A 57,671-nucleotide genomic window follows, 5' to 3' on the forward strand; every position below is an offset into this window, starting at 1 on the left:
ACGGTTAAGCCCGCCAGCGCCGATGGTACTGCTATCCAGTGGGAGAGTAGGTCGCCGCCTTTCTTGACTCCCCTTCCTTTATTGGTAGGGGAGTTTTTTGTTTATGATTTTATGAAAAAAAGTATAATTAAATCTCTCCAATTCACATTAAATAAATCTAAAGATTTATTAATACAAATAGATTCAGATAGTTATATAAATAATACTGTTGGTCCTTTTTACTCTAGTGTTGGTTCTCATATTAGGCATACATTAGATTTTTTGAATTGCATTTTAAACTCAATTGAAAATAACAATGATATAGATCTTACACTTAGAAATAGAGATGAAACTATTTCAAAAAATAAACATAAAGCAATAGAAGAAGTAGAAACTATAAAGAATAGATTAGACAATATAAAGAATATTGAAGATGTAGTATGTGTTATTGATGATTGTGGTACAGGTAAAATAGGTATTAATTACACACTGGAATCGATATTAGCCCAAGCAAATAGTCACACTATACATCATTTTGCTAGTATTTCTTTTATATTGCATCAATTAAAGATAGATTATGAGATTAAAGGGTTTGGTTATAATCCTACTACACCAATTCCCAAGAGAAAAGGTATTTAATTAAAAAATGCTTTAATTAAAACTTTTAAGCCTACTGAAATTAATAATATTGCACCTATCATAATAATTAGTCCTATAACAAGTATATATACATATAAAGGATGATCTTGGTTATTGAATGAACTATAAACAATACTAGGTCCTAAAAATATTAATGGTAATGAACTTGCTAAGTATTTAATTCCTTTATAAAGGAGTTCTTTATTAGTTTTCATTTTTATTTATTACATTAATAACTTCCCTTACACTTCCATATTTAGTTAATAAAGTTCTAGCCTTTTCTTGAGTACAATTAGTATTTTCAACAACCATTTTTATTGCTCTTTCTATAAGCTTGTTGTTGCTTAATTGCATATCTACCATTCTATTATTTTTTACATAACCCAATTTTATCATTACTGAGGTGGAAATCATATTCAAAATTAATTTTTGAGCTGTTCCTGATTTCATTCTAGATGATCCTGATAAAAATTCTGGTCCTAAAGATACTTCAATAGGATAATTTGAATAATTAGAAAGTGGACTATTTAAATTACATGATATACTACCTGTTGTAATTTTATGTTCTAAACAAACTTTCAATGCTCCTATTACATAGGGAGTAGTTCCAGATGCAGCAATTCCTATAACTATATCTTTAGATGTGATATTTTTTTTCTTTAAGTCTTTCCAACCTAATTCTGTATCATCCTCCGCAAACTCAACAGCTTTTCTCATCGCTTTATCACCACCAGCCATTAAACCTATTACTAAATTATGATCTACACCAAAAGTAGGAGGGCATTCACTAGCATCTACTATGCCTAATCTACCACTAGTTCCTGCACCTATATAAAATAGTTTCCCACCTTCACTTAGTTTTTTAGTTATTATATCTACTAATTTTTCAATTTCTGGAATAATTTTTTCAACTTCAAAAGCTACTTTTTTATCTTCATTATTAATATTAATTAATAACTCTTGTGTACTCATCTCTTCTAGGTTTGAGTATAATGATTCTGCTTCAGTTATTTTAATAAATTCTTTCATTGTATAATATATTCTACTTCATCAATTTCTGAAGCTCTAAAAAATCCTAATGGAAAATTACTAGATGTGGTTTGGTTTATGATATTTCCTCTTAAAGTTGCTGGTTGTGCTTCGAAAGGGCCACCTAATTCTGAGTTTGTTTGTGTTAACAATAAAGACATAAAATTATAAAACCTTTCATTTATTCCATAAGATTTTATAGTTACAGTATCACCAACTTGCAGATCCTCTTCTGTATAATAAGCAAAGACTTGATTTCCATTTGTAAATTCATCTTCATAAACTTCTAAAATAGGAAAATCTGTTATGTTAGTCTCAAAACTAAAAAAATAAAAATTTTCTGTTTCTTCTGGATCACTATAATTTGGCTTTATTTCAAAATCTTCACCGTTTATTCCTCCATTATCTGTCTGCTCAACAAAATCTATTGGTATTACTGGAATTAATTGAGTTTCTGCTACATATAATTCATTTTCAAATACAATCTGTAACAGATATGTTTCATTTAACATTGGTTCAAAATCATCTGTTTCGTAAGTGCCTAATGTTTCATTTTGAGAAAATCCGAAAACTGTTCCATTTGTATTACTAATTTGTACTAAAGCATTATCGACAGGAGTAGGTTCACCTGAAAAAAATGGTCGAGTTAAACTTAAATAGATTTCCTGATGATTTCCACTAGTTCCCTTAACCCAATTTAAAGATGCATCAATAACTAATTTTGGTTCGCTTTCATTTAATGAAATATCCACGACATCTTCACAAGAGCAAAGACTAAGAATTAAGATTATATATATTATTTGTTTCATTAAAATTTAAAATTATAACTTATAGAAGGCACTATTCCAAATATTGAAAACCTAACGGCTTCATTAACTCCGGTAGTTCTGTTTTCTCTAAAACTTATACTTGCAGCATTTTTCCTATTATAAAGGTTGTAAATACCAAATGACCAATATGACTGCCAGCGTTTATCACTATTAGGGTTTGGAGTAAACTCTACAGCAATGTCTAACCTATTAAACAGAGATAATCTGTCTGTATTTCGTTCACCATAAACTGGAATTGTTTGTCCTTCATATTGGTATTGAGACGTAGGAAATGTAGTGGGTTGTCCTGTTTGTAAAAGAAAATTTCCACTAAATGTCCATTTATCATTTAATTTATAAGACGTTGTTATAGAAATGTCATGTGTCTTATCATAATTGGTTAAATACCAATTTCCATTTGAAATACCTGGCTCTATTTCACTTCTTCCTGGTGTCTTTTGTTCACTTTTAGAAAGCGTATAAGATAACCAACCTTGAAATTTCCCAAGATTTTTTCTAAACAATACTTCAAGGCCATATGCTCTTGCCTTACCATTAAGAATAACTTGTTCTATAGCATCATTAGCAATAAGATCTGTGCCGTCTATATAATCAATTCTGTTGTTTATATATTTGTAAAAAGCCTCAAACTCTAAGCTGTACTCATTCTCATTAAAGTTTTTAAAATACCCAGCAGCAACTTGATCTACTATTTGGGGTTTTACAAATTTACCACTTGGTGTATATACATCTAATGGAGTAGGAGAGCTTGTATTACTAAGTATATGTATATATTGTGCAATGCGATTGTAACTTAATTTTATAGAGCTTTGGTCATTTAATAAATACGATAGTGAAACTCTTGGCTCTAAATTACCAAAAGATTTAATAATATTATCACGGTTAAAATTTTCTTCACCTACAGGGTCTGCAGATTCATATACACCTTGTTCTTGATTATATATTACAGGTAAATTATTCTCATATGTAAACAATCGATCTTGGCCTAGTCTAAAGAATGCACTATACCTTAAACCATATTCGGCAGTTAGTTTCTCTGTTAAATTGTGTTCTGCAGATAAGTATATTCCGCTTTCTAGGGCATATTTTTTTGTGAGCGTAAATGCATTTATTCCAGAATCTGTTGTAGATGGTTCAATTTCACCTGGATTAAATTCGTATAATGTATTTTGTATCCCGTAATTTAATTTTAGGTCATTATTAATATAGTGGTTAAATCCATATTTAATATTTCCATTTCTTATTCCGCTGTTGTATTTAAATTCTGCTAAATCTAATTCTAACCCATAATAATAATCACTGTATATTACAGATAGGTTAGTAAATACATTATCACTAAATACGTGATTCCATCTAAGATTTAAAATGCTATTTCCATAAACATTCTTAAAACTGTCGTTAAGATTAAATACATCTCTACCAAAATATCCCGAAAGTAACAGTGTGTTTTTATCGTCTAGTTTATAGCTTAGCTTGGTATTTAAATCATAAAAATAAGCCAGGTTTTCGTTATCTGTGAGTTTTAAGAATAAATGCGCATAAGAACTTCTTCCTGCGAGTAAAAATGAGCTTTTTTCTTTTTGAATAGGTCCCTCAACTAATAACCTGCTTGATAAAATTCCTAGACCTCCTTCTGCAGAAAACTTCTTACTATTACCATCTTTTTGATAAATATCTAAAACAGAAGATACTCTGCCTCCATATTTAGAAGGTATTCCACCTTTATATAATTTAATATCTTTTATTACATCCGGATTAAAAATTGAAAATAAACCGAATAAATGTGATGAATTATAAATTGTAGCTTCGTCTAATAATATTAAATTCTGATCTGCTGCGCCACCTCTTACATTAAATCCTGAAGCACCTTCTCCTGCATTTGTAACACCTGGTAAAAGCAGAATCGATTTAATAATATCTGGTTCACCTAATACTACGGGTATTTGCTTTATAGTTTTTATTGAGAGAGAATTAACACTCATTTGAGGAGATCTAATATTTGTACGCTCTACATCTTCTTTAATAACAACTGTGTCTAATGTCTCAGATGATTCAGTTAAGCTAAAATTTAAAGTTGTTTTAGTTGTAATGCTAATATTTTGACTTATAGTGTTGTAACCTAAGTAACTTAAAGTTATTGTGTAATTACCTTCAGGGATAGATATTGAATAAAAACCATATGTGTTAGTAACGGTTCCAGTTTGTAATTCATTAATAATTACATTAACACCATTAAGAGTTTCATTACTAGCAGCATCTCTTATAGTACCATTTAAGGTAAAGGTTGTTTGACCAAATAGGGATAGGTTGGTTAAAACCAATAATAAGAATAATAAATGGCGCAAATTTCTTTTTCACCAAAGATACTAAACAACTTAGTTTATAATCTAAACATTTTATAGTCTTGAGCAGTATTTTTTACAACAGCTTCAGTACGATCAGGATGTGTATCGCTTATAAATAGTTGTCCCAATTCTCCAGTTGAGACTAAAGAGACTATTTGCTCAACGCGTTGTTCATCTAATTTATCAAAAACATCATCTAAAAGTAAAATAGGATTCACCTTACTTTTTGCTTTAATGAAATCGTACTGTGCTAATTTTAAAGCTATTAAAAATGATTTTTGTTGTCCTTGGCTTCCAAACTTCTTAATCTGGTGGTTCTCAATTCCAAAATCTAAATCATCTTTGTGAGTACCAACCGTTGTATATTGGCGTTGTAAATCTTTCTGTAAGCGCTCTTCAAATAAACTAGCTAGGTTTCCTTTTTTAAGTTGACTTTTATAAGAAATAGTCACTTGTTCTTTGTTATTGCTAATTGTTTGGTAGCGTTCTTTAAATATCGGAATAAAACTTTCTAAAAATAGTGTTCTAGTCTCAAATATCTCTGAGGCATAGTTACTTAACTGTTCATTATATACCTCGAGTGTTGAACTTTCAAAAGTTCTATTTGCAGCAAAATATTTTAAAAGAGCATTTCGTTGTGCAAGTACCTTATTATAGCTTATTAAGTTATCCAAATAAGTTTTATCGTTCTGAGAAATTATACCATCCATAAATTTACGTCTAGTATCGCTACCTTCAGTAATAAGGTCTCTATCTGCAGGAGATATAATAACTACAGGTAATAAGCCTACGTGTTCACTAAAACGTTCATATGCTTTGCTGTTTCTTTTAATTACTTTTTTTTGACCACGTTTTGCACTCACAACAATTTTTTCTGTACGGTCTTGCTTAACAAACTCGCCATCTATAACGAAGAAATCTTCATGATGTTTAATATTTTGGCTCGTTATAGGGTTAAAGTAACTTTTACCTAAAGAAAGATGATATATACTGTCTAAAACATTGGTTTTACCAATACCATTGGCGCCAACCAAGCAATTAATCTTAGAATCAAATTCAAAAGTTTCAGATTCAAAATTCTTATAGTTTATAAGAGATAATTGTTTTAAATGCATAAAAATATGAGGATCAATAGTAAATTAGCTAATGAAGAGGTTATCATATCCTGTTGACAACTTGTGCAAAGTACCAAAAAATGAATGTAATTACACTTTTTAATCTCAATAAAAAGTTTATTTTTGCGCCACAATAAAGTAAATTATGGCAACATATAAGAAGCGTGGATACAAACCTAAGAACAAGGAAGAGCGCGAAGAACAAGTAGAAGATCAGTCAACAACTGCAGAAGTTTTTAACTCTTTAGATGAAGGAGCAAATAAAACCGAAGAGTTTGTTGCAAAAAACCAAAACATCATTTTAATTGTAATAGGTATTATTGCAGTAGTGGTACTAGGTTATTTGGCCTACGAGCGTTTTGTGGTAGCACCTAATGAAGAAGCTGCTACTAATGAAATGTATCAAGCACAGAGCTATTTTGATGATGCATTAATAGCACCATCTACTACAAAAGATTCTTTATTTAACTTAGCTCTTAATGGTGGTGAAGGTAAGTATGGTTTCTTAGACATTGCAGACGAGTATAGTAGTACAGATGCAGGTAACCTTGCAAATTACTATGCAGGTATGGCATACCTTAATACAGGAAAATATAAAGAAGCTATCTCTAGCTTAGAAGATTTTTCTAGTGACGATTTAATTTTAGCACCATTAGCTAAAGGAGCTATAGGTGATGCATTTTTACAATTAGACCAAACTGAAGAAGCTTTAGGTTATTATGAAAGTGCTGCTAAAATGAATGCAAATGAATTTACAGCACCTAAGTTCTTACTTAAAGCTGGTATTACAGCTATCGAGTTAGGTAAGGCAGATGTAGCAGTAAAACATTTAACTGAATTAAAAGATAAGTACGAAACATCTACTGAAGCTTCTCAAGTAGCAGTATACTTAGGGCAAGCTAAAGCAATGCAAAACTAAATCTAGAAGATATTTATGGCAACAGCCGGAAACAATCTATCAGAATATAATAAAGAGACAATCCCAAACGCGAAAAACTTCAAGTTTGGGATTGTTGTTTCAGAATGGAACGACCATATTACAAATAACCTCTTTCAAGGAGCTTTCGATGCTTTTATGGAGCATGGTGTTTTAAAAGAAAACATTGTACGTTGGAATGTACCTGGTAGTTTTGAGCTTATTTACGGCTGTAAAAAGCTACAACAAAGCTTCGAGATGTTAGATTGTATTATTGCTGTAGGAAGTGTAATACAAGGCGAGACAAAGCATTTTGACTTTGTTTGCCAAGGAGTAACAAACGGAATAGCACAATTAAATATAGAGAGTGATATACCTACTATTTTTTGTGTATTAACAGATAATACCGAGGAGCAGTCTATAGCTCGTAGTGGTGGTATTCACGGTAATAAAGGTACAGAAGCAGCAATCGCAGCCATTAAAATGGCGCAACTGCGTAAAGATGCAAAGTTTTATAAAGAGTAATATATTATAATAGTATATGCAAAAGGCTAACAGTTACTGTTAGCCTTTTTTTATTTACTTTTTTATAGCTTTTTCATAGGTTTCTATCCATTGTGAAACCGTAAACTTTTGAGCAAGTTCTGCAATAAGTTCATACGGGATATCATTCATTCGTTTAAAACGAATACAGCTTTTACCCATATCTAACTTATATTTAGAATGCTTGGGATATTCATTCACAAACCAATTATGTATCGTTTTATCGGCATATATACCAGAATGATATAAGGCAACAAAGTTTTTCTGAGAGGCTATATTAATAAACGGTAAGGCCAATTTAGGATCACAATGATAACCATCAGGGTAAGTTGATAATGGCACTACAAATGCAAGCATACCATAACCTAGTGTTTCTTTAAAACCAGTTGGTAAATTTTCTTTTATAGTATCTCTTAATTTTTTTACAGCAGCTTGACGATCTTCAGGTAGTTTAGAAATATAATCGTCTGGAGAGTTAGCTTCAATTTTCATTTTAAATATTACTTAAGGAATTCTATTATTAACTATTTATTTTCTCTATTCTATTTGTAGGAAATTACGTTCATTCAATTTATGAATATTTTCAAAACTAACATTCATCAAATTTATATTTTAATAATTTAGATGAATTAAAATAGCAGGTTGTATCACTTATAATAGTAAGTAGGTTATTCTTAAAGTATACCTCTAGCTTTAATTTCTAAGTATTTATTAATGGTATTTACAGTAAGATCTTGTGGTGGTGTTAATACAGATTGTATACCGTGTTTCTGTAACTCTTTTTGCATTAGAACCTTATCTGATGCAAATTGTGATGCAATTGTTTTGTGATAAACATCACCAATTGTAGTAGCATCCTGATTAATCAATTCTTTTAATTCTGTATTTTCAAAAAAGATGACTACTAGTACGTGTTGTTTAGCAATGGCTTTTAAATAGGGTAGTTGTCTTTGCAATGCAGTGATGTGCTCAAAATTTGTATAAAGAAGTAATAAGCTACGTTGTGTTATTTTTCGTTTTATATGTGCATAAAGCAGTCCGAAATCAGAATCTAAAAATTTTGTATTTACGTTATATAAGCGTTCTAATACTAAACTTAAGTGTGTTTTTTTAGATAAAGCTTTAACAAAATCACTCAAAACATTGGAGAAAGTAAGTAAACCAACTTTATCATTTTTCTTTAAAGCAACATTACTAAACGCTAATGAACTATTTATTGCGTAGTCTAATAATTTTAATCCTTCAAAAGGCATTTTCATTACTCTACTTGTATCTATTACAGAATAAACAGGTTGAGATTTTTCATCTTGAAATTGATTAACCATTAATTGGGCTTGTTTAGCTGTAGCTTTCCAGTTTATGGTTCTAACATCATCTCCAGTAACATATTCTTTAATTTGCTCAAACTCCATTGTGTGACCTATACGCCTCACTTTTTTAAGTCCTGTTAAAGCCAATCTATTATCTATGGCTAGAAAATCGTATTGCCGCATTTGTATGAAAGATGGATATACTTTTACCATCTGTTCATTATTAAATGTAAACCGTCTTTTTACAAGATTAAGCTTTGTGCTAACATAACAGTTTAAATGTCCAAAATGATATTCACCTCGATCTACAGGCTTTACCAAATATTCAAATGATTTATTTGAATTTGGTTGTACAGTAATATTTTTATTGAAATCTCTTTTTTGAAACTGAATTGGTAACTCATCTACTACTGCTACATCTATTTTAAATTTATAGTTGTTTTTTAGAGTAACTGAGACTGGATTTTCATCACTATTTGAAAATTTATCTGGTAAAAGGCGATTTGCTATCATGCCAGAACCCTTATATAAAGCAACAACATCTAATAAAAAAACAAGACATAACGCTAAGACAATTAACCAGGCTATTGGATAGAGTAGAGGTACCCAAAACGACACTAAAAATATAGCTGATATGGAAAACAACACATAAAATACGCGCTGGTGAAGGTATAAGGATTTAAAAAATTGAATCACTTATCGAGGAATTTCTACAGATTGTGAAATCATGGTAACAACTTGTTCTGTTGTCATACCTTCCATCTCTCGTTCTGGAGAAAGTATAATACGGTGTCTTAAGACTGGAAATAAAGATTTTTTCACATCATCTGGTGTTACAAAATCCCTTCCTTGTATTGCTGCAAAAGCTTTAGAAGCTGTCATTATAGCTAAAGAGGCTCTTGGTGAAGCGCCTAAGTATAAATGAGGATGATTTCTTGTTTTAGATACTATAGTTGCTATGTAAGAAAATATCTTTTCCTCAATTATAATATTTTGAATGTGGTCTTTGTAGGTTATTAGTTGCTCAGGACTTAAAACTGCATTTATTTCTGAAATTGCGTGTACAGCTTTCCTGTTGTGGTGAGTCTTTAAGATGGTAATTTCATCATCTAGGTTAGGGTAATCAACTGTAATTTTAAATAAAAACCTATCTAACTGTGCTTCTGGCAATGCGTATGTACCTTCTTGTTCAATAGGGTTTTGGGTTGCTAAAACCATAAATGGTGGTTTCATTTCATAGGTATTGCCATCAATAGTAATTTGGCGTTCTTCCATAACCTCGAACAATGCAGCTTGAGTTTTGGCAGGCGCTCTATTTATTTCATCTATTAGTACAATATTAGAAAATATAGGACCTTGTTTAAATTCAAAGTCAGAAGTTTTCATATTTAAAACCGAGGTTCCTAAAACATCACTAGGCATTAAATCTGGTGTAAACTGTATACGGCTAAACTCTGTTTTTAACGTCTTAGCAAATAATTTTGCAGTAAGTGTCTTAGCAATACCAGGTACACCTTCAATTAACACATGACCGTCAGATAGTAATCCAACAATAAGTAATTCAACAAAATCATCTTGACCTACAATAACTTTAGACAATTGTGCTTTTAAAGCTTCAATTGCTTGTTGAAGTTCTTGTAGAGGAATTCTTGAATTAAACTCTAGGTTATCTTGGGCTGTTTGTTCTTTAGAATCTGTAGGTAAGTTTTGGTCTTCCATAAATGGTTTATAATTACAGAGCCCTAAATTAAGAAAGTTTAGCTAAAGTTGTTTAGCCATTTGCCTTGAACCTTCATTACCTGTTCAATTACATCTCTTACACATCCTTTTCCACCATATTGATGAGATACATATTTAGAAATGGCCTTAATTTCTGGTACAGCATCTTGTGGGCAGCATGGTAACCCAACCATATGCATTGGGTAACTGTCTGGTATATCGTCTCCCATATAAAGTACCTGTTCTCTCTTTATATTGTCTTTTTCCAGGATAATATCTAATTGCTCGGCTTTATCGGTAACTTTTAAAAACACATCAGAAACATTAATAAGTTTAAGTTGCATGCGTAAACCTCTAATATCACCGTGAGACATAAAACAAACTTTATAACCTTCACCAATAGCACGCTCAATGGCATAACTGTCTTTAGCATGAACTTGTCTTAGTAACTCTCCTTGAGAGCTAATGAGTAGTGAGTTTTTTGTGAGCACACCATCTACATCAAAAATAAATGTAGTTATGTTGTTTAAAAGCTCTTTATAGCTTGTTTCCATAGTAGGTTAGTATATGTAGAGTTAATTGTTTGTATACGTCTTTATGCTTAGTGTCCTTTAGCTGTTCTAGGTGAGATTGTATGGTTTCTTTATCTCCTCGTTTAGCAGGTCCTGTCTGTACATTTTTTGGAGACTGCAATGTTGCTTTTAAAGCAGTTTCGGTAATTAATGGGTGCAGGATTTCAAAAGGAACATTATTGGTATCACACAAATCTTGAGCAACTGTAAACATATAATTACTAAAGTTGTTTACAAATACTGCACTCAAATGTAGTGATTTACGTTGTTTAGAGTCTATATAATATACTTTATTAGACAACGCATTTGCCAAAAGGTTTAATTGCTCTAAGCTTTTTTTTGAATTTGCCTCTATACAAATTGGAACTTCTTGAAAATTAACCTCTAAATCTTTGGAAAAACTTTGTAAAGGATAAAACACACCATAATTAGTGTGCATAGCAACTTCATCTAATGGTTTTGCACCAGAAGTATGTACAACTATACCATTTTTTGTCTTTAGTTTTTGGGCTAGGTTGCCTATAATATCATCATTTACAGCTATAATATATAAGTCTGCTTCTTTAATGTCTTCTATATGTGTGGTGGTTTCAACATCTTTAAATACCTCTAAGTTATCTTTAGACCTGTTATAAATTTGTTGCAATGTTATAGTCTCTAAAGACCGCAAACTTTTATAGAGATGAAATGCCACATTACCAGCACCTAAGATAACTACAGAAAGTTTAGAATTCTTCAAAATAAAAAGTATTGGTACAGCAAACGTTAAGACTACCTAATTAGACTTCAATATTATTAAAATTACGACAGAAATGCCTTAAATTTGCACGGATTTTAAAGAACTTCTCCGCTATGCAAAATAAATTATTGAGCATCCTTTTTTCAACACGTTTAATGGCCTTACTTTTTATCGTTTTTGCGGTAGCAATGGGTGTAGGTACTTTTGTTGAAAGTTATTACAGTACAGAGACCGCAAGGCAATACATTTATAATGCACATTGGTTTGAGGTTATCATGGTATTATTTGCCATAAATTTCTTCGGAAACATTTTTAGATATAACCTTCACAAGAGAGAAAAGTGGTCTACACTATTATTACATATGTCTTTTGTACTTATTATAGTTGGAGCAGGAATTACACGTTATATAGGCTTTGAAGGTATTATGCCTATTAGAGAAGGACAAGCCACAAATAAATTTATGTCTGAAAAAACCTTTTTAACTTTTATGATAGATGGTGAGGTAGATGGCGAAGCATTGCGAAGACGTAAAAGTGAAGAGCTATTACTAGCACCTAAAGGAAATAATGACATTACAATAAACACAGATTTTAAGGGCGATCCTATTTCTTTTAAGGTAGTTAATTACATTCATGGTGCAGAAGAAGGTTTTAGAGAAACAGAAGATGGAAGTAATTATATAAAAATTGTAGAAGCTGGTGGCGGTAACCGTCACGATCACTTTATTAAGGAAGGCGAAGTTGTAAGTATTCATAATGTTCTTTTTGCTTATAACAAACCAACAGATGGCGCAATAAATATTACAGTACCAGAAGATGGTAGTGATTACCTTATAAAAACCCCTTTTGAAGGTGATTTTATGAGAATGGCAGATCAATTTAAAGGCGAAGTTTTAAAAGATTCTGTTCAGAAATTAAACCTGCGTTCGCTTTATAATGTTGCTGGTATGCAGTTTGTATTTCCAGATCCAGTTGTAAAAGGAGAAGAAGGCATTGTTGAAACTGAGCAAAAATCTAAAGGGCAGGCAGATGCTGTAACATTAGAGGTAAAAGCTAATGGAGACACAAAGAATATTCAATTATTAGGGAGTAAAGGACGTATGCCAGACCCTAAGAAATTAGAAGTTGGAGGCTATGATATTTACCTAAGCTATGGTAGTAAGGAATATGAACTTCCATTTGCTTTAATGCTAAAAGATTTTGAGGCTAAAAAATATCCAGGAACAGAAAACAATCCCACACCAAGTTACCAATCTTTTAAAAGTAAGGTAGACATTGTTGACGATGGTGAAAGCGTTCCTTATGAAATCTATATGAATCACGTATTAGATAAAGATGGCTATCGCTTCTTCCAAGCTTCTTTTGATGCCGATGAAAAAGGAACAATCTTATCTGTTAATCACGATTTCTGGGGTACGTGGATTACGTATATCGGGTACTTCTTATTATACTTAGGACTTATGCTAATTTTATTTGATAAAGGTTCTCGTTTTGGCCAACTAAAGAAAATGTTGGATAAAGTAAAAGCTAAAAAACAAGCGTTAACAATTTTACTTGTGCTAAGTACAGCTTTAGGCTTTGCACAAACTACAGATGATGGTCATGACCATAGTGACCCTAATCACGTACACGAAGATGTACAAGAAATAGATCAAGAACGATTAGACTCTCTAATTGTAGCCAATGCAGTAAGCAAAGAACACGCAGAAGAGTTTGGTAAGATGATTATACAAGATGCTGGCGGTCGTATGAAACCAGCAAACACTTATTCATCAGAGCTTTTAAGAAAGTTAAGTAAGGCAGACTCGTACAATGGTCTTACTAGTGATCAGGTTCTTATAAGTATGTTAGAGAACCCTACAGTTTGGTATAATATTCCATTAATACATGTAGAACGTAAAAACGATTCAATTCGTCATATTACAGGTGTAGATGAAGATGCTAAACTACTACCATTAGCAAAATTCTTTGATGCAACAGGAACATATAGACTGGCACCTTATTTAGAAGATGCCTATCAAGCTCAAAACCCTACATCATTTCAAAAAGATTTTATAAAAACAGATCAAAAGGTAAACTTGCTTTACAGTGCTTTAGAAGGAGATTTATTAAAAATATTTCCAGTTCCTGGAGCAGAAAACAACAAATGGGTAAGCTATCCAGAATTAAAGGAACATAGCTTTACGGGACGAGACTCGGTATTTGCCTATAATGCGCTACCAATTTACTTAACAACATTAAGACAAGCTAAACAAACGCAAGGTTATGCTCAAGCAACTGAGGTCTTAGAAACAATTAAAAAGTTTCAAAGCAATCATGGTGCAGAAATTATGCCTTCAGACCAAAAGGTTAAAACAGAAATATTTTATAATAAGTACGATGTCTTCAGGAATTTATTCTGGATGTTTATGCTTGCAGGTCTAGTAACTCTACTGTTTGTAATTCTTAAAATATTTTATAATAACAAGTTTATTAATAGCTTGGTATTAATTGGTAAAATTGCCATTATCTTACTATTTATAATACATACTGCCGGCTTAATAGCACGTTGGTATATTTCTGGTCACGCACCTTGGAGTGATGCTTATGAGAGTATGATATATGTGGCTTGGGCTACTATGTTCTTCGGCTTGGCTTTTGGTCGTAAAAGTGATTTAACTTTAGCGTCTACAGCATTTGTAGCTTCAATGATATTAATGATTGCTCATTGGAATTGGATGGATCCTGCAATAGCTAACCTTGTACCTGTATTAGATAGTTATTGGTTAATGATTCACGTTGCTGTAATTGTTGGTAGTTATGGACCATTTACATTGGGTATGATATTAGGTGTTGTTTCACTATTGTTAATGATTTTTACCAATTCGAATAACAAAGCTAAAATGAAACTTAACATACGTGAGATAACCATTATTACAGAGATGGCACTTACAGTTGGTTTAGTAATGCTTACCATAGGTAATTTCTTAGGTGGACAATGGGCCAATGAAAGTTGGGGACGTTATTGGGGTTGGGACCCTAAAGAAACTTGGGCATTAATTAGTATTATGGTGTATGCATTTGTGATACATATGCGATTAGTACCTGGTTTAAGAGGTCGCTGGTTTTTCAACTTTATGTCTATCGTTGCGTTTGCAAGTATCATGATGACGTATTTTGGAGTTAACTTTTACCTTTCTGGATTGCATAGTTATGCAAGTGGAGATAAAGTAATAACTCCAGATTTTATCTACTACTCAATTGCAGTGGTTGTTATTTTAGGAGCTTTGTCTTATTGGAAATATAAAAAGCACTATTATAAAGGAGATTATAATAAATAGTTTAAAGTAGAAATAGGAGAGTGTTTGGGCATCAGAAAATAGAAGCTTAATAACTATTGTTATTTATAGAACATCTTATTTAACTTTCTGCTTAAAATTAAATTCTAAATATCTAAAACAACATGTTACATCTTAAATTAGAAACAGACCCACGTTGGGTAACAATTGTAGAAAGTAATTTAGAAGAAATACTTACAGACCACGCTTGGTGCGAACAAAAGGCAGCTACCAATGCTATTACAATAATTACTTTAAACAGTGAACATGAAGAGTTGGTGACAGAGCTTATAAAACTGGCACAAGAAGAATTAGAGCACTTTGAGATGGTGCATAATATCATAAAAGAACGTGGTTATACTTTAGGTAGAGAACGTAAAGACCATTACGTTAATCAACTTTTTAAGTTTACTCAAAAGGGTGGAAGCAGACAGCAAGCAATGGTAGATAGACTTTTGTTTTCTGCTATGATTGAAGCTAGAAGCTGCGAGCGTTTTAAACTACTTTCTGAACGTATTAAGGATAAAGAATTATCTAAATTTTATAGAGAGTTAATGATTAGTGAAGCTGGTCACTACACAACCTTCTTAGGCTTTGCAAGACAATATGGTGAAGGTATAGATGTTGAAAAGCGTTGGAAAGAACTTGTAGAGTTTGAAGGTGAGCTAATTAAAAGTTATGGGAAGAATGAAACCATACATGGTTAGTATTTTTTTCTGATTCAGTTCTGCTTACATTTTAATAATTCTTCCTAACGTGTTTGTATATGGTTTGTTGCGTGGTTTAAGCACTAAATTTAGCAAATAAAAACCGAATAGAAAATCCGCGTGGATTTTCATAAGTAGGCTAGAACTAGCAATAAATTATATTCGGTGTTATGCAACGTTTTTTTCAGAACGTAAACTCCAAAACTACAATCCTTTTATGAAAATAATTATTAAAATCAGGATTTGAATTCAAAATTCCGTTTACAACGAGTTCGTTTGACATCATTCCAGCAGTTTGTCTTTTTTCGTAATATTTTTTAACAAACTTATCAGATTTCGCAACGTAATTCAGTCCACGCATATATTGACCAGTCTCATTTATCAATAATCCATTATTATTGTCTTTCAAATACATTTCATTCCATAATCCGCTTTTAGTCAATTCAGATTTAGTATTTGGTGTTTGAAATTTAAACTTTTCAAAGTCAGTTGTTGAGTCAGATATTATTTCAGTTAGATATTGTTCGTACGCTTTATCAATAGATAGTTTAGGATAATTCTTTTTCAGATTATTTTCAAAATCAGTTACCAAAGAATTAATCGCATTTATTTTATTTTCTCCAAGAGTATTTTGAAATGCGTGTTTGTTTTTTTCTAATTCCGTTTGGCAACTAAATGTTACAATTGTTAAAAAAAATATGATTGTTTTTCTTATTTTCATAATGTTGCACAACATCAAGTATTGACATTCAAATAGTTTTCAGTTTATAATGTAAGAATAAACTGTATTAGTAATCCTACTAATACTGCTATTCCAAAACTAAGCATAGTGCCAATAAGCACATATTCTGTTTTTAGTAAATCTGTATCCTTGTAACGTAAGATAGATTTTGCAGCGATAAGAAAACCTATTGCTCCAAATTGCCCAATTAGAACAAATATCACCACTAAAATACGTTCTAAGATTCCAATAAGACGTCCTGCTTTTTCTAATTCTTGAGACTGTGGTGTGCTTTCAATTTCAAAAGTTGAGAGCATTTCCTTAATAAAGATATTTGTTGGTTTTAATATGAATAAAAATCCTGCAGTTAGTACTATATATTGTTTTGCAGCTATCACATTTATTACGGGATTAAAGTCTGTTAGCGAAAAGAAGAAAAGCGAGACAGCAATAAAAAATATTATATGTAGAAATTGATCTATATAAAATGCATACCTGCCCAAACTCTTATGGTTATTTAAAAAAGGTTTGCAACCATCGATTATATAGTGGGAAATTCCTATTAGTAAGGCGCCTAATATAAAGTTAAGTTGAAAAGACAACAACCAAGATAGGAGTATGGCGATTAAACCGTGCCAGATTAAAAAACTGCTTTTAAATCCTTTTGTATTTTTATCTGTAGCAAGTCTGTTATTTTGAAATACGAAGTCTGTAAGAAGGTGTGCTATTAATTGCAAGATTAAAAATAGGCTGATGTCCATGCTATAAATTTGAGAACAATGTACTAAAATAATTTAAGGTGGTTTCAATACTATTCCAACCTATACTTGTTGAGTGTTGATTTACTGTAGGTTGCCCTATATCTAAGCGCGTTGAGATTTCATCTTCAGATAAGCCTAATATTTTATGGTAAACAACCTCACATTGTCTAGCTGTAGCGTTACCTATAATTGTATCTAATAGGCTAAGCAAAGCATCCATTTGCTCGTTTAGCATTGTATCATCACTACTAAAAAATAACGTATTCTTTATAACAATTCTCTGTTTACCGTGTGTTGAATTTTCACTAATCATTCGACCAGAACGATAAATGGCATCACCATCTATAACACCAGCAGTTTTGTCAAATCTTTCTAATTCCCCATAACCTAAGGCTAAACGAATACCGTGTGATTTAAAAAACTTTATACGATGGTTGTTTTTATAACTTGCATCATTACTAATAGAAATTGCTTTTACAAAGCATTTAATAAGTAAAGCTACTTTTAAAGCATCTTGTGGTTTAGACACTACACACTCTAAATAATCACCTTTTATAATTCTTGAATACGTGTTATATTTAGTTTCAAGTTGATCAATAAGAATTTTAAGCTGCTGTTCTAACAACTTTCGATCATCTACAGTTAAACTTGTAGAGGATATAATATCTCCAGAAATTACAATTGTTTTTATCATCACTTACAAATATATTAAATATATCGGTACATAAACCAATAAAATACATTTATTGGTATTTAAGCCTATAAGTCATATTTAAGTGTTTTAAAACCAATAAAAATAGTATGTAAGTACCTTCAATCATTTTAGTACTAGATATACAGGTTAAAGTACTTGGGATTTGTAATAAATTAATTACTATAAATATCAAAACGCCTCATAAAGAGGCGTTTAATGTTAGATTGCTTTTAAGAGAATCTAAATGTTCTGAATTTTCTATAAAAAAAATTACTTTTTAGAGCCTACCATATCTTCTGGCTTAATCCATTCATCAAATTCTTCTGCGGTTACATATCCTAAATTAACGGCTTCCTCCTTCAAGGTTGTTCCGTTTTTATGAGCAGTATTTGCTATTTCTGCAGCTTTATAATAACCAATTTTAGTATTTAAAGCTGTAACAAGCATTAATGAGTTTTTAAGCAATTCATCTATACGTGCTTGGTTTGGCTCTATACCGCTTGCACAGTGATCTTCAAAAGAAACAGATGCATCTCCTAATAATTGAGCACTTTCTAATAAATTAGATGCCATTACAGGTTTAAAAACATTAAGTTCAAATTGTCCTTGCATACCACCAACAGCAATAGCCATATCATTACCTATAACTTGCGCACAAACCATAGTTAAAGCTTCGCATTGTGTAGGATTTACTTTTCCTGGCATGATTGAAGAACCTGGCTCATTTGCAGGAATATTAAGCTCACCAATACCACTACGTGGTCCAGAAGCTAACATTCTTATATCATTTCCTATTTTATTTAAAGAAACGGCCAATTGTTTTAATGCACCGTGAGTTTCAACTAAAGCATCGTGAGCAGCAAGTGCCTCAAACTTATTCTCTGCAGAAACAAAAGGAAGTTTTGTAAAAGAAGCTATATATTCTGCAACGCGAGTAGAGTAACCTTTTGGGGTATTTAATCCTGTACCAACAGCTGTTCCTCCTAAAGCTAGTTCAGCTAAATGTGGAAGTGTATTGTGTAACGCTTTAAGACCGTGATCTAATTGAGAAACGTAACCTCCAAATTCTTGCCCTAAAGTTAAAGGCGTAGCATCCATAAAATGCGTGCGGCCTATCTTTACAACATTCTTAAATTCTTCAGATTTACGTTTTAGCGTATCTCTTAGTTGTTTTATACCAGGAATAGTAACTTCTACAACCTTCTTATATGCAGCAATGTGCATTCCTGTTGGAAAGGTATCGTTTGAAGATTGACTTTTATTTACATCATCATTTGGTAAAAGTGTTTTCTCACCTTCACCAATAGTTTTACCTGCTAGTTGGTGTGCTCTGTTTGCAACAACTTCATTAACATTCATGTTACTTTGAGTACCACTACCAGTTTGCCATATAACTAATGGAAATTGGTCGTCGTGCTTTCCTTCTAAAATCTCATCACACACTTGTGCAATAAGATCTCTTTTATCTACAGGAAGTACGCCAAGCTCACAATTGGTGTAAGCAGCAGCTTTTTTTAGGTATGCAAAACCATAAATTACCTCTAAAGGCATAGAAGCTGGTTTACCTATTTTAAAATTATTTCTCGAACGTTCGGTTTGTGCGCCCCAAAGCTTGTCTGCCGGCACTTTAACCTCACCCATTGTATCTTTTTCTATTCTAAAAGCCATAATAAAAATTTGTTGTGCAAATGTAAGTATTGTGATTGAAAAGCTATTGCAAAAAATAACTCCCATAATTAAAAAATTATAGGAGTCTTAAATGTATTATGAGATAGTGAGATTACTTATTGTCATCATTACTATCATCCATCATTTGCTTTTCTTTTTCCATTTTTAATTTTCTTTTTGCTTGCTGTATAGCATTGGCATCAGATTTCTGAAATGCATTGTCAGCATCAAAAGTACCGTAAGATACTGTATCACCTATTTTTAATTTATAAGTACCTTCAATTTTTGTTGGGTAAATACGACCAATGTTAACTTTCTTTCCGTCATTCATTTCAAAAACTACATAACCTACAGAAGCTTCTTCAAAACGAATTGGCTTACTATCATAAAAGTAATCTGCGTTCGTTTCTACATCCATTGGTAACTTAACAGCACGTTGATTGGTACCATCACCAGCAACTGCAATTTTTTGCTTAGCAGTAGTGGTCATTTTTTTAGTCTTAACTTCTTCTCCAGAAGAGGTTTTAACTTTAGTTTTTACTGTTGTAGTTTCTTCTGTTTTATTTTCGTTCTCTTGCGCTATACCTGTTGCAAATGCACCAAGCGCTAAAAGTAAAAGGATCTTTTTCATCTTGTGAAATTTTAAATTATAGAGTAAATGTAACTAGCTGCCGTGTTAATTTTAATTAATGGAGTGCTAATCTTTTACTAATCTTTATTTCAAAAAACATAAATATAACGAGTTAAATTAAAGAACTTCAGTAAGTTGCAAAAATTATAATTAGGTAATTTTAGATTGAAACTTGGGTGTTTATGCAGTTAACTATCTAATAAAAATGTACGCTTTAAAATTTAGAGTAATACCTTATCTTTGCGCCCTAAATTTAATGACTACCATATGAAAGCCGGAATTGTAGGATTACCAAACGTAGGAAAATCGACATTATTTAATTGTTTGTCTAATGCAAAAGCACAAAGTGCTAATTTCCCGTTTTGTACCATAGAACCAAATATTGGAGTGGTAAATGTTCCAGATCCTAGACTAAGAAAACTTGAGGAGTTAGTTAATCCTGAGCGTGTAATGCCTGCAACTGTAGATATTGTAGATATTGCTGGTCTTGTAAAAGGCGCAAGTAAAGGTGAAGGCTTAGGAAACCAGTTTTTAGGTAATATACGTGAGACAGATGCTATTTTGCATGTGTTGCGTTGTTTTGATGATGGTAACGTTGTACACGTAGATGGTAGTGTAGATCCAATTAGAGATAAGGAAACAATTGATATTGAGCTACAACTTAAAGATCTTGAAACTGCAGAAAAGAAACTTGAGAAAGTTAAAAGAGCNGCACGNACAGGTAATAANGANGCCCAAAAAGAAGACAGTATTTTAAATACCATAAAATCTAATTTAGAGCAAGGTATCTCTGTTCGAGCTATAGAGTTTTCTGAAGAGGACTATGAGGAATTTGTAAAGCCATTACAGTTTATTACAGACAAACCAGTAATGTATGTTTGTAATGTAGATGAGGCTTCAGCAAACTCTGGAAATGCTTATGTAGACAAAGTAAANGAAGCNGTTAAAGATGAAAATGCAGAAGTGTTAGTTCTTGCNGTAGGTATTGAAGCAGATATNGCAGAGCTTGATGATTTTGAAGAACGNGAAATGTTTTTAGCAGATATAGGCTTAGATGAGCCAGGTTCTGCAAAATTAATTCGTGCAGCATATAAGCTCTTAAATCAACAAACGTATTTTACTGCTGGTAAAAAAGAGGTAAGAGCTTGGACAGTTAAAGTTGGAGCATCTGCACCACAAGCNGCAGGTGTTATACATACAGATTTTGAGAAAGGTTTTATTAGAGCTGAAGTTATAAAGTATGAAGACTTTGTAAGTTATGGTAGTGAAGCCAAAGTAAAAGAAGCAGGTAAATTAGGTGTTGANGGTAAAAACTATATNGTACAAGATGGTGATGTCATGCACTTCTTGTTTAATGTATAAATCTGAAGACTTTTAATTATAAAAAAATCCCCAAGTTTTATAGCTTGGGGATTTTTGTTTTAAGTATTTATTTACCTTTTCTNTTTTGACCTCGAGTTTTTGGCTTTTTATATTTCTTCTCAATCTTACGTTTGTAAGAACCACCTTCATTACGCTTTCTGTTTTTGTCCTTTTTTTCGTGAAATGCTTTACCTTTTGAAGGTTCCTTCTTTAGAGGATTATATATTTCTACAGGTTTTTGTTGTTCTTCTGGAGCAAGCTCTTTAGAAATTTCAACATCATTAGGCATCTCTATAGTGTCAACCTTAGTTTCCATAAGTTCCTCTATGGTTTCAAGCCATTCTACCTCACTTTCTGAAGTAAGAACTAATGCAGTACCTTTTTTCTCAGCTCTACCAGTACGACCTATCCTATGCAGATAATTTTCTGGATAGCTTGGTGTATCCATATTAATAACGTGAGAGATATCATCTATATCTAAACCACGTGCCATAACATCTGTAGCAATCATGATACGATGNTCACCTGTTTCAAAAGCTTCAATACTATTAAGTCTATAATTCTGAGTCTTATTAGAGTGAATAACACTAGCTTGATCTGGGAATGTCTTGTCNACNACAGCAAATAAACGGTCTGCAATACGTTTATTAGGAACAAATATTAATGTCTTTTCGTATGTTTCAACATCTTCTAAAAGATGAATAATTAGATTTTGNTTTGTGTAGTAATTAGGAACNTTATAACGNTATTGTTGTATGTTAACTAATGGTGTTCCACTTTTTGCAACAGATATTTTTATAGGATTATTAAAGAATTCAGTAATCATAGAAGANACTTCATCTGTCATAGTNGCAGAAAACAATATGTTTTGATGCTTTTTAGGAAGTATATCTAAAATGTTAACNAGCTGAAATCTAAATCCGAGGTCTAACATAACATCAACCTCATCAATCACAAGCTTCTGTATGTTTTTNAGTTGTAGTACGTGGCTAACAGCAAGGTCATACAATCTACCTGGNGTAGCTACAAGAACATCACANCCTTCAACTACAGCTTTTTTCTGTGTATTAATATTTGTACCACCATAAACACCTAAAATACGCATATCATTAAGCGTACAAAGTTTTTCAATTTCTGAAACTACTTGTACAACAAGTTCACGCGTAGGAACAATTATTAAAGCTCTAGGATTTACTTGTCTAGAATAGGGTAGTAGTCTTAGGACAGGTAATGCATAAGCATAGGTTTTACCAGTTCCTGTTTGGGCAATACCAACAACATCTCTACCAGACATGATTACAGGAAATGATTCTTCCTGTATTGGAGTAGGATGTACGATACCTAATTCATCTAAAGCTTTCTGTAAAGAAGGAGATAGGTTTAAGTCTTTAAAAGTAGTGGACACAGTTATATAATTTTACGGTGCAAAGGTACTATAAAGCAATTAGTTTATCTTTTTAATCTTTAGGTAACTTGAATCNCCAAAATTATTGAAGTNTGAATTATTGTTGCCGTCTGCAACAACATTAAAATCTATATATCCAGTTGTAGCAGTTATCTCAAAAACAGCTATTTGTGGTATGCTACCTTGAGACGTGTTGGAGTTTGGACTCGTTAATGCAGCAGTAGTGCCTTCATTNGTGTTGTTTAAACGCATTATATAACTTAAAGTAGATGTTTGATTATTCGGTCTAATATTAGATTCAACTTCGTATACACCTCGTGGTAAGGTTAATCTTTTATTAGATGTATTATAAGATGAACCAGTAATATTATTAAAAGATTCTTGACTAAAATTAAATGCAGTATTTACATTNCCTATGGTTGTAGGATTNGTTCTCAACATTATTTGTGTAGTATTCTCAGTAAGCAACTGTTTCCATGAAGAGGCGTTATTATCCCAATACAGGAAACCTTCACTATAATTATTATCCTCTTGNGTAAGATAAATGAGCATACTATGCTGNGCAGCACCAGGATTTGTATTAGGTAGTGCATTTAAACGAGGTATAAGAATACCATCTGTTTCTTTTGGAGTATTTGCATTTACTGGGTTAACATCTAAAATAGCATCTGGTTCTAACTTGTTGAGACCTAAATCTCCATCTTCTCTAATAGACATTCTTACTTGTTGAGAAACGCTTCCAATAGGTGTTGTATTAACCACAAATCTTGAAGGTGTGCTATTGTCTGATGCAGTACCATCTAAATACAGTCTAAAACCACCTACTTCTGTAATTTGGTCACCATCATGAGTTTTAAAGATTACAGAACCAATCTCACCATTTGCAGCTAAGGTATTTGGTGCATCTAAACTACCGCCAGTATTATAAAATATTAGATTTGGCGGATTAGTATTTGCGCTTGTAATTTGAAAATCATTATCGCCAGGACCTTTAAATTCAAATCGTTCAACTGGTGTATCCGTGCCTATTCCTATACGACCATCATCTGTAAACACCATTCGAGTACCATTAGCATCTGCTTGTTTAGCATAAATTAATTGTTGNCCTAATGCATTCTCTCCATCTAACCACTCACCACCAAAAGGAATCCAGTCTGGAATATCATTATCCCAAAAATAGAAACCTTTAGTATCATTACCATCTGTCTGTGATAAAAAGACGATCATACCATCTTGCGAAATACCTGGATTTACATCAGGAAACTTCTCAAGTCTCGGTATTAGTAAACCATCTGTTTCAGTTGGGTTAGCCGTACTAGATGCTGAAATATCTAATATACTTTGAGGNTTTATATTACCAATTCCTACTTGACTAAAGCTATTGTCTGCTATAAAGCATAACAAAACAATATAAATATAATTTTTAATCATAAAGCAACTTGGTATTTGGTTGATAGTAAGCTGATTAATTANGATTTAAAGATACNGATAAGATGTTAATATAGTGTTAAAAATTAAGATTTTNTTAAGATTTTCAGATAGCTCATTTAGTTTANTGTTATTACATAATTCAATTTCATTTATTTTGCTTACCAATTAAAAATGCCATTTCTTTATATAATGAAAAAGATTCTTTGCTTTGCAGGCTCAAATAGCCGTCATTCTATTAATACCATATTAGTAAATTATGTAGCTAATAAAATTATAGATCACGAGGTTAAAATTATCTCATTATTAGATTATGAATTACCTATGTATAGTCTGGACTTAGAGAATGAGCGTAGTTTCTCNGCAGATTTACAAGTATTACGTAATATAATAAAAGATCATGATGCTCTTATTATTTCAGTTAATGAGCATAACGGAAGTATNTCTGCTTTTTTTAAAAATCATTTAGATTGGCTATCTAGACTAGATCGTAATTTTCTGGAAGGTAAAAAGGTGTTATTAATGAGNACATCACCAGGCGCAAGAGGAGCAAAGTCTGCTTTGGAGTTTTGTAAATTGGTACTTCCTAGGTTTGGNGCAGAAATTGTTGAGAGCTTTAGCTTCCCATCTTTTCAAGATAACTTCTCANTNGAGGAAAATAAAATTACAAATGATGTCCTTGAGATGGGACTTAATGATATGTTGAGTACCTTTGAGCATCACATTAATTTATGATCCTTGCGTGTAAATAAAACCTTTACTCTTAAGAACACTTCTCATTTTAAACAACAACTTCTTCAATGGTCTCAAGANTTTAATGAGGTTGTTTGGTTAGACTCTAATCTGCATACTCAAGCATACTCAGAATATGATGCTATTTTAGCTGTAGATGGTTTTACGGTATTAAAAACAGATGCACAAAATGCTTTCGAAGACCTTAANACATATCAATCTACTACTAAAGATTGGCTCTTTGGCTATTTATCTTATGANTTAAAAAATGACACAGAGCTTCTTACCTCTAATAATTTTGATGGCTTAAATTTTCCGGATCTTTATTTTTTTCAACCTAAAAAATTATGGTTGTTAAAGGATAANATTTTAGAAGCACACTATCTAGCAATGGTAGATGATGAGATAGATGAAGATTTTAATACTATTAATACGCTTCAGCTATTTGAGGAAGTATCATCTAACACATTAAAAATTAAATTAAGAACCTCAAAAGATGATTACTTTAAAAAGCTAAATAACATTTTAGAGCATATTCATAGAGGAGATATTTATGAAGCTAATTTTTGNCAAGAGTTTTACACGTCTGGANATATAACACCATTAGCAACCTATAAACGTTTAAANGCTATTTCAAAACCGCCATTTGCAAGCTTTGTAAGGTTGTTTAATAATTATGCNTTATGTGCGTCTCCAGAGCGATATTTAAAAAAATCAAAAACTANAGTTGTAAGTCAGCCAATAAAAGGAACTTCTAAACGGTCTAAGGATAAGAATAAGGATAATGCTCTAAAAAAAGCATTAGAAAACGATCCTAAAGAACGTTCTGAAAATATTATGATTGTAGATTTGGTTAGGAATGATCTATCTAAAACTGCAAGTAAAGGATCTGTGACAGTACAAGAACTTTGCAAAGTCTATACGTTTGAGCAGGTACATCAACTAATTTCTACAGTTACATCTCAAGTAAGTGACAGTTTATCTCCAATTGATGTTTTACAAAGTACATTTCCNATGGGAAGTATGACAGGAGCACCAAAGGTAAGTGCCATGAAAATTATTGAAGAGTATGAAGACGCTAAACGTGGTTTATACAGTGGTGCTATAGGTTACATAACTCCTAACGGTGATTTTGATTTTAATGTAGTCATTAGAAGTATACTGTACAATGCAGAAAAAGCTTACATTTCTTATTCTGTTGGTGGTGCCATTACTGCCAACTCAATACCAGAAAAAGAATATGAAGAATGTCTTATAAAAGCAAAAGCTATGCGAGAAGCCTTACTAAACAACGCATAAATTGTATTTTTGCACTTTAATTTTCAAACGTGTTACAAGCCTTTAAATCTCATATAAATACTACGTTTCCCAAACTTAACTCCAATAAATTACTTTTGGCTGTAAGCGGTGGTTTAGATAGTATGGTGTTATTACATCTCTGTAAAGCTTCAGGTNTAAATATAGCTATCGCACACTGTAATTTTAATTTGCGAGGTAAAGAAAGNGATGCNGATACACTATTGGTTAAGNAAGAGGCAGACAGATTGCAAATTACTTGTCANGTAGAGCATTTTNATACAGAATCATACGCTGCGGATAATAAGGTATCNATTCAAATTGCTGCAAGAGAACTACGTTACCATTGGTTTGACGAAGTAATTAAAGAATTTGATTATAATTATGTTTTAACAGCGCATCATTTAAATGATGATGTAGAAACATTTATTATNAANCTTACAAGAGGNACTGGTTTAGACGGTCTTTCTGGAATACCAAAGGTAAACAACACTATAATTAGACCCTTACTACCGTTTTCAAGAGAAGAAATACATACCTATGCTTTAGCTGAAAAAATTATTTGGAGAGAAGATGCTAGCAATGCATCAGATAAATACTTGAGAAACTCAATAAGACATCATATAATTCCAAAACTTGAAGATTTAAANNCTGTATTTCTAGACAATTTTAAGCGCACACAACATCATTTACAGCAGTCCTCAAAACTAATAGAAGATTATACCAATGTGTTATTNAAAACTCTGGTAACACATACAGATAAAGGTTTTTCTATTTCTTTGACTAAGCTTAATGATTTTGAAAACCACGATNCAATTCTATACCAACTTTTAAAAGCATTTAAATTTAAAGATTGGAGTAGTGTATATGCACTTAAAGACGCACAGTCTGGCAAGCAAATNTTTTCTGAAACACATAGGTTAATTAAACACCAAAATGCGTTATTGCTTTCTGTGAANGAAGNATTACATTCAGATAACTGTTACCGTNGAAGNTGAAGCTAAAACGGTGTCATTTCCATTAGGTNCTTTAGAGTTTAATAAGGTTGAAGCCTTAGCTAAACTTAAAAAACATATTGCCTATGTTGATGCAGATGCGTTGCAATATCCGTTAACCATTAGGCGTTGGCAAGCAGGAGATAATTTTCAGCCATTTGGTATGAAAGGAAAAAAGAAGCTTAGCGACTTCTTTAAAGACGAAAAGTTATCTTTGCCACAAAAGGAAAATTCCTACGTATTAACTAGTAACAATCGNATTGTTTGGGTGATTGGTCACCGTATAGATCACCGCTTCAGAATAACAAAACTAACAAAACAAATAACTCAAATTGTATGGCATTTTTAAAGAACGGCCTTCTATTTTTATTTTTCTTAGTATCTGTGTCTACTCAGGCACAATTTGGAAACACAGAAATTTTTGAACCTGTAGAGTGGAGNACCTCTATTTCTAAAAAAGGAGATANTTATGANGTAAGTATAAAAGCTATCATAGATGAAGGTTGGCATTTGTATTCACAAAACGAGGTAGAAGCTGGCGGACCAATCCCTACTGAATTTAGTTTTCCCAATGCAGACGGAAACTTTGAAGTTCTAGGTTCAACTAAAGAACCTGAAGGAAAAGAGTTATATGATCCAGTCTTCGAAATGGATATTAAATATTTTGAAGATGAGGTGACATTTACTCAAGATATTAAATTCATCAANTCACCTATTGCTGTTGAGGCTGAGGTGTTTTTTATGGTTTGTGATGACGAGCGTTGCCTTGCGCCACAATCTGTGCCTTTTGTTATAACCTTAGATGGCAGTAAAGCTAATACACCAATAGGCAACGTTTCTCCAGAAGATATCGCCAAGTCTGAAGCATTAGATATAGATGTAAAAGGATTTGAAAACTATGAAGCAGAAGACACAGAAGAAAGTAGCAACCTTACCATTTTCTTTTTAGGCTTTATAGGCGGTTTAATAGCATTGTTAACACCTTGTGTATTTCCAATGATACCATTAACCGTATCATTCTTCACAAAAGGNGCAAAAAATAGAAAACAAGGTTTAACTAANGCAATACTTTATGGCTTATTTATTTTTGTCATCTACTTATTGCTAAGTATACCATTTCANTTATTAGATTCATTAGATCCAGAGATACTCAANAATATTTCAACCAATGTAACGCTCAACGTTATATTCTTTATCATATTTATAGTGTTTGCACTATCATTCTTTGGGTATTTTGAATTAACACTGCCGCAGTCTTGGAGTGCAAAAATGGANGATAAGGCTAATAGTGTTGGTGGTATCATAGGTATTTTCTTTATGGCCTTAACCTTAGCTATAGTATCGTTTTCTTGTACAGGACCAATATTAGGATCTCTCTTAGGCGGTTCTTTAACAAGTGATGGTGGAGCAATGCAACTTACATTTGGAATGGGCGGCTTTGGTTTAGCTTTAGCATTACCGTTTGCGCTTTTTGCATTATTCCCAAATTGGCTAAACTCATTACCTAAAAGTGGTGGATGGCTTAATACCGTAAAAGTCGTNTTAGGTTTTATTGAGGTGGCATTGGCATTTAAATTCTTGTCTAACGCAGATCTTGTACAACATTGGGGTATCTTAAAACGAGAAATATTTATAGGAATCTGGATAATAGTTGCTATTGGTTTAGCATTGTATTTATTTGGTATTATTCGCTTTCCTCACGATGGTCCTAAGAAAAGGCCTCATAAAACAAGAATAGGATTAGGAATATTAACATTGCTTTTTGCAATGTACTTATTGCCTGGATTAACCAATACGGCATATGCTAATCTTAAACTGTTAAGTGGTTTTCCACCACCATTGTTTTATAGTATTTATGATAAAGAAACAGAAGGTCCTTTAGGTTTAGAAGCTTTTAAAGATTTTGAAGAAGGNCTTGCTCAGGCACGCATTACTAACAAACCAATATTGTTAGATTTTACAGGTTGGGCTTGTGTAAACTGTCGAAAGATGGAAGAGCAAGTTTGGAGTATTCCTCAAGTATATGATCATATTAAAAATGATTATATCTTAATTTCNTTATATGTTGATGATGATAAAGAATTGGAAGCTTCAGAGCAGTTTAAATACATTAAACCAAATGGAAGCTTAAAGACAATTAAAACTATCGGAAATAAATGGGCTACCTTTCAAACACTTAACTTCAAAAACAACTCACAACCTTACTATGTGTTGTTAGATGGTGATTTAAATTTACTTAATAAACCAGTAGGATATACACCAAATGGGACNGAATTTGAAGCTTGGTTGGCAGAAGGACTTAAAACCTTTAATGAGAATTCTAAATAATTTAGTTGAAGCTTAATAGTTAAAAAAGAAGTGTTTATGACTGATAAAAAGAACCCTAATAAAGATCACGACAAACAACGTGATATGGATGAAAAGCGTAAGAACTTAGATCATCAAGATAAGCAAGAACAAAAAGACCGTGAGCAAAAGAAAAAGTAATTGGTCTTAGATATAAAAAAAAGCCTTTCAGAATTTCTCTGAAAGGCTTTTTAAATTTAATTGATACAATCTTATAGATCTTCAACCAGATCACTTTGGTTTCTAAATACNAGTTCATCATCAAACGCATCTATAAGAATAATACTATCTGTAGTTACCTTTCCAGATAAGATTTGTTTAGACAACTCNTTNAGCACCTCTTTTTGAATTGTACGCTTAACTGGTCTTGCACCAAATTGAGGATCAAATCCTTGTTTTGCTAAAAGGCTTATTGCTTCTTCTGTAGCATCTAGCGTAATATTCTGTTTACCTAGCATTTTTGTAACCTGTCGCAACTGCAAGCTTACAATCTCTTTAATGTTATCCNGATTTAAAGGCGTAAACATTACGATATCNTCTATACGGTTAATAAACTCTGGNCTTACGGTTTGTTTAAGTAAACCTAAAACTTCAGTTCTTGCAGCTTCAATAGCAGTAGGAATATCTTTAACCGCATTAAACTTCTCTTCAATAATACCACTNCCCATATTACTTGTCATAATGATAATGGTGTTTTTAAAGTCTGCAATTCGACCTTTATTATCTGTAAGCCTACCTTCATCTAAAACCTGTAATAAGATATTAAAAGTATCTGGGTGCGCTTTTTCAATTTCATCTAACAGGACAACAGAGTANGGCTTACGTCTNACAGCTTCNGTAAGCTGTCCACCTTCGTCATAACCCACATATCCTGGAGGCGCACCAACAAGTCTACTTACTGCGTGACGTTCTTGGTACTCACTCATATCTATACGTGTCATCGCGCTTTCATCATCAAAAAGGTATTCGGCTAGAGCTTTAGCAAGCTCAGTTTTACCAACACCAGTNGTACCTAAGAATAANAAACTTCCTATTGGCTTTTTCTGNTCTTGTAAACCTGCNCGGCTACGTCTTACAGCGTCGCTTACAGCAACTATAGCTTCTTGTTGTCCTACCACACGTTTGTGTAATTNATCTTCTAAACGCAACAGCTTTTCACGGTCACTTTGTAACATTTTGGTTACCGGAACACCTGTCCATTTAGCAACAACTTCTGCAATNTCTTCNCTTGTNACTTCCTCTTGTATGAGAGACTTTCCTGATTTTTGATCTTCAACATTTTGCTGCAGTTTNTCTAAGCGTTCTTGAGCTTCTTTAATTTTACCATAACGTATCTCTGCAACTTTACCGTAATCGCCTTCTCGNTCAGCGCGTTCAGCTTCAAGCTTAAACTGCTCAATATCTTGTTTGGCCTGTTGTATNTTGTCTACAACATCCTTTTCATTTTTCCACTGCGCATGTAATTCATTACGTTCTTCCTTAAGGTTNGCTAAATCTGANCGTAANGATTTTAACTTAACTTCATCTTTTTCACGCTTAATAGCTTCAATCTCAATTTCCAGCTGCATAACTTTACGATCCAAAACATCTANCTCTTCAGGTTTAGAGTTAATCTCCATCCTTAGTTTAGATGCAGCTTCATCCATTAAATCAATAGCTTTATCTGGTAAGAATCTACTAGTAATGTAGCGTTCAGATAATTCCACAGCAGCTATAATGGCTTCATCCATAATTCTTACNTTATGGTGTGTCTCGTACTTTTCCTTAATACCTCTNAGTATTGAAATTGCACTTTCNGTATCTGGTTCATCTACAATTACCTTTTGAAAACGACGTTCTAAAGCTTTGTCTTTCTCAAAATACTTTTGATACTCGTCTAAAGTTGTTGCACCAATTGCTCTTAGTTCTCCTCTTGCTAATGCTGGCTTTAAAATGTTTGCCGCATCCATTGCGCCTTGACCGCCACCGGCACCAACTAGCGTGTGAATTTCATCTATAAACAAGACAATATTTCCGTCACTTGAGGTTACTTCTTTAACAACAGCCTTTAAGCGTTCCTCAAATTCTCCTTTAAATTTGGCACCCGCAATTAATGCGCCCATATCTAAAGAGAAAATTTGTTTGTCTTTAAGGTTATCTGGAATATCACCAGCAATAATCCTATGAGCTAAACCTTCTGCAATGGCTGTTTTACCAACACCAGGTTCACCAACCAACATAGGATTGTTTTTAGTTCTTCTAGAAAGTATTTGCAGCACTCGTCTAATCTCTTCATCGCGTCCTATAACCGGATCTAATTTTCCAGTCTCTGCACGTTCATTAAGATTAATAGCGTATTTGCTTAAAGAGTTATAAGTGTCTTCTGCACTTTGCGAAGTTACTCTGTCGCCTTGCCTCAATTCCTCAATAGCTAATTTTAATCCTTTTTCTGTAGCACCTTGATCTTTTAATATTTGTGCAATTTTACTGTTAGATTTAAAAATGGCTAATATGAGATGTTCTATTGAAACATACTCATCATTCATTTTTTTTGCGATACTAGAGGCTTCGTTTACAGCCTTTCCTGCTTCTCTAGATAACATAATATCGCCACCACTTACTTTAGGGAAACTTTCGATTTCTTTATCTAAAATTTGAGTGAATAGTGGTACATTAATATTTAGTTTTTTCAATAAAAATGGAGTCACATTTTCATCTACAGTAGCTATAGCTTTAAAAATGTGTTCATTTTCTATTTGTTGATGGCCCATTTCCTGAGCAAGCTGTTGCGCTTGCTGTATGGCCTCCTGTGATTTTATAGTATAATTATTAAAATTCATCTTCTTAAGTTTTATAGCTAGATAAGCAATTGGTATACCATTTAAATACACTGCTAAAATGGCATAAATATTNAATATTTACACGACAAAATGNCATATTNTNGAAATNGTATAGGTTATAAATTTAATGAAAATGCATCAGGGTTTCTTAAACAATTCACAGTAATNCAATTTCATTTCATGTATGAACCAATAAAATTTTTGTTGTTTNTAAAANTATGGTTTGCTGAGATGAAAACTTGAAAANTTACAAATGGCATAGCAATTGACTTATTAAGTATAACTACTTGAAAAGCATGACTTTTCAAATTAATGAGTCAAAAATTAAACGCTACGTGCACAATTTTGTGACATTATGGCGAAACATATACTATGAGCAGAACAAAGTTTACAGATATTGACAGTTTGTCATTGCAGGATTTAGAACAAGATGCCGAGTTAATTCCATTAATGACGCCTGAAGATGAAGAAGAAATTAATAAAGAAAAATTACCTGANACCTTACCAATTTTACCGCTTAGAAATACGGTGTTATTTCCTGGTGTAGTAATTCCTATTACTGCAGGACGCGATAAATCTATCAAGCTAATACAAGATGCTAATAATGGTAGCAAGGTAGTTGGTGTTGTATCTCAAAAAAGTGAAGAGGTAGAGAACCCAACTGGAAAAGACATTAATACACTTGGTGTAGTTGCCAGAATNCTTAGGGTTTTAAAAATGCCAGATGGTAATACTACTGTAATTATACAAGGTAAAAAGCGTTTTGAGATAGATAAGGTTATAACTGAAGATCCTTATTTACAAGCAACTATTAAGGAAGTTCCAGAAGCTAGACCTGAAAAGGAAAATGAAGAGTTTTCTGCTATTGTAGATTCTATTAAAGAATTAGCACTTAAGATTATAAAGCAAAGTCCAAATATCCCTAGTGAAGCTTCGTTTGCTATTTCTAATATTGAAAGCCCTTCGTTTTTAATAAACTTTGTGTCGTCTAACATGAATCTTTCTGTTGCAGACAAGCAAAAATTGCTAGCTACAAATGATTTAAAAGAGCGTGCTTTAGCAACATTAAAGTTTATGAATGTTGAGCAGCAAAAGCTCGAACTTAAAAATGACATACAAAGTAAGGTGCAGAGCGATATGAGCCAACAACAGCGCGAGTATTTCCTACACCAACAAATGAAAACTATTCAGGAAGAGTTAGGTGGCGTTTCTCATGAGGATGAAGTAGAGGAAATGAAACAACGNGCCAAGAAAAAATCTTGGGGAGAAGATGTAGCTAANCACTTTAAAAAGGAGATTTCTAAATTACAACGTATGAATCCTCAGGTTTCTGAGTATTCTATACAACGTAATTATTTAGATTTATTNTTGGACTTACCNTGGAATGAGTTTAGCAAAGACAAATTCGACTTAAAGCGTGCAATGAANATTCTAGACCGTGATCACTACGGTTTAGAAGATGTTAAAAAACGAATTATTGAATATCTAGCGGTTTTAAAACTGCGTAACGATATGAAATCGCCAATCTTATGTTTATATGGTCCTCCAGGCGTTGGTAAAACATCTTTAGGAAAGAGTGTAGCCGAAGCTTTAGGTAGAGAATATGTAAGAATTTCATTAGGNGGTTTAAGAGATGAAGCTGAAATAAGAGGNCACAGAAAAACNTACATTGGTGCAATGCCAGGTAGGATTATACAGAGTCTTAAAAANGNAGGAACTAGTAACCCTGTATTTGTNTTAGATGAAATAGATAAAATAGGAACAGGAAACCAAGGCGATCCTTCTTCTGCATTGCTAGAGGTTTTAGATCCAGAACAAAATAATGAGTTTCATGACAACTTCTTAGAAATGGGATTTGACCTTTCTAAGGTTATGTTTATTGCAACCTGTAACAGTTTAAATACCATACAACCAGCTTTACGTGACCGTATGGAAATTATAAATGTTACGGGTTATACTATTGAAGAAAAGGTTGAAATAGGTAAAAAGCATTTATTACCTAAGCAGTTAGAAGAACACGGTCTTACCAAAGATCACCTTAAGATAGCAAAGCCACAACTTGAAAAAATAGTTGAAGGTTATACTCGCGAAAGTGGTGTAAGAAGTCTTGAAAAGCAAATTGCCAAAATGGTAAGATACGCTGCCAAGAATATCGCTATGGAAGAAGACTATAGCGTAAAAATCACAAATGATGATGTAGTTGAAGTCTTAGGTTCTCCTAAATTAGAGCGTGATAAATATGAGAATAATGATGTTGCAGGAGTTGTTACAGGTTTAGCTTGGACTAGAGTAGGTGGCGATATTCTCTTTATAGAGTCTATACTTTCTAAAGGAAAAGGTAACTTAAACATTACTGGTAANCTTGGTAAGGTTATGAAAGANAGTGCAACCATAGCTATGGAGTACATTAAAGCACACGCTGAAGAATTTGGTATTATACCAACTATTTTCGAAAAATATAACGTTCATATTCACGTGCCAGAAGGAGCAACACCTAAAGATGGCCCAAGTGCGGGTATAACAATGTTAACGTCTTTAGTCTCTCTGTTTACGCAACGTAAAGTTAAAAAGAGTGTGGCTATGACTGGTGAAATAACTCTTAGAGGAAAAGTATTGCCAGTTGGCGGTATTAAAGAAAAGATCTTAGCTGCAAAACGCGCAAGGATCAAGGAAATTGTTTTATGTGAAGACAATCGTAGAGATATAAAAGAAATAAAAGAAGAGTACTTAAAAGGCTTGACGTTTCATTATGTGACAGATATGTCTCAAGTATTAGACGTTGCTCTTACTAAGCAAAAAGTAAAAAACGCTAAGAAATTATAGCATTTAATCTATTAAACTGATTAAAGCCACATTATCTTATTACATAGATAATGTGGCTTTTTTTTATGCTGTGGTATTAAAAATAATTTTATTTAAAGCTTCTGTGTTTAGCTTGTGTGCTCCTTGAAACTCCAAGGTTGTAAGCCGTTCACTAAATAGAATTAAAGCTCTTCCTTTTTCATATTCTAATTTTTCATCTGTTAACCATTCATCTTCGTTACCGTAAAGAAGCCAAGCTTTGCCTTTAAATGTTTTAAAGTCTAAGGGTTCTAATTCTTTTGGAATACCTCCAGAATGTAAAACAAGATTATCACATGATATGTTGTATTTAGCTACAAATCTACTTGCTATGGAAACGCCTTGAGAAAACCCTAACACATGAAATTTTACATGACTGTGTTTTTCTAAAATAGGTTTTATTTCAGCTTTATAAATAGCATTAATATACGTAAGCACGTTTTCAGTTTCTACTACAGTATTTTCCTTAGTTAGCCAAGAAGCGCCAACTCTTCTAAAATCTTTACTTTGATAGTATTTACTTGGAGCTTGTGGAGCTATAAAATAATGGTCCTTAGCATCAAATTCTTCAAACTCTCTTATAAAATATCTGCTTAAGTAACCCATACCGTGAAAAACTAACCAGATATGTTTAGTGTCTTCTGTTAGTTTATTTAGGGTAGAATAGGAGTTGCTACTCTCATACTTGATTTGCTTTTCCTTAGAATTCATAGCTATAGATTGTATCTTTACAAAGTAAACCAAACGAAATGAAATATTCTAAAGAAGAGGTATTAAGTAGATGTAAAGAAATTTGCAAGAATACTATGATGGAAACTCTAGACATTGAGTTTATTGATGTAGGAGATGATGTATTGGTAGCTAAAATGCCAGTTACTTCTAAGGTTCATCAACCAGATGGCGTTCTTCACGGTGGTGCAATGGTTGCCTTAGCAGAGAGTGTTGGTAGTGCAGCAAGTATGTTATTTCTAGATGCAGAGAAGTATTATATAAGAGGTATCGAGATTTCGGCAAATCATGTAAAAAGTATTCGAGAAGGTGAGGTCTTTGCTTATGCTACAGTAGTACATAAAGGGCGCACAACACAGCTTTGGGATATCAAGATTAAAGATGTTGAGGATAATTTAATATCAGTAGTTAAACTTACCACAATAGCTCTGCCTAAAAATTAATGACACAGTTTAAATCTCTCATAGAAAAAGCAAATAAGCAGTTGAACAATAAATTACCGTTCACACTTTTTAATCTTCCAGATAGTTCTACAATAAAAAGTTACTTTCAGCTTAATGATACATTACTGCCAACAGTAGATTTTTCTGAAGATGGTTTTGTCTTTGCACCTTTTAACCTTGAGGATACCACTATTTTATTTAAGACTGAACACTGCGAGGTTTTAGAAACTCCATTTTCATTTTCACAATCGTTTAGCAAAGCGTCTGATGTTAGGACTTTAGAAGATGATCAAGCAAAAGGAGCACATATAAAATTAGTAAGTGATGCTGTTGAAACAATAAAGCAAACAGACTTAAGTAAAGTTGTGTTATCCAGACCAATTAGGTGCTCAACTGAGAAGTCTGCTTTAGTATTATTTGAAGAATTACTTCAGTTATATCCTTCTGCTTTTACATATATCTGGTATCACCCTAAAGTAGGCTTGTGGCTTGGTGCTACTCCAGAAACCCTTTTCCAGTTAAATGGACTGCATTTTAAAACAGTTGCTTTAGCAGGTACTAAAACTGATGATAAGCTCTTAGAAGATTGGGGAACAAAGGAAATAGATGAACAGGAAATAGTAACTACTACTATTAAGAAAGCGCTTTCACCATTTGCAAGATCAATAACCATTTCTGAGGTAGAAACAGTAAAAGCTGGTAACATCTTACATTTAAAAACTAATTTAGAGGGCTTCTTAAAACCTAATACAAAGCTGAGTGCAATATTGTCCAGCTTACATCCAACACCTGCAGTTTGTGGTTATCCTAAAGACTTAGCATATTCTTATATTACTGAAAAGGAATCTTACGATAGGTCGTTTTACACTGGATTTTTAGGAGAAATAAATAGCGGAGATATTAATAAGAGTAACACAGAAAATTTAGCGTATAGAAAGCAACGATTATCTACCAAACTTTTTGTGAATTTAAGATGCCTCTCAATGCTATATGATACAGTGACAATTTATGTTGGTGGCGGAATTACTGCAGAGAGCAATCCAGAATTAGAATTTATTGAAACTGTACGAAAAAGTGAGACAATGCTAAGAGCATTGTAATTTAACAAGCTCAGTAGCGCATCCCCAAGCAACTGTAAATCCTGCGCCACCGTGCCCGTAATTGTGGAAGATGTTTTGGTAAGTTTTATCCAACTCAAACCTTACAGATGGCCTTTTTGGTCGTAAACCTACAACTTCCTCTAAGATCTCAGGTTGATTTTTAGTTGAGTTAAACTTAGAAAATCTATTTAAAATTAATTTAGTATCTGTTGGGTCTACTTTTAGATTCCAATCGTTTTCGTAATCTGTACCACCAATAATACAATCGTTAGTTCTATTAATAAGATAGGTTAACGCACCTTTAGTGGTCGAGTCTGCATAAGACGGTAAATTTATAGGAGCACATCTTAATATTTGACCACGCATTGGCTTAAGGTCGTTATCGTTACATAACTCTTTTGCACCTAAACCACTACAGTTAATAACAAGATTATTTAAGTTTGAAGCTTCTTCTAACGTATAAATCTGTTGTTTTATAAATGTGCCATTATTCGACTTAAAACGATTAAAAAGGTAAGGTAAGTAGTGTAATGGTTCAACTAATGGTACTGTACTAATATGAGCTTGTGTCATTTCATTTAATAGCTCATCGCTTTTCGCAATTCTCACACTTCCGCTAGGCAATACAGATATCCAATTGGTATTAGATTGCGCATTGTAAACTGTTGTAAATGGTATAAAAGACACGCCGTTTTTATTAGTTTGATCCTTTTTATATTCAGAATAGGAGAGTGCTGCCCATTGGTGTGCTTTATGTAATGGTTCAATTTGAAAAGGAAACCATATTGCACCAACTTTAGACGAAAGGGTTTCAGAAAATTTTTCCTTTGCAACAATTGTAACTGCATAGCCAGCTTCTTGTAATTTAAGAGCTGTTGTCAATCCAATAATACCACTTCCGATAACTGTTGCAGATTTCATAAGTTGAGTTGACTTTTTATAGCTTTTCCAGGAAACAAATTATCTTGTAACTCACCATGTTCAATAAGAATCTTACCATTAATAATCACATAATCCATTCCAGAATATTTCTGAAATCCTTTTGTATATGTGGCATTATCTTTAATATCATCTAAATTAAAAAGCAAAAGGTCTGCGTATTGAATGAATTCTAAGATGCTATTTATTAGTTTTTCAATTAGACTAATTTACTCAAAAACTGAATTGGCGAAAACTATTGCAAGTAGTAAAAGTTTAAATTTCATATTGTTTCTATAATTAATAGTAAACAACTATTACAATCTTTAGAATATAGCTGCTTGATTAACAAACCATCTATAAAGCTAAAAATTAAAATTCAATTCGTGAAGATTAAAAGGATAAGTAATTAATGATAGGGTAGAAGGATACTCTTTTTTCAATGAAACACTTCAGCTTAAGAATTATGAAATTAAAAAAGTAAACTAGTACTTATTTTAAATTCTTTTTGAATGTTTATTCATCTACTTTTTTAAAGACATATCCTTCACCATAGTTCATCTTAACAACTTTATTTGTGATAGAATCTATAGTAAATGAAGATTTTCCGCCGTTATCAACATCTATAAATTCAGTTTTTGAGACTGGCACAAAAGTAACTTTCATACCATCATTTAAATCATGCAAGACAATTCTGTTTGTGTCTGTACTGTATACATCTAGAAAATAGTTATCCTCTTCTTCTAGTTGATATTTACCTATTATTGCATTTGTCTCCTTTTCACTAAGCTCATAAGGAGTTATGTAAGTCGGCTCGAAAACGCTGTTTTCAAACAACGCTGAAAACGATCGGAGTATATCATCATTTAAAGTGTTTCCTTGTTTTGCATTTGTCATTACTGCTATGCCCGTATTTTTATTGTAATGATTTATTAGTATAGATTTATAAGAACCAGGATTGCCGCCTGCGTGAAAAAAGAATGCAGTATCGCCTTCACCACGAACGCCAACACCTAATCCCCAAACTTTAGTGACCGTTAACATTTGCGTTGCTAAATCTTGAGAAATAAACGAATTAGGTTTGCCTTTATAACTGTTTGCAATGGCAATACTAAACTTAGCCAAATCGGTTGGAGTTGTCCACAATCCAGCTGCCGAGAGTTCTGGAAAAATTAAATGCCCTTCAGGATGCATTTTACCAGAATCATCATGACCTAATGCGATATTGTCTTTAGGAAATTGATTAAAAGTACTGTGCGTCATCTTAAGTGGACTAAAAACCACATCTTGAAAATAGGATTCAAAATCTTTACCAGTAACATCTTGTACCAGCAATTGTAAGATAGCGTAACCACCACCAGAATAACTAAATTGCGTTCCAGGAACTGTACTAATTTCTACTTTTGCAGAGTTTGCTTTACCATTTACAATATCTAACAAGCTTGGCGTAGTACCAACGTTACTATAACCGTGAAAACCTTGCACAGTGGCGCCAGATGTATGGTTTAAAAGTTGTCTTATGGTAACTTTTTTAGATTCGTCAAATTCACTCTCAGCCTTCCAAGATTTTAAATAGGTATTAATATCTGTATCCAGATCTAAGTTATACGTCTCTACTAATTTTAAAACGCCTAATGCCGTAATTGCCTTACTAATTGAGGCTGCTTGAAACTTAGTTGTACTAGTTATAGGCTGTGCAGAGTCTTTAGCTTTAGTACCATATTGACTAGTCCATACAATGTCCCCATCTTTAAACAAAGCTAAGCTCACGCCAGGAACATTATACGTTTCCATAGCTTCACTAATAGTATGGTTTTGGAGAATAGAATCGCCAACAATTACAGCAGGCAAAAGGCCGCTTTCTAGGTCACTATATGTTGGTTCTGGGTCTTGAGACTTATTTTCGGTTTTATGTTTACAAGAAAGAAATAGAGGACAAACGAATATTAGGAGATATAGAAACTTCATAATGAATTGGTTAATAGTTTTCCTAAAGACGTAACTTCAAGTTGAAGTGTTGCAGTTTAAAGCTGAATGTGTGATCGTCTTAATCATTTTTTTTGATCAAATAATAAAAGTCGCTTTAGCAATTTAAGTCTTTAATCTTCATAGTTTCATTGAAAAAAAATCTAGATTTTATAGGATTTCTGGAAAGTGTAGTTTTTTTTTAGATTGTTATTAACGTTCATAGCTATGAATCGTTTATAAATATTTATAATATTAGAAATTCAGAACCTTAAGGTATTGCAATTAGAACATTTATATTTTCTGTAGATTTTAGTTTATATATTAATTGATTTCGACTGATATTTAGCCCTTTAGATTTTAAAACAATAAAATTTAAGGGTACTTCAATATTCATTAGATGAAAAGGTTCAACTGCGCCAGTTAATTGAAAGAAAGGGAAGAAGTTTTCATCAGTTTCTCTTATCGTCATTTTGTATTTGGCGATTTTTCTTTTTTCTTCATTTAAAATTGTCAAAGCAATTTTTTTATTTCCTCTTTCTATTTTAATATCAGTAAAAGTATATTCATACTTGGGAAGCTGTGATTTAAATGTTTCAGTTTTTAAATAATTTAATGAGTCTTTTTTATCAATATTAAAGTAATGTACTTGATTTCTTTTAGTGTCAATTATCCAAGATTTTAAAGAATCATTTTCACTAAATATTTTCATTGAATATGAGTAATCTTTAGTATTGAATAGATAAGTATCTTCTCTATCCAGAAAATTTTTTGTGGTAATCTCACTCTTGACTAATTTATCGAACTTATAGGTTTGCCCAAAACAAGTAGTGAAAGTAATAATAAATAATATAGTTAAAATCTTCATTCAGAAAAATTATTTAACGGTTGTGTATAAGAACAGTAGGGCAGATTTGCACGCTGTCCATTCGGTTGAGCACAAGCCGAATTTTTAAATTTTTCTTATTACTTTCTTTGTCAATAAGCCAAATTTAAAAATTTGGCGACCTTGCAAATGCGCCCGAACCATTAAGTTTTGCTACAATTGCCCTATTGTTTTTATACGTTGTTGTGAGTAGTTAATTTTACGGTTTTGTCTTTTTAATTCCTCGTTTAAAGTCAGCCAAATTCTTGACCACTTTTACTTTAGAGACAGGTAAAACTTCAATAATACTTTCGATTTTGTCGACTGCATATTTTACGTTTTCTTCATTTATTTCTTTTACATCTAAGGTTTGAATCCATTCTTTGTGAGGGTCTAAACAAGGGATTCCGTTGACGTATAGACGATAGCTATAGCCAATTGAGATTTTCTTAGTCTTAGAGAAAAACCCTTTGTCGTAAAACTCTTCTTTAACAGGACTGACGTGAATTTTAAAATCAACCGAGTTCTTTCCAGCATCAAAGCCTTTTTGATATTCGTCATCGCTGTTTTTTCTAAAATCCTCCTTCAGATTACTTATATCTTTCTCGTGCTTGATTTTCAAATCTGAAATATCCTTAATAAGTTTTTTTTCAAGGTCAACCTTTTCTTTTGACATACTTAGAGATAATCTTTGTATCTCATCCCTTCTGTAGTTGGAATTGTTTTTACTCCTTGAAACACCCAATGCTTCTTTATTCTTCCAATAGTTAGCAGAAAGGTAGATGATTATTAAAATCATAATGATTATAACCACAAAACAAATAATTTCGGTAGTTGTCAAATTTTCTAACATAGGTTATGATACAATTATAGTGTGAGAATTTAGTAAAGCTCTTAATTATCTTCATCGTTTGAATCATCATACTCATCATCTTCGTGGTAGAAACCTTCGTAGTAACTTTCATATCTGTCTCCACCATCTTCATCATCGGTACCATTGTATGGATTGTCAGGGTTATCCCAATGTAAACCTTCTTCGTTTTCTTTACGACGTCCGCCAGTTTGGAAAGATAAATCATCATTTCTCATATCGTTTCTATTTTTAGTTATTATAAAATGTTTAAAATTTTGAATATTGTATTTAATTACTCACAACGGTTGTGGCTATGAGTAGTGCGGTCGCAAACGGGCGATTACCATTCGGTTTAATACTTAGCCGAAAACTTGTTTTTGGATTATTTTCCTTTACTTTCCAATAAGCTAAAACAAGGTTTTGGCGGTCTTTGCAAATTAGCTATTTCTTCTCGGTTGGGCAATTATGCCCGTATCACTTATAGCCTTTGTTTGTAATAGTTTTTCTCGCTATTAACAAGTTATTTTATACCCAGAAATAGTAATATAAGGATAGTACTTAACGTGTTTTCCAACAAATGTATTCCTTGCAATATTACCTATCACGTTTGTAGTATAAGAATCAATTGAACCTCCAATTACTTCACCAATTATTTGAACAGCTTTTCCTAAATTGATAACTCCTTTTTCTCCAAATTTAGTTAATAACCTGAATCCTACCTTTTGATTAATTGCTGTAATAGATTTAGATGATATTTGCTTTATACCTGAAATAGCAAATTTTCTTCCCGCAATAAGACCAACATCTTTGATGATTTCTTTGGCTACATTACCAGTCATACAAGCATAAATTAACGATTTAAATCTATGATCTTTCAAATCATATCCTCCAATTATTGCTATCGCGGCAATCATTCTAATTTGGATAAACATTATACTTGCTAAATTTACTGGAATAGTTACAGGTGAAGTTATAATTCCACCTAAACCAGCAATAAAGCCACTAGTTCCCGATTTGGTGTTCTGCCATCGTATCAAAGTGTTTGCTGCCTTAATTTTATCAGGTTGATTCTTTAAGTAATTTTCAGCCATTTCATAGGAGGAATCTATTCCAGGAAAACCGCTTATTGCTTTATTATATTTCCAATCTAGAGTCCTCAGTATTACTCCTTGATTAATTTTTTTTGCCAAAATTTATTTCTTTGATAGAAGATTAAAATGGCTCCATATCGTTTTCTTTCCCCTTTCTGTTTAAGAGGTTTAAGAGTTTCTGAATAGTACTTTTTTCTTTACCATAAGAAAAGTCTTTAGCATCATTAAGCTCTTCTCTTTTTTTCCAAAAATTTTCAAGAAAGCCCTGACTTCTACTCTTATCAGTATCAGACTCCATTTCATCAACCATATTATTAATACTTTTGGTAAGCTCTTCTAACCATCCCATATTTGTTTAATTTTAAATTTTTATTTCAATTATTGCCTACTAGTTTATATCCACCATAAACTTTCGCTTAGCTATACAAATAGTCTGTATATGCAGAATTACTAATGGTGTTTAATTATCTTATTAAAATAACATAACTTATAGTTTAGTTTTTAACAATGCTGTTTTTCGTTTTAAAATATTTATTCAATGTTAAATAATTTGGGCGGTATAAAACCAAATTATTTAAACACAAAAACCCCTAATAGCTTATAAATAAGCAGTTAGGGGTATATGATGTGAGCCCGATAGGATTCGAACCTATGACCGCCTCCTTAGAAGGGAGGTGCTCTATCCAGCTGAGCTACGAGCCCGTAGCAATTAGCGGGTGCAAAGATAACAATCATTAACTTTTAAGCAACTTGTTTTTGAAAATTTTTTATAAATATGTTACAAATCTTAAAATAGAATAGCTTCGGTATATAATTTGTAATACCTTCAACAAAAAATTTAATATGAAATTAATACTAAGCAGCATTATACTAATGCTATGTTTTACCTTTTCTAATGCGCAAGATGTTGTTGGCATCTGGAAAACAATAGACGATAATACTGGTGAAGCAAAATCACACATAGAGATTTTTAAAAAAGATGGTAAAGTGTATGGTAAAATCATAAAAATTTTAAATCCCGAAGCCAGAGATAGAGTATGCTCAGAATGTGAAGGTGAAGATAAAAACATCAAGATTTTAGGAATGAATATTATAAAAGGTCTTGAAAGAGATGGTAATGAGTATTCTGGCGGTACTATTACAGATCCTGAAAATGGTAAAATTTACAAGTCTAAAATCTGGCTTACAGAAGATAATCCTAATCGTTTAAAAGTAAGAGGTTATGTCGCTTTCTTATACAGAACGCAAGAATGGATCAGGCTAGAGTAGTCGCATAATTAATAACAATGTAAGAAGTCCTGAGCAATCGTTCAGGACTTTTTTGGTTTATAGCCGCGCAACATTTATAAATATGTATTTTTGAAGTTTAAGATCTAAGTTTTTATGGCCTACTTTATAGATGTCATTGTACCATTACCGTTAAAGAACACCTTTACATATGCGCTAACTACAGAGGAGTTTGCAAATATTGCAGAAGGTATGCGTGTGGCTGTGCCGTTTGGTAAAACTAAAGTGTATACAGGTGTTGTACTTGCAAAACATACCACGCCACCTATAAAGTATGAAGCAAAACCTATAGAAGAAATCTTAGACTCTAACCCAACCGTTACTTCAAAACAACTTAAATTTTGGGTGTGGATGGCGTCCTACTATATGTGTAGTTTAGGCGAAGTTTTAAAAGCGTCTTTACCAAGTGCCTTTTTGTTAGAGAGCGAAACTGTTGTCGAGCTAAATAAAGCCGCAAATATTGATTTCTCTGAGTTAGATGATAATGAGTTTTTAATTATTGAAGCGCTTCAAAACCAATCACTATTGCGCATTCAGGAAATTATGCAAATCTTAGATAAGCAGCGTGTCTTACCAATTTTAAATAGGTTGGTAGATAAGCAAGCTGTTATCATAAATCAAGAAATATACGAGCAGTACAAACCTAAAGTGGTTAGCTATGTAAGATTAAATGCTATTTATAAGCAAGACGACAAGCTGCATGATCTGTTAGATGAGCTTTCGAGAGCTCCAAAACAACGAGAGGTGATTTTTAAACTATTTGAAACATCTGCTTCTGAAAAGAAATTACAAGCTTCAGACCTTGCTAAATTATGTGATACTTCGTCCAGCGTAATAAAATCGCTAGTTGACAAAGGTATTTTAGAAAGTTACCAAATTCAGGAAGATAGAGTACAATTTGAAGGTGAATCAACTTTAAAAGATATCACATTTAATGCGCATCAATTAAAGGCATATAATAGTATTCAGCAGTCTTTTGAAACTAATAGTGTTTGCCTTTTACACGGTGTTACTTCAAGCGGAAAGACAGAGATTTATATAAACCTTATTAAAGATGTACTGGCTAAAGGGCAACAAGTGCTTTACCTGGTTCCAGAAATTGCTCTAACCACACAGCTTATCACGCGTTTACAGTCTTATTTTGGAGAAGAAGTGCTTATTTATCACAGTAAATATTCAGTAAATGAACGTGTAGAGGTTTATAATCACGTAAAGAATAAAACTAAAGGTAAAATTGTAATTGGAGCACGATCTAGCATCTTTTTACCATTTCAGGAGTTGGGACTTATTATTGTAGATGAAGAGCACGAGTCTACATTTAAGCAATACGATCCTGCGCCTAGGTATAATGCGAGAGATGCTGCAGTTGTGTTGGCTAATTTATTTAAAACAAAAGTATTATTAGGATCTGCAACACCAAGCATAGAAAGTTATTACAATGCAAAGCATCAAAAATATGGTTTCGTCTCCCTAAATAAACGCTTTGGAGATGTACTGCCTCCAGAAATAGAGTTAGTTAATATTAAGGAGAAGTATAAGCGTAAGGAGATGAGCGGCCATTTTTCAGACCGTTTGGCAGAAGAGATATTAAATACACTAAAACAAGGTGAACAGGTTATCTTGTTTCAAAATAGAAGAGGTTATTCACCATATTTAGAATGCCTTACTTGTGGAGAATCTCCACAGTGTCCTAATTGTGATGTGAGTTTAACATATCATAGCTATAAAAACCAATTGCGTTGTCACTATTGTGGCTACCATATTGCCATGCAGTTAGAATGTATGAAATGCGGAAGTGCAGATTTAACAACAAAAGGCTTAGGAACAGAACAGGTAGAGACAGAATTAAAGGCATTATATCCAGATCACAACATAGGCAGAATGGATCTAGATACTACTAGAGGTAAACATGGCTATGAAAAAATTATCACAGCATTTGAAAATGAAGAGATAGATATTTTAGTGGGGACACAGATGCTAAGCAAAGGATTAGACTTTAGAAATGTTGGCTTAGTAGGTGTTATGAATGCAGATAGCTTGTTAAATTTTCCAGACTTTAGAGCACACGAGCGTAGTTTTCAAATGCTACAACAAGTTGCCGGTAGGGCAGGACGTACAAAAAAGCGCGGTCGTGTTCTTATACAAACCTATAATCCCTTTCATCAAATCCTACAACAAGTTTCCACTAATGATTATGTGGGTATGTATAAGGACCAAATAGAAGAGCGACACCAATATAAATATCCGCCGTTATGTCGTTTGATTCGATTTACGTTTAGAAATAAAGACTTTAATAAAGTTAATGAAGCCTCGTTATGGTTTGCAAAATCTATGGCTAATACATTTAATGAACATGTATTGGGACCAGAGTTTCCACCAGTGTCTAGAATACGAAATGAATATTACAAGAATGTAATTTTAAAAATCCCGAAACAACAATCACTTTCTAAAACAAAAGAAGTGATTGATAAGATTTTAAAAAGCTATACAGCAATAGGGCAGTATAGAGGTGTACGTTGTGTTATTAATGTAGATCCTTATTAATTAGAGCTTAGCGCATCTGCTAAAAGCGTTTTCTTGTGTCTGCTTAATGGTATTTTTTCACCATCAATTTCCACTTCACGACTGTTGTAGCGCTGTATGCGATCTAAGTTTACAATATAGGATTTGTGAATACGAAGAAAGTTTTCATCCTCAAGTTCCTTTTCAAAAGATTTCATTGTTGCTAACACCACAAAAGAATCTGTGTTAGTTACAAACTTCACATAATCACCAAGAGCTTCAATATATTTTAAGCTACCCAACATAACTTTACGTTTCTTAAGGTTGCTCTTTACAAAGATAAAACGGTCATCTTCAACAGAAGATTTGTCATTTTGTAATTTATAAAGACCAATAGCTTTTGCAGCCGCTTTATTAAAACGATCCCTTGTGACAGGTTTGTGAATATAATCTATAGCTTCATAATCAAAAGCCTTGTGTGCATATTGAGTTTTTCCTGTAACAAAAATTATAAGAGGCTTGTTTCTTAAGTCATCTAAAAGATCAAAACCAGAAAGAATTGGCATTTCAACATCAAGGAATAATAAATCGACACCTAAATCTAACAATCCATTTTTAGTTTCTATGGCATTGCTAAATTCTCCAACTAATTGAAGGTTAGGGTGATCTTTAATAAGTTTAACCATAGATAGGCGTTGTAAGCCAGAATCATCTACAACTACACATTTTAATTTTACGTCTTCCAAAGTTTATTTTATTGAGATGTTAGTGTTACTTCTAAACAATATTAACGCATTTTAAGACAATCCGCAAGTAATTTAAATCTTTGGTCGTTGGTAATGTTGATTTTATCGCTTTAAAAGACCAAAAAAAGTCCTGTTTTTATGGTTGTAAAAATGTATTTAATACGTATTTTTGCACGCAATTTTAATTTAAATAATTCAATCGTATGAATCATTATGAAACTGTTTTCATCTTGAATCCCGTTTTATCTGATGAACAGATAAAGGAGACAGTTAAGAAATTTGAAGATTTTCTTATTTCTAAAGATGCCAAGATGGTTAACAAAGAAGATTGGGGGCTAAAAAAATTAGCTTACGCAATCCAAAACAAGAAAAGTGGTTTTTATCACTTGTTTGAGTACCAAGTAGCTGGAGAGCACATTGAGCCACTAGAGGTTTTGTTTAGACGTGACGAGCGTATTATGCGTTTCCTTACTGTAAAGTTAGATAAACATGCTGTAGAGTGGGCTAAAACAAGAGTTAAACGTAACAAAGAAAAAGCATAAGCCATGGCAACATCTATTGAGCAACAAGCAAAAGGAAAGAAAGACGGCGAGATTAGATACCTAACTCCGCTTAATATTGAGACTTCTAAGAAAGAGAAGTACTGTCGTTTTAAGAAAAATGGAATTAAGTATATTGATTACAAAAACCCAGATTTCTTAGGAATGTTAGTAAACGAGCAAGGTAAATTGTTACCACGTCGTTTAACAGGAACATCTTTAAAGTATCAGCGTAAAGTGGCGCAAGCTGTAAAGCGTGCAAGACACATTGCACTTATGCCATACGTAACAGATTTATATAACAAGTAAACCCCGATAACATGCAACTTATTTTAAAACAAGACGTTGAGAATCTAGGATTCACAGACGATGTGGTAGAAGTAAAGCCAGGTTACGGACGTAACTTTTTAATCCCACAAGGTAAAGCAGTATTAGCAACACCATCTAGCATTAAGTCTTTAGAAGAAACGTTAAAGCAACGTAGCTATAAAGAACGTAAAGCTATTGAAGCTGCTAAGTCTTTAGCCGAAAAATTAAATTCTTTAGATCTAACAATGACAGCAAAAGCTGGAGAAGCAGACAAAATGTTTGGAAGCATCTCTAACGCAGATTTGTCTGAGCGTTTAGAAAAAGAAGGTATCGAGATAGACAAGAAGTACATTAGCATTGCTGGTGGAAACATTAAGAGACTAGGACAATATGAAGCGACAGTTCGTTTTCATAGAGAAGTAGTTGAAACTGTAACGTTTGACGTTGTAGGAGAAAACTAGTCTTATCTAGATTACAATTTTAAAAGCCTGCTCTTTATTGAGTAGGCTTTTCCTTTTTAATTAAATTAGTACGATTTAAAACAATTAGACATCATGAAATATTCAAGACTTACAAAAGAACAATTTGAAGAAATGCATGAAGAGTTTATAAACTTTCTGGCAACCCAATCTATAACTGGAGAAGAATGGGGAACCATAAAAAAAGATAAACCAGAGGTTGCAGAAGCAGAGCTAGATGTTTTTAGCGACCTGGTTTGGGAAGGTGTTTTAAATAAAGTAGAATACTTAGAGCACTATTCTAAACAGCAAATCTTCCTGTTTAAAATAGACCAAGTCCAAATTTCGCTTATTGGCGTAAAAGTTAATAATAACGTTATAGATATTACAACTCCAGAAGGCTACCAATGGCTTCAAGAGAATTTGAAAACAGATGCTGTGGATATATACACATCTAATAAAGTACTTAAAGAAGACCGTAATAAAGATATTTTTGCCTTGATACAACAAGGCTCTAATATTACTAAAGGTGAACTTTACAATTACTTTAATGAATTATTAGCGTTAGACTAAAGAAACGCTTTTACATCTTCTTTTAATTGAGCTAGTCCTGCATCTGTAGGTGTAGGACGATCAATTAAATCTGAGAGTATTGTTTCTCTCAACTTATCAGAGTTTGTTACAGACTCATTCATTGCTGTCTTCCTAATTATTGACATTGTAGCATTTTTTGAAGCTCTAATAACGCCCCAAGCTCTATCACTTAAATATATTTGTTGTGCTAAATTATGCTCAAATTCTTGCTCTATAGTACTAATAAGTAAGTTTTCATAAGCATCTACCTCGTCATTATACGGTTTAACTCGTAATAATAGGTTTCCTAAGGAGATACGTTCTAAAAATAATGTCATACGCTCATAAGCTTGTAATCTAAGAGGTAAGGCTTCTTTTTGGTTTTCTTTTTGAAGCTCAAAATAGCGTCTTTTATCTTGCTCGGCTTGCCAAGTTTTCAAGAAATAAAATACGACCAAGCCTACAACTATTGCTGGCGCGGTATAAAATATAAGCTCTAAAATTTTATCAGTATTCATAATTTGGGGTTTAATATCTAACTTCTTCTTTTTGCTTTGCTTTTTTTACATTCTTGGCTTCTTTCTTTGTTTTATAATGACCACCAAGATGCGGACATTCCTGTAAATCTTTCATAGAGGTAAAAGGTACTTTTACTTTATGGTAACCAAAAGATGCTGCCAATGGCTGTATAAGATTTTTATCTCCTAAGCTAACTTCTACATCATCCATAGTTAACTGGCAAGGATGTTCGTACCCACAAGCATGTGTCATCTCTAAAAACTCTTTTCTAAAATTTTTAAAGTAAAAGTGAGTTCTTACCGCTTTATCTTCAATGTTTATACCACGTTGTAGCCATTTGTTTTGTGTTGCAACACCAGTAGGACATGTGTTATTATGACACGCTTTAGCCTGTATACATCCAATTGCTAACATAGCTTCTCTTGCAACATTTATACAATCTACACCTAAAGAAAAGGCTTTAGCAGCTTGTGCAGGAAATCCTAATTTTCCGCTACCTATAAACACAATTTGATCACAAAGTTCTTGTTCATCAAATATTCTATAAAGTTCAGAGAATCCAAACATCCAAGGTAAGGCAACGTGATCTGCAAAGCTTGGTGGTGCAGCACCAGTACCACCTTCGCCACCATCAACAGTAATAAAATCTGGACCTTTACCGGTTGTTTTCATTAATGTTGCTAACTCTTTCCATTGGTCTAATTTTCCTATAGCAGCTTTTATACCTACTGGTAATCCTGTAGCGGTAGCAATATCTTCAACAAAATTAATTAAACCTTCAACACCTTCAAAAGCAGAATGAGTTGGTGGTGAAAGCACATCTTTTCCAAGAGGTACGTGTCGTATTTCAGATATTTCTTCAGTAATTTTTGCAGCAGGTAAAACTCCGCCTTTTCCGGGTTTTGCACCTTGAGACAACTTAACCTCAATAGCTCTAATCTGCGGATTGTCTTTTACTAACGCAATCATTTTTTCCATAGAAAAGCCACCTTTTCCATCTCTTACGCCAAAATAACCTGTACCAAAATGAAAAACAACATCAGCACCAGTTTTGTGATAAGGAGATAATCCACCTTCACCTGTATTATGATAGGCATGAGCAAGATTACAACCTTTATTCATAGACTCTATAGCACGTGCAGAAAGAGAACCAAAACTCATTGCAGAAACGTTTATGACAGAACTTGGTCTAAAAGGTCTCGCTCTGTTTTTAGAAGCTCCGATAACTTTTGCACACGGCAAAAAGTATGGGTCTTTATAATTAGGATGATCTTCTGTTACTTTATAAGGAAGCAAGGCGTTGTTTACAAAGATGTAATTGTTTTCAAAAATATCTCTGTCTGTTCCAAAGCCTTCATAATTGTTTTCATTTTTAGCTGAAGCATATATCCAACCACGTTCAATTCTATTAAAAGGAAGCTCTTCTCTATTATTGGCAACTATATATTGTCTTAATTCTGGACCAATACTTTCTAATGCATATCTAAAATGACCAACTATCGGAAAGTTATGTGTTATAATGTGTTTTTTATTGAAGAATATATCTCTTATTGCAATAAGGGCCAATACTATTATAATGTATAGCCACCAAGGTATTAGGCCTAAGAAATGAAAAAATGCATCCATGTAATTAAAATATCAATCGAAATTTACGGTCTTAAAAGGCTAAGATATTTAAAAAATTAAGAGTAACATCGCTTACAAGCTTGTTTAAAACTATTAGGATTATGAGAAACATTTCAGGCGCATTTTTTATAATTTCACATGTTGAATTAATGCAAGAATTTTGATAGATTATTTAGAAGGATTAAATGACGCACAACGTGCACCAGTACTGCAAAAGGACGGTGCAATGATTGTGATAGCAGGTGCCGGATCTGGTAAAACAAGAGTGCTTACCATGCGTATAGCACACTTAATGAAAAATGGGGTAGACCCATTTAATATTTTGTCGCTTACGTTTACTAACAAAGCGGCAAAAGAAATGAAGAAACGTATTTCTGAAATTGTTGGCGCTAGTGAAGCTAAGAATTTATGGATGGGAACCTTTCACTCCATATTTGCAAAGATTTTAAGGTTTGAAGCAGATAAGTTAGGATATCCTTCTAACTTCACTATTTATGACACTCAAGACTCTCAAAGTCTTATACGTGCCATAATAAAAGAAATGCATCTTGATAAAGATGTGTATAAATACAAACAGGTGTACTCTCGCATTTCATCTTATAAAAACAGTTTAATTACTGTTAAGGCGTATTTTCAAAACCCAGAATTAATCGAAGCAGATGCGATGGCAAAACGCCCAAGATTAGGCGACATATACAAGGAGTATGTAGAGCGTTGCTTTAAAGCAGGCGCTATGGATTTTGATGATTTGTTATTAAGAACCAATGAACTTTTAAATAGGTTTCCTGAAGTGCTTAATAAATATCAAAACCGTTTTAAATATATATTGGTAGATGAGTACCAGGATACAAACCACTCTCAGTATCTTATTGTTAGAGCACTTTCAGATAAATTTCAGAATATTTGTGTGGTAGGAGATGATGCGCAAAGTATTTACGCCTTTAGAGGTGCCAATATTAATAACATTCTAAACTTTCAACGGGATTATGATAATGTTGAAATGTACCGACTAGAGCAAAATTACAGATCAACAAAGAACATTGTAAACGCTGCAAATTCTATCATAGATAAAAACAAAACCAAGCTAGATAAAGTTGTTTGGACTGCTAATGATGAAGGTCCTAAAATTCGTGTAAACAGACTTATAAATGATGGTGAAGAAGGCCGTTTTGTTGCAAGTTCTATTTTTGAGAATAAAATGGAACACCAATTAAGAAATGGTCAATTTGCAATTCTTTACCGTACAAATGCGCAATCTAGAGCAATGGAAGATGCGTTGCGTAAAAAAGATATTCCTTATAGGATTTACGGTGGTTTGTCATTTTACCAGCGTAAGGAAATTAAAGATGTAATTTCATACTTGCGTCTTATTGCAAACCCTAATGATGAAGAAGCCTTAAAACGTGTAATAAATTATCCAACTCGTGGTATAGGACAAACCACTATAGATAAAGTTGCTATTGCTGCCAACCATTACAAACGCTCTATGTTTGAGGTTATGGCTAATATAGACAAAGTAGATATTGGCGTAAATACAGGAACTAAAAACAAGCTTAAGAATTTTGTGAATATGATTCACCATTTCCAAATTCTTAATAAAGAAAGCGATGCGTTTAGTGTAGCAGAAGCTGTTGCAAAAAAAACAGGTTTAATTCAGGATCTTAAAAAAGATGGCACTCCAGAAGGTGTTGCACGTATTGAGAATGTAGAAGAACTCTTAAATGGTATTAAAGATTTTGTTGAAGGCCAAGTAGAACTAGCCGATGCAACAGGAAGTCTTGCCGAGTTTTTAGAAGATATTGCACTTGCTACAGATATGGATAAAGAGGTAGGAGATGATGATCGTGTGGCACTTATGACCATTCACTTAGCCAAAGGATTAGAGTTTCCTTATGTATACATAGTTGGTATGGAAGAAGACTTATTTCCTAGTGCTATGAGTATGAATACAAGGTCTGAACTTGAGGAAGAACGTCGTTTATTTTATGTAGCGCTCACTAGAGCAGAAAAACAAGCCTATTTAACCTATACACAAAGTAGATACCGTTGGGGAAAGTTAATAGATGCTGAACCTAGTAGATTTATTGAGGAAATAGATGAACAGTATATTGACTGGATGATACCTCAAGACGATTATAAGTATAAACCACTTGTTAGCCCAGATCTTTGGGGAGACGTAGATAAGAGTAAATTTAGACAAACAAAACCTAAAAAGGGAACGCCACCACCAAGTCACAAACCTACAGATGAGCAATTAAGAAAACTTAGAAGGTTAAGACCTACAGATGCTTCTAAAGAAGTTCAAAAAGCGGCACCAATTTCTTTATCTGAAGGACAAATGGTAGAGCATATGCGCTTTGGTAAAGGAAAAGTTATTAAAATTGAAGGCGTTGGCCAAGATAAAAAAGCAGAAATAGATTTTGAAAACGGCGGTCTTAAAAAACTGTTGTTACGTTTTGCAAAACTTAAAATGTTAGACTAACTACTAATACAACTCAACATGAATTATATTTTATTTGATGGTGCTCACAGAGATAGTTTATTACCTTTTACATATACAAGGCCTGTTGCCGAAATACGTATAGGAATATTAACTATTAGAGAAAAATGGGAACAGTATTTAGGCATTACTACTACAACAGTTACCGAAGATTATTTGTCTAAAAAATGGCCTATGGTAGAGATGGAACACAATATTATGATTAGTGCTTCCTATTTACCAAATCCTAATCTTGTAGAGCAGATTAAAAATTTAAAAGTAGGGCAAGCTCTTGTTCATGAAACAGAGATTGTTGCTTTTTATACATTAGAGGATGAGGAAAAAGACCTAGAAGACTATCAAACTATTGAAATAGATTCTGCACCAATTACCGTTAAACACACTTGGGATATATTCTCCAAAAATGGTGATGCAATTAAAGAAGATTATAACTTAATTACAGAAGACAGATCTTCTCAACCACTGTCGTCTTCTGTATTTGCAGTAAACCCTAACAATATATTTATTGAAGAAGGTGCTAAGGTTTTTAATGTGTCATTAAATGCTGAAAACGGACCTATTTATATAGGTAAAGATGCAGAAGTGATGGAAGGCTCAATTATACGAGGTCCTTTTGCATTATGTGAACACGCAAGTACTAAACTTGGTACTAAAATATATGGACCGACAACTGTAGGACCACAAAGTAAAGTAGGTGGTGAGGTTAATAACTCTGTTATATTTGGTTACAGTAATAAAGGCCACGATGGTTTTTTAGGAAATTCTGTGTTGGGAGAATGGTGTAATATAGGTGCAGACAGTAACAACTCTAACCTTAAAAATAATTACGCTGAAGTAAGATTGTGGAGCTATGAAACAGAAGGATTTGCAAAGACAGGACTTCAGTTTTGTGGATTAATGATGGGAGATCATTCTAAATGTGGAATAAACACAATGTTTAATACGGGTACAGTAGTAGGAGTAAGCTCTAATATCTTTGGCGCTGGTTTTCCTCGTAATTTTGTTCCAAGTTTTAGTTGGGGTGGCAGTGCAGGAACACAAACCTATTTAACTAAAAAAGCTTTTGAAGTTGCTGAAATTGTGATGAAACGAAGAGAGATAGAATTTTCTGATGATGATAAAGCAATTTTAGAACACGTGTTCGAAGAAACGGCTAAGTTTAGAAGATCCTAAGTGGTTACCTAACCACTTTTTATTTGAACTTGTTTAAGATTGAAATGCTGAAGCTTAGTACCATTCTCTTGTAAAGAGCTTTATTAGAGTTTGTATGTCTAACGTGACAATAAACCTAATCTTTTCATCGTAGTTGTCTTGAGCAATCTCCCAACCATTGTTTGAATATACAGGAAAAAATATTTCAAAATAATCTGCAACTAAGCTTGCACGTACACCGGTGTCATAAACAAATTTTGGATTACTACCTCTATTTTTAATTAAGCCTGCATCACCATATGCAAATATCCATTTCCAGATGTTTGTGCTACCATTTAATGTTGTCATCCATTGGTTTGCAAATGCAGGTTCTAGTTTAGACTTAAAGAAACCTTCTGCAGGTATAATTTGTTGGCTAAATAATCCAGATTCTTCACTACGGCCATAATAATTATAGTCGAACAGATAATCTGTTGGCCTGTCTAAAGCAAAGCTAAAGTAGTCTGAGTTGGTATTGTCATTATATAAAAAAGCTCCAGCAAACACTCTTAAATTAAGTTGCCTGTTATTAAGGAACAACTTTCTATAAGTAGCACTGGCAGAAATCTTACTAAAACTATCAGATAATTGATAATCTACATAACCCGAAAAATAATTAACAAGATTAGGGTTACTATAAATATATCTTGCATTAAAAACACCGTAATCAGGTTCATCTACAACGTTTAGTTGATCTCTATCTCTTTCAACAGCAACATACCTAAAATTAAGGCGTTGCTTTTCATTATTTCTTAAGTAGGTATCTCTAAAATAAAAGGTTAAGTATGGTGTATATTTTCTATAAAATAAATCATTTGCATAAGAGAATGTAGTACCGCCAACACCATAGCGTACAGCATTTAAATTACTATTGTCAAAATAATGAGTGTTATAGATAGATGCTGAACCAACAATAGTATTACTGCCAAATCCATATTTAGGAGATATTTTGTAGGCTAGATTTTTACTTAATACAGCTTTGTTATACATTTTTAAACCAATAGCTACACCATCATAAATGTTATAATCAAATTCTGGAATAAAGAATGTTTGTGCATATTTGGGATCTTCAATATCCTGTAAAAGTCTAAATTGTATTGGTTTTGCAGTTAGCTTAGATACACTTTTATAATTATCACGCTGATTAAATTCAGGGATTATGCCTTCATAGTTTAATGCTACACGCTCACTACTGTCTCTAGGTATTGTAACTGTTTGTGTTCCTAAAAAGGGTTCTACCCAATCTTTAGTTATTACTCTGCCATCTTTAATTCCATAAAGAGACACAGGCATTTTAGCATTTCTTTTATTCTTTATTGTTACGGTAAGCGAGTCTTTAGTTTTCTTTACACGTTTTATTCTAAAATCTATTTTTTTGTTAGTTCCTACATAGTCTTCAAAATACCAAGATAAATCTTTGGAAGCGTTCTTCTGTAACAACGTCATGAAATCTGTTGAAGAAACTTCTTTTAGCTTAAAGTTTTGGTAAAACTCCTTCATTGTAATCTTCACCTCTTCAGTACCTAAGTAATCTTCAAGATACTCGAAACCTGTTCCAGACTTATAAGCGTTTGCTATATTCTGATTAAACTTTACCAGTGAATCTGTAGGCGTGGTTAAAGCTTGATCTAAATTCATACGAGCCATATTCATAAACAAATATGGGTATTGGTCATTAAACTCTAACTCTGCTGCGTGAAACCAACGTATTCCAAAAAAATCACTTAAACTACCTAAGAGTTTCATTTTTGGATAATACCTATCTACATAATCCATAAGGATTTTAATATGTATACCATCGTGCACCCACTTTTCTTCTCTTGGGTTTAATAGGAGAGTGTTTTCTAGATAATTGTTGGTTATCGTTTTTAATAACTTAATTTCATATTGAAAACCATCTGGAAAGGGATTGATAAAATCTGGTAATTGATTTAAGCCATATACTGGGTTGGCTAAATAGTCTTCATTAGTGACAAGTATTTTTTCGTGAGGGTAAGA

54 protein-coding genes and 1 tRNA gene (1 of these 55 running past the window's edge) are annotated in these 57,671 nt (G+C 32.8%); 23 read left to right on the forward strand and 32 right to left on the reverse strand.

Translation table 11 applies throughout. From position 1 onward, the window contains the following. Positions 1-618 (forward strand): hypothetical protein (locus tag CL818_RS06650; protein WP_286972409.1); only part of this gene is annotated, 618 nt, incomplete at its 5' end. Here the strand turns inward: CL818_RS06650 and CL818_RS06655 are convergent. Genes CL818_RS06655 through recF form a run of 5 tightly spaced genes read right to left on the reverse strand, consistent with a single transcriptional unit; the run spans position 615 to position 5,937 of the window. Then, positions 615-833, reverse strand: a complete 219-nt coding sequence (locus tag CL818_RS06655) for a DUF6095 family protein (RefSeq protein ID WP_286972411.1) — start codon at positions 831-833, stop codon at positions 615-617. The genes CL818_RS06650 and CL818_RS06655 overlap by 4 nt on opposite strands. Then, on the reverse strand, positions 823-1,647 hold the full coding sequence (gene murQ / locus CL818_RS06660; RefSeq protein ID WP_286972413.1) for an N-acetylmuramic acid 6-phosphate etherase: 825 nt from the start codon (positions 1,645-1,647) through the stop codon (positions 823-825). Before murQ ends, CL818_RS06655 begins: the two co-directional genes overlap by 11 nt. After that, a complete protein-coding gene (locus tag CL818_RS06665; protein WP_286972415.1) occupies positions 1,644-2,456 on the reverse strand; it encodes a DUF4249 domain-containing protein in 813 nt (270 codons plus the stop codon). Before CL818_RS06665 ends, murQ begins: the two co-directional genes overlap by 4 nt. Further along, positions 2,456-4,822: a TonB-dependent receptor gene (locus CL818_RS06670; protein ID WP_502692219.1), complete on the reverse strand. Its 2,367-nt coding sequence runs from the start codon at positions 4,820-4,822 to the stop codon at positions 2,456-2,458. Before CL818_RS06670 ends, CL818_RS06665 begins: the two co-directional genes overlap by 1 nt. A gap of 35 nt (positions 4,823-4,857) precedes the next feature. Further along, the gene (gene recF, locus CL818_RS06675; protein WP_286972417.1) at positions 4,858-5,937 is read right to left on the reverse strand and encodes a DNA replication/repair protein RecF; all 1,080 of its coding nucleotides are present in this window, start codon (positions 5,935-5,937) and stop codon (positions 4,858-4,860) included. Between the two features lie 145 nt (positions 5,938-6,082). Between recF and CL818_RS06680 the strand changes: the two genes are divergently transcribed. Further along, complete coding sequence (locus tag CL818_RS06680; RefSeq protein ID WP_013187699.1) at positions 6,083-6,856, forward strand: tetratricopeptide repeat protein; 774 nt, start codon at positions 6,083-6,085, stop codon at positions 6,854-6,856. A gap of 15 nt (positions 6,857-6,871) precedes the next feature. Further along, positions 6,872-7,378, forward strand: a complete 507-nt coding sequence (ribH, locus tag CL818_RS06685; RefSeq protein WP_286972419.1) for a 6,7-dimethyl-8-ribityllumazine synthase — start codon at positions 6,872-6,874, stop codon at positions 7,376-7,378. A 54-nt stretch (positions 7,379-7,432) separates the two neighbouring features. Here the strand turns inward: ribH and CL818_RS06690 are convergent, their stop codons facing one another. The 5 genes from CL818_RS06690 to CL818_RS06710 form a co-directional block, all read right to left on the reverse strand. Continuing rightward, the gene (locus CL818_RS06690; protein ID WP_286972420.1) at positions 7,433-7,888 is read right to left on the reverse strand and encodes a DUF1801 domain-containing protein; all 456 of its coding nucleotides are present in this window, start codon (positions 7,886-7,888) and stop codon (positions 7,433-7,435) included. 182 nt (positions 7,889-8,070) lie between these two features. After that, the gene (locus tag CL818_RS06695; RefSeq protein ID WP_286972514.1) at positions 8,071-9,399 is read right to left on the reverse strand and encodes a DUF58 domain-containing protein; all 1,329 of its coding nucleotides are present in this window, start codon (positions 9,397-9,399) and stop codon (positions 8,071-8,073) included. Positions 9,400-9,402: 3 nt separating this feature from the next. Further along, positions 9,403-10,425, reverse strand: coding sequence for an AAA family ATPase (locus tag CL818_RS06700; RefSeq protein ID WP_013187703.1), 1,023 nt, complete (start codon positions 10,423-10,425; stop codon positions 9,403-9,405). Positions 10,426-10,463: 38 nt separating this feature from the next. Continuing rightward, positions 10,464-10,979, reverse strand: a complete 516-nt coding sequence (locus CL818_RS06705) for a KdsC family phosphatase (RefSeq protein ID WP_013187704.1) — start codon at positions 10,977-10,979, stop codon at positions 10,464-10,466. Continuing rightward, positions 10,963-11,736 (reverse strand): Rossmann-like and DUF2520 domain-containing protein, encoded by a 774-nt coding sequence (locus tag CL818_RS06710; RefSeq protein WP_286972422.1) that lies wholly within the window; start codon positions 11,734-11,736, stop codon positions 10,963-10,965. Before CL818_RS06710 ends, CL818_RS06705 begins: the two co-directional genes overlap by 17 nt. Before the next feature lie 113 nt (positions 11,737-11,849). Between CL818_RS06710 and CL818_RS06715 the strand changes: the two genes are divergently transcribed. Continuing rightward, positions 11,850-15,056, forward strand: coding sequence for a cytochrome c biogenesis protein (locus CL818_RS06715; RefSeq protein WP_286972424.1), 3,207 nt, complete (start codon positions 11,850-11,852; stop codon positions 15,054-15,056). 122 nt (positions 15,057-15,178) lie between these two features. After that, positions 15,179-15,760 (forward strand): MiaE family protein, encoded by a 582-nt coding sequence (locus CL818_RS06720; protein WP_013187707.1) that lies wholly within the window; start codon positions 15,179-15,181, stop codon positions 15,758-15,760. 184 nt (positions 15,761-15,944) lie between these two features. On the opposite strand, the gene CL818_RS06725 is transcribed toward CL818_RS06720, so the two are convergent. The 5 genes from CL818_RS06725 to CL818_RS06745 form a co-directional block, all read right to left on the reverse strand. After that, positions 15,945-16,481 (reverse strand): hypothetical protein, encoded by a 537-nt coding sequence (locus CL818_RS06725; protein ID WP_272973193.1) that lies wholly within the window; start codon positions 16,479-16,481, stop codon positions 15,945-15,947. Positions 16,482-16,525: 44 nt separating this feature from the next. Further along, positions 16,526-17,242, reverse strand: coding sequence for a DUF3307 domain-containing protein (locus CL818_RS06730; RefSeq protein ID WP_286972428.1), 717 nt, complete (start codon positions 17,240-17,242; stop codon positions 16,526-16,528). A gap of 1 nt (position 17,243) precedes the next feature. Continuing rightward, entirely contained in the window at positions 17,244-17,936 is a 693-nt protein-coding gene (locus CL818_RS06735; protein ID WP_272973191.1) for a fumarate hydratase, read from the reverse strand. A 270-nt stretch (positions 17,937-18,206) separates the two neighbouring features. Next, the gene (fumC, locus tag CL818_RS06740; protein ID WP_272973190.1) at positions 18,207-19,604 is read right to left on the reverse strand and encodes a class II fumarate hydratase; all 1,398 of its coding nucleotides are present in this window, start codon (positions 19,602-19,604) and stop codon (positions 18,207-18,209) included. Between the two features lie 112 nt (positions 19,605-19,716). Further along, complete coding sequence (locus CL818_RS06745; RefSeq protein WP_013187712.1) at positions 19,717-20,235, reverse strand: hypothetical protein; 519 nt, start codon at positions 20,233-20,235, stop codon at positions 19,717-19,719. A 267-nt stretch (positions 20,236-20,502) separates the two neighbouring features. Here CL818_RS06745 and ychF point away from each other — a divergent pair, with 267 nt between their 5' ends. Next, the gene (gene ychF, locus CL818_RS06750; RefSeq protein ID WP_286972432.1) at positions 20,503-21,597 is read left to right on the forward strand and encodes a redox-regulated ATPase YchF; all 1,095 of its coding nucleotides are present in this window, start codon (positions 20,503-20,505) and stop codon (positions 21,595-21,597) included. Positions 21,598-21,664: 67 nt separating this feature from the next. On the opposite strand, the gene CL818_RS06755 is transcribed toward ychF, so the two are convergent. Both CL818_RS06755 and CL818_RS13575 read right to left on the reverse strand, forming a co-directional pair. Beyond that, complete coding sequence (locus CL818_RS06755; protein WP_286972434.1) at positions 21,665-23,002, reverse strand: DEAD/DEAH box helicase; 1,338 nt, start codon at positions 23,000-23,002, stop codon at positions 21,665-21,667. A 39-nt stretch (positions 23,003-23,041) separates the two neighbouring features. After that, positions 23,042-24,433 carry a phage tail-like protein gene (locus CL818_RS13575; protein WP_502692220.1) on the reverse strand — a complete coding sequence of 464 codons (1,392 nt, stop codon included), beginning with the start codon at positions 24,431-24,433 and terminating at the stop codon, positions 23,042-23,044. A gap of 189 nt (positions 24,434-24,622) precedes the next feature. Here CL818_RS13575 and CL818_RS06760 point away from each other — a divergent pair, with 189 nt between their 5' ends. The 6 genes from CL818_RS06760 (at position 24,623) to CL818_RS06785 (ending at position 29,940) form a co-directional block, all read left to right on the forward strand. Further along, a complete protein-coding gene (locus CL818_RS06760) occupies positions 24,623-25,165 on the forward strand; it encodes an NADPH-dependent FMN reductase (RefSeq protein ID WP_286972436.1) in 543 nt (180 codons plus the stop codon). Between the two features lie 3 nt (positions 25,166-25,168). Then, positions 25,169-26,461 carry an anthranilate synthase component I family protein gene (locus CL818_RS06765; protein ID WP_286972438.1) on the forward strand — a complete coding sequence of 431 codons (1,293 nt, stop codon included), beginning with the start codon at positions 25,169-25,171 and terminating at the stop codon, positions 26,459-26,461. A 29-nt stretch (positions 26,462-26,490) separates the two neighbouring features. Next, complete coding sequence (gene tilS, locus CL818_RS06770) at positions 26,491-27,456, forward strand: tRNA lysidine(34) synthetase TilS (RefSeq protein ID WP_502692221.1); 966 nt, start codon at positions 26,491-26,493, stop codon at positions 27,454-27,456. Positions 27,457-27,466: 10 nt separating this feature from the next. Beyond that, positions 27,467-27,802 carry a tRNA lysidine(34) synthetase TilS gene (gene tilS, locus CL818_RS06775; protein ID WP_286972440.1) on the forward strand — a complete coding sequence of 112 codons (336 nt, stop codon included), beginning with the start codon at positions 27,467-27,469 and terminating at the stop codon, positions 27,800-27,802. Continuing rightward, positions 27,790-29,781, forward strand: a complete 1,992-nt coding sequence (locus CL818_RS06780) for a protein-disulfide reductase DsbD family protein (protein ID WP_286972442.1) — start codon at positions 27,790-27,792, stop codon at positions 29,779-29,781. The genes tilS (CL818_RS06775) and CL818_RS06780 overlap by 13 nt, the downstream gene beginning before the upstream one ends. 36 nt (positions 29,782-29,817) lie before the next feature. After that, a complete protein-coding gene (locus CL818_RS06785; RefSeq protein ID WP_013187720.1) occupies positions 29,818-29,940 on the forward strand; it encodes a hypothetical protein in 123 nt (40 codons plus the stop codon). 71 nt (positions 29,941-30,011) lie between these two features. Here CL818_RS06785 and clpB read toward each other — a convergent pair whose 3' ends face one another. After that, positions 30,012-32,618 (reverse strand): ATP-dependent chaperone ClpB, encoded by a 2,607-nt coding sequence (gene clpB, locus CL818_RS06790; RefSeq protein ID WP_286972446.1) that lies wholly within the window; start codon positions 32,616-32,618, stop codon positions 30,012-30,014. 372 nt (positions 32,619-32,990) lie between these two features. Between clpB and lon the strand changes: the two genes are divergently transcribed. Continuing rightward, positions 32,991-35,441 carry an endopeptidase La gene (lon, locus tag CL818_RS06795; RefSeq protein ID WP_286972448.1) on the forward strand — a complete coding sequence of 817 codons (2,451 nt, stop codon included), beginning with the start codon at positions 32,991-32,993 and terminating at the stop codon, positions 35,439-35,441. Positions 35,442-35,504: 63 nt separating this feature from the next. On the opposite strand, the gene CL818_RS06800 is transcribed toward lon, so the two are convergent. After that, positions 35,505-36,170: an alpha/beta hydrolase gene (locus CL818_RS06800; RefSeq protein WP_272973181.1), complete on the reverse strand. Its 666-nt coding sequence runs from the start codon at positions 36,168-36,170 to the stop codon at positions 35,505-35,507. A 38-nt stretch (positions 36,171-36,208) separates the two neighbouring features. On the opposite strand from CL818_RS06800, the gene CL818_RS06805 reads away from it, so the two are divergent. Together CL818_RS06805 and CL818_RS06810 are read left to right on the forward strand one after the other, a co-directional pair. Beyond that, a complete protein-coding gene (locus CL818_RS06805) occupies positions 36,209-36,631 on the forward strand; it encodes a PaaI family thioesterase (protein WP_272973180.1) in 423 nt (140 codons plus the stop codon). After that, positions 36,631-37,731, forward strand: a complete 1,101-nt coding sequence (locus CL818_RS06810; RefSeq protein ID WP_272973179.1) for a chorismate-binding protein — start codon at positions 36,631-36,633, stop codon at positions 37,729-37,731. The genes CL818_RS06805 and CL818_RS06810 overlap by 1 nt, the downstream gene beginning before the upstream one ends. Here CL818_RS06810 and CL818_RS06815 read toward each other — a convergent pair. The 9 genes from CL818_RS06815 to CL818_RS06855 form a co-directional block, all read right to left on the reverse strand. Continuing rightward, positions 37,717-38,652, reverse strand: a complete 936-nt coding sequence (locus tag CL818_RS06815; RefSeq protein ID WP_272973178.1) for an FAD-dependent oxidoreductase — start codon at positions 38,650-38,652, stop codon at positions 37,717-37,719. The two genes, CL818_RS06810 and CL818_RS06815, sit on opposite strands and share 15 nt — an antisense overlap. Next, the gene (locus CL818_RS06820; RefSeq protein ID WP_272973177.1) at positions 38,649-38,819 is read right to left on the reverse strand and encodes a hypothetical protein; all 171 of its coding nucleotides are present in this window, start codon (positions 38,817-38,819) and stop codon (positions 38,649-38,651) included. The genes CL818_RS06815 and CL818_RS06820 overlap by 4 nt, the downstream gene beginning before the upstream one ends. A 346-nt stretch (positions 38,820-39,165) precedes the next feature. Further along, positions 39,166-40,617, reverse strand: a complete 1,452-nt coding sequence (locus tag CL818_RS06825; RefSeq protein WP_272973176.1) for a serine hydrolase domain-containing protein — start codon at positions 40,615-40,617, stop codon at positions 39,166-39,168. A gap of 268 nt (positions 40,618-40,885) precedes the next feature. Further along, complete coding sequence (locus CL818_RS06830) at positions 40,886-41,482, reverse strand: hypothetical protein (protein ID WP_272973175.1); 597 nt, start codon at positions 41,480-41,482, stop codon at positions 40,886-40,888. Between the two features lie 217 nt (positions 41,483-41,699). Continuing rightward, positions 41,700-42,320 (reverse strand): hypothetical protein, encoded by a 621-nt coding sequence (locus tag CL818_RS06835; RefSeq protein ID WP_272973174.1) that lies wholly within the window; start codon positions 42,318-42,320, stop codon positions 41,700-41,702. Between the two features lie 53 nt (positions 42,321-42,373). Further along, positions 42,374-42,568 (reverse strand): hypothetical protein, encoded by a 195-nt coding sequence (locus CL818_RS06840; protein ID WP_272973173.1) that lies wholly within the window; start codon positions 42,566-42,568, stop codon positions 42,374-42,376. Between the two features lie 276 nt (positions 42,569-42,844). Further along, entirely contained in the window at positions 42,845-43,522 is a 678-nt protein-coding gene (locus CL818_RS06845) for an EcsC family protein (RefSeq protein ID WP_272973172.1), read from the reverse strand. Positions 43,523-43,544: 22 nt separating this feature from the next. Further along, on the reverse strand, positions 43,545-43,772 hold the full coding sequence (locus tag CL818_RS06850) for a hypothetical protein (RefSeq protein WP_272973171.1): 228 nt from the start codon (positions 43,770-43,772) through the stop codon (positions 43,545-43,547). Positions 43,773-44,051: 279 nt separating this feature from the next. After that, a tRNA-Arg gene (locus tag CL818_RS06855) sits at positions 44,052-44,125 on the reverse strand. Positions 44,126-44,266: 141 nt separating this feature from the next. On the opposite strand from CL818_RS06855, the gene CL818_RS06860 reads away from it, so the two are divergent. Both CL818_RS06860 and priA read left to right on the forward strand, forming a co-directional pair. Then, positions 44,267-44,692: a DUF2147 domain-containing protein gene (locus CL818_RS06860; RefSeq protein ID WP_013187735.1), complete on the forward strand. Its 426-nt coding sequence runs from the start codon at positions 44,267-44,269 to the stop codon at positions 44,690-44,692. A gap of 114 nt (positions 44,693-44,806) precedes the next feature. Then, the gene (priA, locus tag CL818_RS06865) at positions 44,807-47,254 is read left to right on the forward strand and encodes a replication restart helicase PriA (RefSeq protein WP_286972455.1); all 2,448 of its coding nucleotides are present in this window, start codon (positions 44,807-44,809) and stop codon (positions 47,252-47,254) included. On the opposite strand, the gene CL818_RS06870 is transcribed toward priA, so the two are convergent. Beyond that, positions 47,251-47,958 carry a LytR/AlgR family response regulator transcription factor gene (locus tag CL818_RS06870; protein ID WP_013187737.1) on the reverse strand — a complete coding sequence of 236 codons (708 nt, stop codon included), beginning with the start codon at positions 47,956-47,958 and terminating at the stop codon, positions 47,251-47,253. The genes priA and CL818_RS06870 overlap by 4 nt on opposite strands. A gap of 203 nt (positions 47,959-48,161) precedes the next feature. Here CL818_RS06870 and rpsF point away from each other — a divergent pair, with 203 nt between their 5' ends. The 4 genes from rpsF to CL818_RS06890 all read left to right on the forward strand — a co-directional run bounded on the left by rpsF (position 48,162) and on the right by CL818_RS06890 (position 49,837). Continuing rightward, on the forward strand, positions 48,162-48,500 hold the full coding sequence (rpsF, locus tag CL818_RS06875) for a 30S ribosomal protein S6 (protein ID WP_013187739.1): 339 nt from the start codon (positions 48,162-48,164) through the stop codon (positions 48,498-48,500). A 3-nt stretch (positions 48,501-48,503) separates the two neighbouring features. Continuing rightward, a complete protein-coding gene (rpsR, locus tag CL818_RS06880; protein WP_013187740.1) occupies positions 48,504-48,806 on the forward strand; it encodes a 30S ribosomal protein S18 in 303 nt (100 codons plus the stop codon). A gap of 11 nt (positions 48,807-48,817) precedes the next feature. Continuing rightward, positions 48,818-49,267: a 50S ribosomal protein L9 gene (gene rplI / locus CL818_RS06885; RefSeq protein WP_013187741.1), complete on the forward strand. Its 450-nt coding sequence runs from the start codon at positions 48,818-48,820 to the stop codon at positions 49,265-49,267. Positions 49,268-49,360: 93 nt separating this feature from the next. Continuing rightward, positions 49,361-49,837, forward strand: coding sequence for a DUF6495 family protein (locus CL818_RS06890; protein WP_272973168.1), 477 nt, complete (start codon positions 49,361-49,363; stop codon positions 49,835-49,837). Here the strand turns inward: CL818_RS06890 and CL818_RS06895 are convergent. Next, positions 49,834-50,355: a DUF7935 family protein gene (locus tag CL818_RS06895; RefSeq protein ID WP_013187743.1), complete on the reverse strand. Its 522-nt coding sequence runs from the start codon at positions 50,353-50,355 to the stop codon at positions 49,834-49,836. The genes CL818_RS06890 and CL818_RS06895 overlap by 4 nt on opposite strands. Positions 50,356-50,365: 10 nt before the next feature. After that, entirely contained in the window at positions 50,366-51,982 is a 1,617-nt protein-coding gene (locus CL818_RS06900) for an FMN-binding glutamate synthase family protein (RefSeq protein WP_272973167.1), read from the reverse strand. 160 nt (positions 51,983-52,142) lie between these two features. Here CL818_RS06900 and CL818_RS06905 point away from each other — a divergent pair, with 160 nt between their 5' ends. Then, the gene (locus CL818_RS06905; RefSeq protein WP_286972458.1) at positions 52,143-54,464 is read left to right on the forward strand and encodes an ATP-dependent helicase; all 2,322 of its coding nucleotides are present in this window, start codon (positions 52,143-52,145) and stop codon (positions 54,462-54,464) included. An 18-nt stretch (positions 54,465-54,482) separates the two neighbouring features. Next, positions 54,483-55,655, forward strand: a complete 1,173-nt coding sequence (locus CL818_RS06910) for a GlmU family protein (protein WP_286972459.1) — start codon at positions 54,483-54,485, stop codon at positions 55,653-55,655. Positions 55,656-55,709: 54 nt separating this feature from the next. On the opposite strand, the gene CL818_RS06915 is transcribed toward CL818_RS06910, so the two are convergent. After that, on the reverse strand, positions 55,710-57,671 hold the 3' portion of the coding sequence (locus CL818_RS06915) for a gluzincin family metallopeptidase (RefSeq protein WP_272973163.1). 852 nt of this gene lie beyond the right edge of the window; 1,962 of the gene's 2,814 nt are visible here — the last part of the coding sequence; its start codon lies off the right edge, out of view; its stop codon occupies positions 55,710-55,712.

The sequence above is a fragment of the Croceibacter sp. genome (assembly GCF_002716225.1).
GTDB classification, from domain to species: Bacteria; Bacteroidota; Bacteroidia; order Flavobacteriales; family Flavobacteriaceae; genus Croceibacter; species Croceibacter atlanticus.

Excerpts from the sequence above, each read along its gene's own strand:
- CL818_RS06655 (WP_286972411.1), bottom strand. The coding sequence starts at position 833 with ATGAAAACTAATAAAGAACTCCTTTATAAAGGAATTAAATACTTAGCA.
- murQ (WP_286972413.1), bottom strand. The coding sequence starts at position 1,647 with ATGAAAGAATTTATTAAAATAACTGAAGCAGAATCATTATACTCAAAC.
- CL818_RS06665 (WP_286972415.1), bottom strand. The coding sequence starts at position 2,456 with ATGAAACAAATAATATATATAATCTTAATTCTTAGTCTTTGCTCTTGT.
- recF (WP_286972417.1), bottom strand. The coding sequence starts at position 5,937 with ATGCATTTAAAACAATTATCTCTTATAAACTATAAGAATTTTGAATCT.
- CL818_RS06680 (WP_013187699.1), top strand. The coding sequence starts at position 6,083 with ATGGCAACATATAAGAAGCGTGGATACAAACCTAAGAACAAGGAAGAG.
- ribH (WP_286972419.1), top strand. The coding sequence starts at position 6,872 with ATGGCAACAGCCGGAAACAATCTATCAGAATATAATAAAGAGACAATC.
- CL818_RS06690 (WP_286972420.1), bottom strand. The coding sequence starts at position 7,888 with ATGAAAATTGAAGCTAACTCTCCAGACGATTATATTTCTAAACTACCT.
- CL818_RS06700 (WP_013187703.1), bottom strand. The coding sequence starts at position 10,425 with ATGGAAGACCAAAACTTACCTACAGATTCTAAAGAACAAACAGCCCAA.
- CL818_RS06705 (WP_013187704.1), bottom strand. The coding sequence starts at position 10,979 with ATGGAAACAAGCTATAAAGAGCTTTTAAACAACATAACTACATTTATT.
- CL818_RS06715 (WP_286972424.1), top strand. The coding sequence starts at position 11,850 with ATGCAAAATAAATTATTGAGCATCCTTTTTTCAACACGTTTAATGGCC.
- CL818_RS06720 (WP_013187707.1), top strand. The coding sequence starts at position 15,179 with ATGTTACATCTTAAATTAGAAACAGACCCACGTTGGGTAACAATTGTA.
- CL818_RS06725 (WP_272973193.1), bottom strand. The coding sequence starts at position 16,481 with ATGAAAATAAGAAAAACAATCATATTTTTTTTAACAATTGTAACATTT.
- CL818_RS06730 (WP_286972428.1), bottom strand. The coding sequence starts at position 17,242 with ATGGACATCAGCCTATTTTTAATCTTGCAATTAATAGCACACCTTCTT.
- CL818_RS06735 (WP_272973191.1), bottom strand. The coding sequence starts at position 17,936 with ATGATAAAAACAATTGTAATTTCTGGAGATATTATATCCTCTACAAGT.
- fumC (WP_272973190.1), bottom strand. The coding sequence starts at position 19,604 with ATGGCTTTTAGAATAGAAAAAGATACAATGGGTGAGGTTAAAGTGCCG.
- CL818_RS06745 (WP_013187712.1), bottom strand. The coding sequence starts at position 20,235 with ATGAAAAAGATCCTTTTACTTTTAGCGCTTGGTGCATTTGCAACAGGT.
- CL818_RS06785 (WP_013187720.1), top strand. The coding sequence starts at position 29,818 with ATGACTGATAAAAAGAACCCTAATAAAGATCACGACAAACAACGTGAT.
- CL818_RS06800 (WP_272973181.1), bottom strand. The coding sequence starts at position 36,170 with ATGAATTCTAAGGAAAAGCAAATCAAGTATGAGAGTAGCAACTCCTAT.
- CL818_RS06805 (WP_272973180.1), top strand. The coding sequence starts at position 36,209 with ATGAAATATTCTAAAGAAGAGGTATTAAGTAGATGTAAAGAAATTTGC.
- CL818_RS06810 (WP_272973179.1), top strand. The coding sequence starts at position 36,631 with ATGACACAGTTTAAATCTCTCATAGAAAAAGCAAATAAGCAGTTGAAC.
- CL818_RS06815 (WP_272973178.1), bottom strand. The coding sequence starts at position 38,652 with ATGAAATCTGCAACAGTTATCGGAAGTGGTATTATTGGATTGACAACA.
- CL818_RS06825 (WP_272973176.1), bottom strand. The coding sequence starts at position 40,617 with ATGAAGTTTCTATATCTCCTAATATTCGTTTGTCCTCTATTTCTTTCT.
- CL818_RS06830 (WP_272973175.1), bottom strand. The coding sequence starts at position 41,482 with ATGAAGATTTTAACTATATTATTTATTATTACTTTCACTACTTGTTTT.
- CL818_RS06840 (WP_272973173.1), bottom strand. The coding sequence starts at position 42,568 with ATGAGAAATGATGATTTATCTTTCCAAACTGGCGGACGTCGTAAAGAA.
- CL818_RS06850 (WP_272973171.1), bottom strand. The coding sequence starts at position 43,772 with ATGGGATGGTTAGAAGAGCTTACCAAAAGTATTAATAATATGGTTGAT.
- CL818_RS06860 (WP_013187735.1), top strand. The coding sequence starts at position 44,267 with ATGAAATTAATACTAAGCAGCATTATACTAATGCTATGTTTTACCTTT.
- priA (WP_286972455.1), top strand. The coding sequence starts at position 44,807 with ATGGCCTACTTTATAGATGTCATTGTACCATTACCGTTAAAGAACACC.
- rpsF (WP_013187739.1), top strand. The coding sequence starts at position 48,162 with ATGAATCATTATGAAACTGTTTTCATCTTGAATCCCGTTTTATCTGAT.
- rpsR (WP_013187740.1), top strand. The coding sequence starts at position 48,504 with ATGGCAACATCTATTGAGCAACAAGCAAAAGGAAAGAAAGACGGCGAG.
- rplI (WP_013187741.1), top strand. The coding sequence starts at position 48,818 with ATGCAACTTATTTTAAAACAAGACGTTGAGAATCTAGGATTCACAGAC.
- CL818_RS06890 (WP_272973168.1), top strand. The coding sequence starts at position 49,361 with ATGAAATATTCAAGACTTACAAAAGAACAATTTGAAGAAATGCATGAA.
- CL818_RS06895 (WP_013187743.1), bottom strand. The coding sequence starts at position 50,355 with ATGAATACTGATAAAATTTTAGAGCTTATATTTTATACCGCGCCAGCA.
- CL818_RS06900 (WP_272973167.1), bottom strand. The coding sequence starts at position 51,982 with ATGGATGCATTTTTTCATTTCTTAGGCCTAATACCTTGGTGGCTATAC.
- CL818_RS06910 (WP_286972459.1), top strand. The coding sequence starts at position 54,483 with ATGAATTATATTTTATTTGATGGTGCTCACAGAGATAGTTTATTACCT.